This window comes from Gordonia sp. CNJ-863 (assembly GCF_001942325.1).
Lineage (GTDB): Bacteria > Actinomycetota > Actinomycetes > Mycobacteriales > Mycobacteriaceae > Gordonia > Gordonia alkanivorans.
In genome coordinates this window covers 1-57,671 of record NZ_MKKG01000066.1, presented here as the reverse complement: position 1 = coordinate 57,671, position 57,671 = coordinate 1, and the positions used below count along the sequence as shown (strand labels likewise).

General features: G+C 68.6%; 46 protein-coding genes, 1 tRNA gene and 3 pseudogenes (1 of these 50 running past the window's edge). 30 read left to right on the top strand and 20 right to left on the bottom strand.

Annotated features, from left to right (window positions below; translation table 11 throughout):
• Positions 1-1,989: the 3' portion of a 4-alpha-glucanotransferase gene (gene malQ, locus BJF87_RS22000; RefSeq protein ID WP_084813249.1), read on the top strand. The gene continues 186 nt to the left of window position 1, outside the view; the window shows 1,989 of its 2,175 coding nt (coding positions 187-2,175); the start codon falls outside the window, past its left edge; it ends in the stop codon at positions 1,987-1,989.
• 12 nt (positions 1,990-2,001) lie between these two features.
• On the opposite strand, the gene BJF87_RS21995 is transcribed toward malQ, so the two are convergent.
• Entirely contained in the window at positions 2,002-3,243 is a 1,242-nt protein-coding gene (locus tag BJF87_RS21995; RefSeq protein ID WP_035755101.1) for an MFS transporter, read from the bottom strand.
• A 111-nt stretch (positions 3,244-3,354) separates the two neighbouring features.
• On the opposite strand from BJF87_RS21995, the gene BJF87_RS21990 reads away from it, so the two are divergent.
• Together BJF87_RS21990 and BJF87_RS21985 are read left to right on the top strand one after the other, a co-directional pair.
• Positions 3,355-4,545 (top strand): hypothetical protein, encoded by a 1,191-nt coding sequence (locus BJF87_RS21990; RefSeq protein ID WP_006360109.1) that lies wholly within the window; start codon positions 3,355-3,357, stop codon positions 4,543-4,545.
• A gap of 73 nt (positions 4,546-4,618) precedes the next feature.
• On the top strand, positions 4,619-6,115 hold the full coding sequence (locus BJF87_RS21985; protein WP_075863909.1) for an NAD(P)/FAD-dependent oxidoreductase: 1,497 nt from the start codon (positions 4,619-4,621) through the stop codon (positions 6,113-6,115).
• Positions 6,116-6,125: 10 nt separating this feature from the next.
• On the opposite strand, the gene BJF87_RS21980 is transcribed toward BJF87_RS21985, so the two are convergent.
• From BJF87_RS21980 to BJF87_RS21970, 3 genes are read right to left on the bottom strand one after another with little or no spacing between them, the layout of a single operon-like run.
• Positions 6,126-6,740, bottom strand: coding sequence for a TetR family transcriptional regulator (locus BJF87_RS21980; protein WP_075863908.1), 615 nt, complete (start codon positions 6,738-6,740; stop codon positions 6,126-6,128).
• A 17-nt stretch (positions 6,741-6,757) separates the two neighbouring features.
• Positions 6,758-7,438, bottom strand: a complete 681-nt coding sequence (locus tag BJF87_RS21975) for an ABC transporter ATP-binding protein (protein WP_035755109.1) — start codon at positions 7,436-7,438, stop codon at positions 6,758-6,760.
• Positions 7,435-8,562: an ABC transporter permease gene (locus BJF87_RS21970; protein ID WP_035755111.1), complete on the bottom strand. Its 1,128-nt coding sequence runs from the start codon at positions 8,560-8,562 to the stop codon at positions 7,435-7,437. The genes BJF87_RS21975 and BJF87_RS21970 overlap by 4 nt, the downstream gene beginning before the upstream one ends.
• 139 nt (positions 8,563-8,701) lie before the next feature.
• Here BJF87_RS21970 and BJF87_RS21965 point away from each other — a divergent pair, with 139 nt between their 5' ends.
• Complete coding sequence (locus tag BJF87_RS21965) at positions 8,702-9,730, top strand: zinc-binding alcohol dehydrogenase family protein (protein ID WP_075863907.1); 1,029 nt, start codon at positions 8,702-8,704, stop codon at positions 9,728-9,730.
• Between the two features lies 1 nt (position 9,731).
• On the opposite strand, the gene BJF87_RS21960 is transcribed toward BJF87_RS21965, so the two are convergent.
• Positions 9,732-10,508, bottom strand: coding sequence for an SOS response-associated peptidase (locus tag BJF87_RS21960; protein ID WP_075863962.1), 777 nt, complete (start codon positions 10,506-10,508; stop codon positions 9,732-9,734).
• Between the two features lie 62 nt (positions 10,509-10,570).
• Positions 10,571-11,065: a Cys-tRNA(Pro) deacylase gene (ybaK, locus tag BJF87_RS21955; RefSeq protein WP_006360101.1), complete on the bottom strand. Its 495-nt coding sequence runs from the start codon at positions 11,063-11,065 to the stop codon at positions 10,571-10,573.
• Between the two features lie 182 nt (positions 11,066-11,247).
• On the opposite strand from ybaK, the gene BJF87_RS21950 reads away from it, so the two are divergent.
• Positions 11,248-12,081 carry a sigma-70 family RNA polymerase sigma factor gene (locus BJF87_RS21950; RefSeq protein ID WP_006360100.1) on the top strand — a complete coding sequence of 278 codons (834 nt, stop codon included), beginning with the start codon at positions 11,248-11,250 and terminating at the stop codon, positions 12,079-12,081.
• The gene (rsrA, locus tag BJF87_RS21945; RefSeq protein WP_035755116.1) at positions 12,078-12,365 is read left to right on the top strand and encodes a mycothiol system anti-sigma-R factor; all 288 of its coding nucleotides are present in this window, start codon (positions 12,078-12,080) and stop codon (positions 12,363-12,365) included. Before BJF87_RS21950 ends, rsrA begins: the two co-directional genes overlap by 4 nt.
• Positions 12,366-12,487: 122 nt before the next feature.
• Here rsrA and BJF87_RS27265 read toward each other — a convergent pair whose 3' ends face one another.
• Entirely contained in the window at positions 12,488-12,562 is a 75-nt protein-coding gene (locus tag BJF87_RS27265) for a 50S ribosomal protein bL37 (RefSeq protein ID WP_369758845.1), read from the bottom strand.
• 142 nt (positions 12,563-12,704) lie between these two features.
• Between BJF87_RS27265 and BJF87_RS21940 the strand changes: the two genes are divergently transcribed.
• Positions 12,705-12,920, top strand: coding sequence for a biotin/lipoyl-binding carrier protein (locus tag BJF87_RS21940; RefSeq protein WP_035755118.1), 216 nt, complete (start codon positions 12,705-12,707; stop codon positions 12,918-12,920).
• 38 nt (positions 12,921-12,958) lie between these two features.
• Positions 12,959-14,463: pseudogene (locus BJF87_RS21935) on the top strand (sensor histidine kinase).
• Between the two features lie 101 nt (positions 14,464-14,564).
• Here BJF87_RS21935 and BJF87_RS21930 read toward each other — a convergent pair.
• Positions 14,565-14,819: a WhiB family transcriptional regulator gene (locus tag BJF87_RS21930; RefSeq protein ID WP_004023450.1), complete on the bottom strand. Its 255-nt coding sequence runs from the start codon at positions 14,817-14,819 to the stop codon at positions 14,565-14,567.
• A 445-nt stretch (positions 14,820-15,264) separates the two neighbouring features.
• Here BJF87_RS21930 and BJF87_RS21925 point away from each other — a divergent pair, with 445 nt between their 5' ends.
• Positions 15,265-16,503 (top strand): MFS transporter, encoded by a 1,239-nt coding sequence (locus tag BJF87_RS21925; RefSeq protein ID WP_006360096.1) that lies wholly within the window; start codon positions 15,265-15,267, stop codon positions 16,501-16,503.
• Here the strand turns inward: BJF87_RS21925 and BJF87_RS21920 are convergent.
• Positions 16,422-17,357 carry a diacylglycerol kinase family protein gene (locus BJF87_RS21920; RefSeq protein ID WP_187346535.1) on the bottom strand — a complete coding sequence of 312 codons (936 nt, stop codon included), beginning with the start codon at positions 17,355-17,357 and terminating at the stop codon, positions 16,422-16,424. The genes BJF87_RS21925 and BJF87_RS21920 overlap by 82 nt on opposite strands.
• A gap of 128 nt (positions 17,358-17,485) precedes the next feature.
• Here BJF87_RS21920 and BJF87_RS21915 point away from each other — a divergent pair.
• Positions 17,486-17,931: pseudogene (locus BJF87_RS21915) on the top strand (hypothetical protein).
• A gap of 109 nt (positions 17,932-18,040) precedes the next feature.
• Positions 18,041-18,829: a ParA family protein gene (locus tag BJF87_RS21910; protein ID WP_006360093.1), complete on the top strand. Its 789-nt coding sequence runs from the start codon at positions 18,041-18,043 to the stop codon at positions 18,827-18,829.
• Between the two features lie 10 nt (positions 18,830-18,839).
• Here BJF87_RS21910 and BJF87_RS21905 read toward each other — a convergent pair whose 3' ends face one another.
• Both BJF87_RS21905 and BJF87_RS21900 read right to left on the bottom strand, forming a co-directional pair.
• Positions 18,840-20,114, bottom strand: coding sequence for a hypothetical protein (locus BJF87_RS21905; RefSeq protein ID WP_006360092.1), 1,275 nt, complete (start codon positions 20,112-20,114; stop codon positions 18,840-18,842).
• A gap of 18 nt (positions 20,115-20,132) precedes the next feature.
• Positions 20,133-21,800, bottom strand: a complete 1,668-nt coding sequence (locus tag BJF87_RS21900) for a DEAD/DEAH box helicase (protein ID WP_075863906.1) — start codon at positions 21,798-21,800, stop codon at positions 20,133-20,135.
• Between the two features lie 340 nt (positions 21,801-22,140).
• On the opposite strand from BJF87_RS21900, the gene BJF87_RS21895 reads away from it, so the two are divergent.
• Both BJF87_RS21895 and BJF87_RS21890 read left to right on the top strand, forming a co-directional pair.
• Positions 22,141-22,833 carry a ferritin-like fold-containing protein gene (locus BJF87_RS21895; RefSeq protein ID WP_006360090.1) on the top strand — a complete coding sequence of 231 codons (693 nt, stop codon included), beginning with the start codon at positions 22,141-22,143 and terminating at the stop codon, positions 22,831-22,833.
• A gap of 113 nt (positions 22,834-22,946) precedes the next feature.
• Entirely contained in the window at positions 22,947-23,177 is a 231-nt protein-coding gene (locus tag BJF87_RS21890) for a DUF3107 domain-containing protein (RefSeq protein WP_006360089.1), read from the top strand.
• 102 nt (positions 23,178-23,279) lie between these two features.
• Here BJF87_RS21890 and BJF87_RS21885 read toward each other — a convergent pair whose 3' ends face one another.
• Positions 23,280-23,960: a TetR/AcrR family transcriptional regulator gene (locus tag BJF87_RS21885; protein WP_075863905.1), complete on the bottom strand. Its 681-nt coding sequence runs from the start codon at positions 23,958-23,960 to the stop codon at positions 23,280-23,282.
• Positions 23,961-24,026: 66 nt separating this feature from the next.
• Here BJF87_RS21885 and BJF87_RS21880 point away from each other — a divergent pair, with 66 nt between their 5' ends.
• The 8 genes from BJF87_RS21880 (at position 24,027) to BJF87_RS21845 (ending at position 33,963) form a co-directional block, all read left to right on the top strand.
• Positions 24,027-25,070 (top strand): DUF3152 domain-containing protein, encoded by a 1,044-nt coding sequence (locus BJF87_RS21880; protein ID WP_035755133.1) that lies wholly within the window; start codon positions 24,027-24,029, stop codon positions 25,068-25,070.
• 72 nt (positions 25,071-25,142) lie between these two features.
• Complete coding sequence (gene moeZ / locus BJF87_RS21875) at positions 25,143-26,339, top strand: adenylyltransferase/sulfurtransferase MoeZ (protein ID WP_035755135.1); 1,197 nt, start codon at positions 25,143-25,145, stop codon at positions 26,337-26,339.
• 59 nt (positions 26,340-26,398) lie between these two features.
• A complete protein-coding gene (locus tag BJF87_RS21870) occupies positions 26,399-27,253 on the top strand; it encodes a TIGR02569 family protein (protein ID WP_006360085.1) in 855 nt (284 codons plus the stop codon).
• 239 nt (positions 27,254-27,492) lie between these two features.
• The gene (locus BJF87_RS21865) at positions 27,493-28,956 is read left to right on the top strand and encodes a NarK/NasA family nitrate transporter (protein ID WP_075863904.1); all 1,464 of its coding nucleotides are present in this window, start codon (positions 27,493-27,495) and stop codon (positions 28,954-28,956) included.
• A 50-nt stretch (positions 28,957-29,006) separates the two neighbouring features.
• Positions 29,007-31,589 (top strand): nitrite reductase large subunit NirB, encoded by a 2,583-nt coding sequence (gene nirB / locus BJF87_RS21860; RefSeq protein ID WP_075863903.1) that lies wholly within the window; start codon positions 29,007-29,009, stop codon positions 31,587-31,589.
• Positions 31,586-31,996 (top strand): nitrite reductase (NAD(P)H) small subunit, encoded by a 411-nt coding sequence (locus BJF87_RS21855; protein WP_006360082.1) that lies wholly within the window; start codon positions 31,586-31,588, stop codon positions 31,994-31,996. The genes nirB and BJF87_RS21855 overlap by 4 nt, the downstream gene beginning before the upstream one ends.
• Complete coding sequence (locus tag BJF87_RS21850) at positions 31,993-33,183, top strand: uroporphyrinogen-III synthase (protein WP_006360081.1); 1,191 nt, start codon at positions 31,993-31,995, stop codon at positions 33,181-33,183. The genes BJF87_RS21855 and BJF87_RS21850 overlap by 4 nt, the downstream gene beginning before the upstream one ends.
• A gap of 36 nt (positions 33,184-33,219) precedes the next feature.
• Positions 33,220-33,963, top strand: a complete 744-nt coding sequence (locus BJF87_RS21845; protein WP_075863902.1) for a sirohydrochlorin chelatase — start codon at positions 33,220-33,222, stop codon at positions 33,961-33,963.
• Positions 33,964-33,973: 10 nt separating this feature from the next.
• Here BJF87_RS21845 and BJF87_RS21840 read toward each other — a convergent pair whose 3' ends face one another.
• Both BJF87_RS21840 and BJF87_RS21835 read right to left on the bottom strand, forming a co-directional pair.
• Entirely contained in the window at positions 33,974-34,273 is a 300-nt protein-coding gene (locus BJF87_RS21840) for an MGMT family protein (RefSeq protein ID WP_006360079.1), read from the bottom strand.
• A gap of 7 nt (positions 34,274-34,280) precedes the next feature.
• Entirely contained in the window at positions 34,281-35,066 is a 786-nt protein-coding gene (locus tag BJF87_RS21835) for an alpha/beta hydrolase (protein WP_075863901.1), read from the bottom strand.
• Positions 35,067-35,266: 200 nt separating this feature from the next.
• Between BJF87_RS21835 and BJF87_RS21830 the strand changes: the two genes are divergently transcribed.
• The 4 genes from BJF87_RS21830 (at position 35,267) to nudC (ending at position 44,083) form a co-directional block, all read left to right on the top strand.
• Positions 35,267-38,566 (top strand): ATP-dependent DNA helicase, encoded by a 3,300-nt coding sequence (locus BJF87_RS21830; RefSeq protein ID WP_075863900.1) that lies wholly within the window; start codon positions 35,267-35,269, stop codon positions 38,564-38,566.
• On the top strand, positions 38,559-41,954 hold the full coding sequence (locus BJF87_RS21825) for an ATP-dependent helicase (RefSeq protein WP_075863899.1): 3,396 nt from the start codon (positions 38,559-38,561) through the stop codon (positions 41,952-41,954). Before BJF87_RS21830 ends, BJF87_RS21825 begins: the two co-directional genes overlap by 8 nt.
• Before the next feature lie 60 nt (positions 41,955-42,014).
• Positions 42,015-43,094 (top strand): TrkA family potassium uptake protein, encoded by a 1,080-nt coding sequence (locus BJF87_RS21820; protein ID WP_006360075.1) that lies wholly within the window; start codon positions 42,015-42,017, stop codon positions 43,092-43,094.
• A gap of 68 nt (positions 43,095-43,162) precedes the next feature.
• A complete protein-coding gene (nudC, locus tag BJF87_RS21815; RefSeq protein ID WP_006360074.1) occupies positions 43,163-44,083 on the top strand; it encodes an NAD(+) diphosphatase in 921 nt (306 codons plus the stop codon).
• Positions 44,084-44,153: 70 nt separating this feature from the next.
• On the opposite strand, the gene BJF87_RS21810 is transcribed toward nudC, so the two are convergent.
• Positions 44,154-44,438 (bottom strand): mycoredoxin, encoded by a 285-nt coding sequence (locus BJF87_RS21810; protein WP_006360073.1) that lies wholly within the window; start codon positions 44,436-44,438, stop codon positions 44,154-44,156.
• A gap of 121 nt (positions 44,439-44,559) precedes the next feature.
• Between BJF87_RS21810 and BJF87_RS21805 the strand changes: the two genes are divergently transcribed.
• Both BJF87_RS21805 and BJF87_RS21795 read left to right on the top strand, forming a co-directional pair.
• A complete protein-coding gene (locus BJF87_RS21805) occupies positions 44,560-46,692 on the top strand; it encodes an ATP-dependent DNA helicase UvrD2 (RefSeq protein ID WP_035755206.1) in 2,133 nt (710 codons plus the stop codon).
• Positions 46,693-47,292: 600 nt separating this feature from the next.
• Positions 47,293-47,583 (top strand): WhiB family transcriptional regulator, encoded by a 291-nt coding sequence (locus BJF87_RS21795; RefSeq protein ID WP_006360070.1) that lies wholly within the window; start codon positions 47,293-47,295, stop codon positions 47,581-47,583.
• A gap of 60 nt (positions 47,584-47,643) precedes the next feature.
• On the opposite strand, the pseudogene BJF87_RS21790 reads toward BJF87_RS21795, so the two are convergent.
• The 3 genes and pseudogenes from BJF87_RS21790 to BJF87_RS21780 form a co-directional block, all read right to left on the bottom strand.
• Positions 47,644-48,959 (bottom strand): annotated as a pseudogene (locus BJF87_RS21790) (ABC1 kinase family protein).
• 15 nt (positions 48,960-48,974) lie between these two features.
• The gene (locus BJF87_RS21785) at positions 48,975-49,886 is read right to left on the bottom strand and encodes a hypothetical protein (RefSeq protein WP_006360806.1); all 912 of its coding nucleotides are present in this window, start codon (positions 49,884-49,886) and stop codon (positions 48,975-48,977) included.
• 87 nt (positions 49,887-49,973) lie between these two features.
• Entirely contained in the window at positions 49,974-51,443 is a 1,470-nt protein-coding gene (locus BJF87_RS21780; RefSeq protein ID WP_006360805.1) for a zinc-dependent metalloprotease, read from the bottom strand.
• 107 nt (positions 51,444-51,550) lie between these two features.
• Here BJF87_RS21780 and BJF87_RS21775 point away from each other — a divergent pair, with 107 nt between their 5' ends.
• On the top strand, positions 51,551-52,615 hold the full coding sequence (locus BJF87_RS21775; protein WP_075863897.1) for a PDZ domain-containing protein: 1,065 nt from the start codon (positions 51,551-51,553) through the stop codon (positions 52,613-52,615).
• Between the two features lie 24 nt (positions 52,616-52,639).
• Here the strand turns inward: BJF87_RS21775 and BJF87_RS21770 are convergent, their stop codons facing one another.
• The gene (locus BJF87_RS21770; protein WP_075863896.1) at positions 52,640-53,197 is read right to left on the bottom strand and encodes a PPA1309 family protein; all 558 of its coding nucleotides are present in this window, start codon (positions 53,195-53,197) and stop codon (positions 52,640-52,642) included.
• Positions 53,198-53,371: 174 nt separating this feature from the next.
• Here BJF87_RS21770 and BJF87_RS21765 point away from each other — a divergent pair, with 174 nt between their 5' ends.
• Complete coding sequence (locus BJF87_RS21765; protein WP_075863895.1) at positions 53,372-56,362, top strand: UPF0182 family protein; 2,991 nt, start codon at positions 53,372-53,374, stop codon at positions 56,360-56,362.
• 84 nt (positions 56,363-56,446) lie between these two features.
• Here the strand turns inward: BJF87_RS21765 and BJF87_RS21760 are convergent, their stop codons facing one another.
• Positions 56,447-56,728 carry a hypothetical protein gene (locus BJF87_RS21760; protein ID WP_006360800.1) on the bottom strand — a complete coding sequence of 94 codons (282 nt, stop codon included), beginning with the start codon at positions 56,726-56,728 and terminating at the stop codon, positions 56,447-56,449.
• A gap of 228 nt (positions 56,729-56,956) precedes the next feature.
• Between BJF87_RS21760 and BJF87_RS21755 the strand changes: the two genes are divergently transcribed.
• Positions 56,957-57,033: transfer RNA gene (locus BJF87_RS21755), tRNA-Met, on the top strand.
• Positions 57,034-57,671: the final 638 nt, after the last annotated feature.

Here is a 57,671-nt window from a genome sequence, read left to right as displayed (position 1 = left end):
GAGCGGCCGTGGCGCGAGTTCGTCCCGGCGGTCACGGTGGTCACCGAGGGCGGCGGCGACACGTTCTGGATCCACGTCCCGCACGGAAACCTGGTGAAGGTGTGGATCGCCACCGAGGACGGCCGCGACGTCGCGCCGGAACAACTCGACGTGTGGGTGGACCCGCGCGAGATCGACGGCGCGCTCGTCGGGCGGGCGACCTTCGCGATCCCCGACGACCTCGAACCCGGATACCACCGGATCAAGGCCCTCGACCTCGACGACTCGACGGCGTCGAGTGCACCGCTGATCGTCACCCCGCGCCGGCTGCACACCGCAGACCGGCTGCTCGGGCGGCAGCGGTGGGGCCTGGCCGTACAGCTCTACTCGATCCGTTCGGCGGACTCGTGGGGCGTCGGCGACTTCGCCGATCTGGCGGGCATCTGCGAGGTCGCGGGTAGCGCGTACGGCGCCGATTTCGTGCAGGTCAACCCGTTGCACGCGGCGCAACCGGACCCCCCGGTCGAGGCCTCGCCGTACCTGCCGGTCACACGCCGCTTCCTCAACCCGATCTACATCCGGGTCACCGACATCCCTGAACTCGACGGATTGCCGAAGGCCCAGCGCAAGTGGTTGAACAAGCTCGCCCGCGGGTTCTTGGGCGAGAACACCGCCACCGACAAGATCCGGCGCAACAAGTCCTACCGGGCCAAGCTGGAAGCACTCGAACTGATCTACGACGTGCCGCTGAGCCCCCGGCGCAAAACCGCCCTGCGCGAGTTCCGGCAGCGGGAGGGCAAAGGCCTCAAACGATTCGCCACGTGGTGCGCACTGGCCGAGCGCTACGACGCCGACGATCCCCGCTGGCAGGACAAGTTCCTCGATCCGGCACACCTGAAGAAGAAGCGCCGGAAACTGGCGCGGCGCATCGACTTCCACATCTGGCTGCAGTGGATCTGCGACGAGCAGCTCGCCACCGCGGCACATGCCGCGAAGTCCGCGGGAATGTCCATCGGCGTGATGGCCGACCTCGCGGTGGGGGTCGGCCGGCACAGCGCCGACGCCTGGGCACTCGGCCATGTGCTCGCCTCCGGGGCGACCGTGGGCGCACCGCCGGACGGCTTCAACCAGCAGGGGCAGGGGTGGGATCAGCCGCCCTGGCATCCCCGCCGTCTGGCCGAGGCCGGTTACGAGCCCTACCGCGACATGATCCGCACCGTGCTGCGTCACGCCGGCGGCGTCCGCGTCGACCACATCCTGGGACTGTTCCGGCTGTGGTGGATCTCCGACGGCATGGGACCGGCCGGCGGCACCTACGTGCACTACGACAGCGAGGCACTGATCGGCATCCTGGCCCTTGAGGCCCAGCGCGCCGATGCGGTGGTCGTCGGCGAGGACCTCGGAGTCTTCGAGCCGACGGTGCAGGACACCTTGCGCGGGCGCGGAATCCTGGGCACGTCGATCCTGTGGTTCGAGCAGGACCGCAAGGCGGCAATCGCGCCGGAACGCTACCGCGAACTGTGCCTGACGTCGGTGACGACCCACGACCTCCCGCCGACGACGGGTTACCTGGCCGGTGACCACATCGCACTGCGGGCACGGCTGGGGCTGCTCGAGACCGGGGAGGAGGCCGAACGGGACCGCAACGAACGCGAACGCGACGCCGTCCTCGAACTCGCCTACGAGCGCGGCCTGCTGTCGCGGGACATCCCGCTGTCGGACCCGAAGGTCGTCGACGCCCTCTACGCCGTCATCGCGCACACACCGTCGGTGCTGCTGAGCGTCGCACTCGTGGACGCGGTGGGGGAGCGGCGGATTCAGAACCAGCCCGGTACGAGTGCGGAGCAGTACCCGAACTGGTGCATCCCGCTCGCCAACGCCGACGGTGAGGTGGTGCTGGTGGAGGACCTCGTCAGCAGCGTGCGCTTCCGTCAGCTGGTGAACATACTCAACGAGTACGGGGTCCCGGGCGCTGACGGTATATCGATGGTCAGTCGCCGAGGCGCCTGACGGCGATGATGGTCAGTCGCCGAGGCGCCTGACGGCGATGATGGTGAGTATCAACGCCACCAGCGCGAGAACCGCGACGCCGATGTTGAAGGCGATTCCGGCCGGCCTCAGTCCCCACTGCTGTGCGGCCACACCCTGCCCGACGATGGGCAGTGAGATCGCGACGTAGGCGACCACGAAATAGGTTGAGGTGACCTCGGCGCGTCGATCGGCCGGGCTGGCCGCGACCACCGACGCCAGCCCCTTGCTGAACGACATGCCCTGCCCCACACCGCACACCACCGCGCCACCCAGCAGAGCGGCGGTCGACGTGGCGACCAGGCCGACGATCGACAGGCAGGTGCCGCCGATCAAGATCGCGCAACCGGCGATCAGCGCGGACTCGGTGGGCATGCGCCGCACCACGATCTGCGTGACCGCCGAGGAAGCGAACAGCACGAAGACGAGGAAACCGGTGAACGCGCGGTCGTCGATGCCCAGTATCTGAGTGACGAACGAGGGCATGACGCCGGTGAACGTCCCCATGACCGCGAAGCCGGCGAACGCGGCGATCGACGCGCGGACGAACACGCCGCGTACGTCGGCCGGTACGGAGAGCCGCTGAACACCAAGACGGGCACCGGGTTTGACGTCGACCGTCTCCTGCAGTCGCCAGATGCCGGCGAAGGCGAGAGCCAAGAGGGCGAGGTCGAGGAAGAACGGGGTGTGCAGGGGATTGGGCGCATACTCGGCGATCAGGCCGGCGATGAGCGGTCCCATCCCGAGTCCGCCGATGTTGGCCGCGGTCGCGACGGCGGGCCCCCGGCCCCGCCACGACGGCGGTGCCAGTTCGATGACCGCGGTCGTCGCGGCGCCGGCGTAGATCCCCGCCGACAACCCGGACAGCACCCTGCCCACCAGCAGCTGCCAGACCGGTCCGGCGGTGAGGAAGACCACGGCGCTGGCCACTGACAGCAGGGCGCCGGCGATGAGCAGCTTGCGCCGCCCGATCACATCGGACCAGCGGCCGAAACCGATCAATGCGGCGATGACACCGACCGCGTACACCCCGAAGACGACCGTCGTCGTGGCGACACCGAAGCCGAGCTTCTCCCCGTAGAGCGAATAGAGCGGTGTCGGCAGCGTCGTCCCGAGCATGACGACGGCGAAGGCGTAGACCGCCGCCACGAAGGAGGGGGTGGTCGAACGAGGCGCGGCCGATGCCGATGCACCTCGGCCGGAACGGGATGACGGGGTGCCGGATCGATCAGTCATGAGACTGCCAAACTACCGCCGGACCGGATCGGGGCGCTCACCGGTAACAGATCCTCGTCATCTGTCCGTCATCACGGGCCGGGTGCCGTCGCGTCGCCTATCGTCCCTGCCATGCAGGCCTCTGAACCGCACATCCTCGTGACCACATCCCGGATGCCGTTCGCCGTCGACGAGATCCACAAGCTCGGGGAGACCGGGCGGGACGTCACCGCCGCGGACACCTTCCGAGCGGCGCCGGGAAGTCACTCCCGCGGCGCGCGACGCCATCTCGTGTTCCCCGCACCCACCCAGCAGACCACCGCCTTCGTCGACGCGGTGATCGATGCGATCGGCGAGCACGGCATCACCTGGCTGCTCCCGATGTTCGAGGAGGTCTTCTACCTCGCCAGACACCGCGACCGCATCTCCGCCGCACACCCCGACGTCGAGTTGTTCTTCCCCGATTTCGAGACCCTCGCCCGCGTCCACGACAAGGTCGGGTTCACCGCCCTCTGCCGCGAACTCGGACTCCCGGCCGCGGAATCGGTGACCACGACGAGCCGCGACGAGCTGCGCGAGGCCACCGAGAAGTGGCCGCACTGGTTCGCCCGGGCGGCCTTCGGTCGCGGCGGGCTCGACGTCCTCACCAACACCGGGCCGCTGGCGGGGGAATCGTCGATCGACGACGTCAGCCCGACCCCCGCCGATCCCTGGCTCGTCCAGGAGTACCTCACGGGCGCCGACCGGTGCAGCTGGAGTGTCGCCCATCACGGCGAGATCGTGCTGCACTCCTGCTACGAGCACCCCCTCGCGATCGACGACCGCGGCGGCATCGTCTTCCAATCCGTCGACTCGCCGGAATCGCTCGCCGCAGCGCAGACCATTGCGCGAGAACTGAACTGGCACGGGCAGATCAGCTTCGACTACCTCGTCACCGACGACGGCGTCCACCACATGGTCGAGTGCAATCCCCGACCGACAGCGGGGTGCACGGTCGCGAGCGCCGAGGAGTTCGACGCCGCCTTGTTCGATCCGGGTGACCTCGTCGTCGTCCCCGCGGGCCGCAAGAAGATGATCAAGGCCGCGGTACTGCGTGATGCGCTCAAGCACCCTTCTCATCTGCGCCGGAATCTCGCCGTGGCCAAGGGAGCGGGCGGCGTGTACGACCAGCCGGGCGACCACCTGCCGCTGATCTACTCGGCCCTCTCGCTGCAGCACATCCTGGCCTATCGCAAGGAACTCGGACTCGACCGGAACAAGCGCGAGGAACTGATGGCGACACAGTTCTTCGATGTGCTCTGGGACGGCACCACGATCGCCTGACCAGGTCCGATACACACGACGGCGGTGTGTGCTAAGTTACAGTAACTGTCGGTTACAGTTATTGGGGTCTCTCATGCAACCTGCACACGACGCGCCTGCCCACGACGTGCTGATCGTCGGCGCCGGCTTCGGCGGAATGGGTGCCGCGATCGCCTTCAAACGCCTGGGCATCGACGACATCGCGATCCTCGAGCGCGAGGACGACCTCGGCGGGACCTGGCATGTCAATCACTACCCGGGTCTCGCCGTCGACATCGCCTCGGTCACCTACTCGTATTCCTTCGAGCCCAACCCGAACTGGTCGCGTCTGTTCGCGCCCGGTCCCGAGCTCAAGCGCTACGCGCACCATGTCGCGGACAAGTACGACCTCAAACGGCACATGGAGTTCGGGACGACCGTCGACTCCGCCGAGTGGGACGACGACGCGCGGCGGTGGCGGGTGCGGACCGGTGACGGAACGGAGCGCACCGCCCGCTCGCTCGTCACCGCGACCGGCTTCCTCTCCCAGCCCCACGTCCCGGACTTCCCGGGGATCAAGAACTTCCAGGGGACGATCCTGCACACCGCGGCGTGGGAGGACGGCTTCGATTTCACCGGCAAGAAGGTCGCGGTCATCGGAACCGGTGCGACGGCAGTCCAGCTGATCCCGGAGGTGGCCGAGCGTGCCGATGCGCTCACCGTCTTCCAGCGGACGCCGATCTGGGTGGTGCCCAAGATCGACTTCGCGATCCCGTCCGCGGTGCAGCAGGTGTTCCGGCGAATCCCGTTGACGCAGAAAGTGGCTCGCCTGGTCAACACCTCGCTGCTGGAGCTGCTGATGGTCTCCGGCGTCCTGCATTTCAAGCAGCTCAAGCCCGGCAACAAGCTGGCGGCCCGGCTGGCCAAGGCACACCTGCGGTCCCAGGTCTCCGACCCGGAATTGCGTCGGAAGCTGACACCCGACTACGACTTCGGCTGCAAGCGGCCGACCTTCTCCAACACGTACTTCGCCAGCTTCACCAAGCCGAACGTGATCCTGCAGACCAACGGCATCGCCCGCCTCGAGGCCGACGGGATCCTGGCCGGCGACGGCACGAAGACCGAGATCGACACCCTAGTACTGGCAACGGGATTCAACCTGTGGGACGTGAACTTCCCGGCCTTCGACATCGTCGGTCGTGAGGGGCGCAACCTCGGAAAGTTCTGGCGAGAGGGCAGATTCCAGGCCTACGAGGGTGTCACCGTGCCGAAGTTCCCCAACTTCATCTCGCTCAACAGTCCGTACTCGTACAGCGGCTTGTCGTACTTCACCACGATCGAGGGGCAGATGAAGCACATCACCCGGCTCTTCGGTGAACTCCGACGCCGCGGGCAGGACACCTTCGAGGTCACCGAGCCCGCCAACGACGCCTTCCTCGACGAGGTGACCGACCGTCTGCAGTCCTCGGTCTTCTACAACGGCAACTGCGTGGGCTCGCGCAGCTACTACTTCAACCAGCACGGCGAGGCGACGCTCCTGCGTCCGGCCTCCACGCTGCGAACCCTGCGGGAGATGGACTCGTTCCCGTTGAGCGACTACGCCTTCCGCTGAGCGGCTCGAGTCAGCGGTCGGTCAGTCCCAGGTAGTCGCCGATCAGCCGGCGGATCATCGCGGTGATCTCCGCGCCTTCGGCTCGTGTGGGATCCTCGGTAGCGGTCGTGGAATGCTCGGCCCCCCACGACCTGCACGCCTGGACGATCATCGAGTCGATCAGCTGCGCGACCTCGAGCGGGCGCGGTTCGCCGTGCGCGATCAGGGCGTCGACGAGCGGTTCCTGCAATTCCCGGTGGAACCGTTGCATCGGCTCCTGCAGGACGCTCGGATCGACGATCCGGACGAGCGCACTCGCCACTGCCTGTTCCGACCCGACGATCAGCTCGACGTTCGCACAGATGTATCCCCAGATCTGCTGTCCCGGTTCGGTCTGGGCACCGACACGATCGCGGACGAACCGATCCCAACTGGGGAGGAGATCGGCCAGGACCGCGGCCACGAGTTGCTCGCTGGACGAGTAGTACTGATACACGCTCGAGCGGGCGAGGCCCACGCGCTTGCCGACCGCGGCAAGGGTCGGTGCCTCGCCGGTTTCCGCGAGGATGGCCTTCGCGCCGTCCAGGATCGCCTGCTCCTGCTTACGGCGGTGCTCGGCGACGGTGGGCGCCTCGATGCGTGGCAAACGCCCACCTCCTCAGCTCATGCGGACGCCGCAGACCCTTCGTTCAGATGTCCGTCGACCATCTCGTACACCTTGTCACAGTGTAGGAGAACGTCCTGGTCATGGGTCACCATGACCGTCGCGACGCCGTGTTCGTGGGCCTCGCGAGCGAGCAGTTCGACGATCTCGTGACTGCGCCGCCGGTCGAGGGCCGCGGTGGGCTCGTCGACGAGGAGGACATCCGGCCGGGTCATCAGCGCTCGCGCGATGCCGACGCGCTGCCGCTCACCGCCCGACAACTGATGGGGGCGGCGCTTCGCCTTGTGCGACATACCGACACCGGCGAGCAGTTCGGCCGGTGAGCGGGCCTCGGCGACGCGACCGAACGTGAGTGGCAGACGCAGCTGGTCCTCGACGGTCAGCGCGTCGAGCAGGTTGCCGCTCTGGAACACGAATCCGATGTGTTCGCGACGGATCCGGGTCAGCTCGCGCTTCGGCGCGGTTCCCAGGTCGGCGTCGCCGACGGTGACCGTCCCCGACGTCGGGGTGATGAGACCGCCCGCGACCGCGAGCAGGCTGGACTTGCCGGAACCGGACGGGCCGACGACGGCGACGAACTCGCCTGCGGCGACCTCGAGGGTCACCGCGTCGAGTGCGGTGACCACGTCTTCCCCGTCACCGTGGACGAGACTGACGTCGTTGAGTGCGAGCGCGGTCATCGGTTGCCTCCCAAGGCGGTCAGGGGGTCGACCCGGGTGATGCGGAGCACCGCGACGGCGGCGCCGATCATGCCGAACAGGATCAGCAGCCCGCCGGCCGCGGCGACCGAACCGGTCTCCAGGGCGAAGGGCATCGGGGTGGAACCGATGGCGGCACCGAGGCCGACGCCGATCCCGATGCCGATGCCGGCAGAGACGAGCAGCAGGATGAACGACTGCATCAGCGAGTCGCGCAGAAGGTAACCGGTCGAGGCGCCCATCGCGCGCATCACGGCGATCTCCTGCCTGCGCTGGATCGTCCAGACCGTGAAGAACGCGCCGACGACCAAGGCCGAGATCGCGTAGAGGAAGGCCTGGATCAGCGTGAGGGTCGAGGTCTCGGCGGTGTAACCCGGTGAAGCGCCGAAGGATTCGTCGAGAGTCAGCGAGGTGGTGTCGGCGGCGGCGTCGCCGGCGGCCAGATCGGCCGAGCTGTCGGTCTTCACCGCGACGGCGGTGATGTCGTCGTAGACGCGCGGCGGCACCGGCTCGCCGGGACGAGCGCCGGCGCGGATCTCCTGCCACGTCTTCAGCGGCACGAACGCGACGTCGACGTGTCCGAAGGTGCTCTGGCCGTCGAGGATTCCGACGACCCGCAGCTGTGTGCCGAGCGGCTCGACGGTGACCGTGTCACCGATCGAGAGTCCGTCCTCGGCGGCGGTCTCGCTGATGACGAGCTCACCGGGGGTGTTCGACAGCGACTTGCCCTCGGAGGCGGCGGGGCTGACGAAGCTGCCCGGTTCCACGCCGAAGAGGGCGAGGTCGATGTCGACGCCGGTGTTGGTACGTCCGTTGATCAGAGTGTTGCCGAAGGGTGCGGCGTCCTCGACGCCCGGCTGCTCGGCCCATGTGCCGACCGCCGACGTCGGCACCAGGGACCGGGAGAAGGCGGAGTCGGTGGCGATGTCCTTCTGGAAGGCGAAGGAGGTCACCGGCAGTTTCTTCAAACCGGAGACACCGTCGTTGACCAGACCCACCGACAGGCCGCTCAGCAGGACCATCAGGATGGCGATCAGCGCGACCACCGACCCCATCAGGGCGAATCGTCCGCGTGCGAATGAGAGTTCTCGAAGGGCAAGGAACACGTCACTGCCCTCGCATGTTTACCGACACCATGTCGGCAACGATACCGACACTGTGTCGGGAAGGTGTACTCCGTTCGGTGTGAGACCGGTCATTCGCAACACCGTGCCGCGCCGTGCGGGCGGGTTTAGCCTGAGGTACATGCGCGCTTGGGCGGTGACCGAGCCGGGGCCGATCGACACCCGACCACTACGGCTCGTCGACAAACCGGAACCGCGGCCCGGGGCCGGCGAACTGCTGGTCCGGGTTCGTGCTTGCGGTGTCTGCCGTACGGACCTCCACGTCGCCGAGGGTGATCTGCCGGTCCGCCGCGCAGAGGTGACGCCCGGACACGAGGTCGTCGGGGAGGTCGTCGAACTCGGTCGCGACACCGCCGGCTTCTCCCTCGGTGACCGCGTCGGCGTCGCCTGGCTGCACAGCACCGACGGGACCTGTGATCGCTGTGTCCGCGGTGCCGAGAACCTCTGTGCGGCATCGGTGTACACCGGATGGGACGTCGACGGCGGGTATGCCGAGCTGGTGACCGTGCCCGCGGGCTTCGCCTATCCGCTGCCGTCCGGCATCGACGACGTCTCGATCGCGCCGCTGTTGTGCGCGGGGATCATCGGCTATCGCGCGCTACGGCGGACCGGCCTGCTCGACGACCTCGGAGCCGGCTCCGATCGTCCGAAGCGGCTGGGGCTCTACGGTTTCGGTGGGAGTGCGCACCTCTGCGCACAACTGGCGATCGCCCTCGGGATCGAGGTGCACGTCCTCACACGTGGCGAGCAGTCCCGACGCCTGGCCGCCGACCTCGGTGCGGCGTCGGTCGGCGATGCCACCGATGCGCCGCCGGTGTCGCTCGACGCCGCGATCACCTTCGCCCCGGTCGGCGAGCTGGTGCCGGTGGCGATGCGCGCGCTCGATCGCGGCGGCGTCCTGTCGATCGCCGGCATCCACCTCACCGACGTACCGCCGCTCAACTACGAGCGGGAACTGTTCTACGAGAAGGAGATCCGCTCGGTCACCGCCAACACCCGCGCCGACGGCGCCGAGTTCCTGACGCTGGCCGCCCGGCACGGCGTCCGGGCGACGACGCACGAGTACCCGATGTCACAGGCCGACCGCGCGCTCGCCGAACTGGCCGCCGGACGGTTCGACGGGGCAGCGGTTCTCGTCGCCGACCTCTGAGTCAGAGCGGGTTGAGCAGCTCCGGCCCGTTGTTGGCGACGCGGTTGACCAGCGGCGCGACCCCGCGGATGTCGATCGCCTCGGCGAGCGATTCGGCCGGCGGCGCGAACAGGTCGTCCGGTGCCCGGTGATCCGGATCGAGCCAGGCATCCCAGTTGTCGTACGGCATGATCAGCGGCATCCGGTCGTGGACGTCGCGCAGTTTGCCGACCGCATCGGTGGTCAGGATCGAGCAGCTCAGCAGCGGCGGGGCGTCGTCGGAGTGCTTGTCATGCCACACCGACCACAACCCGGCCATGAACAACCGGGTGCCGTCCCGCGGGGACATGTAAAACGGGATCTTGGTGGGCTTGCCCCTGCTGTCGAGCGGGCCTTTCTTCCACTCGTACCAGCCGTCCATCGGCACCAGGCACCGCTTGGACTTCACCGACGCGCGGAACGAACTCTTCTCCGCGGCGGTCTCGGCGCGGGCGTTGAACAACAGTGGCCCCTTGCCGACCTCTTTGCTCCACGGCGGCACGAGCCCCCAGCGCATGGCGCGGATGCGCAGCAGCGGATCGTTGTCGGGATCCTCCGGCGAATGCCGTTTGACCACGGTCATCACCGTGGTCGTGGGCGCGACGTTGTAGTTGGGGCCCAGTGCGCGAGGTGCGGGGGTGTCGAGGTCGAGGGCATCGGGGTCGGCCGGTTCCTTCGCCGGCTCGGGTACCTCGTTCACCGCGTCGATCTCCGCCGCGAGCTTCGCCGGATCGGTGGTCACCGCATAGCGTCCGCACATGGTCACCATGCTGCCCTACGCCTGACCTCCGGTAGTAGATGTTCCCGCGGGAAGAGGAACCCTCACACCGCGATGTCGGCGACCACTGCTTTGGTCACCGCGACGAGGTCTGCGGGTGCCAGTGCGATCTCCAGTCCACGCCTGCCCGCGCTGCAGAGAATCCGGTCGAACTCGAGCGCCGAGGAATCGACGACCGTCGGCAGAGCGGTGCGCTGGCCGACGGGGGAGACGCCGCCGAGGACGTAGCCGGTGCTGCGGGTGACGGCCTTGGCCTCGGCCATCTGGGCCTTCGACGCCCCGAGCGCGGCGGCGGCCGCCTTCACCGACAGCTTGCGGGGAACCGGGACCACGGCGACGGCGAGACCGGGGCGGCTACCACCGGACAGTTCGACGACGAGCGTCTTGAAGACCTGTTCACCGACGATGCCGAGGGTGTCGGCGAGCTCGTCCACTGCTTCGGTGCCGAAGGACTCCGACCGCGGGTCGTGGTCATAGCGGTGGACGGTGTGCGCGATCTTCGCGCGTTCGAGGGCCGCGATCGCGGGTGTTGCCGCCATGGTCGGGGTGCCTCCTGGTGGGACGTGTCGGTGTCTGACCTGGAGAGCGTATTCGACCAGCGCTCTGTTCACCGTGACGAAAAGGGGTGCCGGTCACGTCGGGAACAAACCGCCCGGCCCGACCTGTTGTGACTGGTTGCGACACGAAGATCGCCGAGCGCATGCGAGGAGGTAGAACCGAGATGAGCACAACGGCGGTACTCGAGCCACCGGTACTCGTGGAGGCGACGCACCTCCTGGCCGGGCCGGGGTCGGTAAGCTTGACCGGCAACGTCCCAGTGACGCCTCTCATCGAAGGGATCGTAGTGGCCGAAGCCGAATCAGCCGACACCGAAGCAGCCGTTACGGAGTCCACCGCGACCGGAACCGCTGCGCACGTGTCCGCCGAGAAGGGTGCGCCCCGACGCGCCGACCCGAGCGAGTCCCCCGAGGAGCTCACCGAACGGTTCGAGCGCGACGCATTGCCGTTGCTCGACCAGATGTACGGTGCCGCCCTGCGGATGACCCGTAATCCCGCCGATGCCGAGGACCTGGTCCAGGAGACCTACATCAAGGCGTTCACCGCTTTCGCGTCGTTCCGGGAGGGCACCAACCTCAAGGCGTGGCTCTACCGGATCCTGACCAACACCTACATCAACGGCTACCGCAAGAAACAGCGCCAACCCGCGCAGTACCCGACCGACGAGATCACCGACTGGCAGCTCGCGGCGACCGCAGAGCACACCTCCCAGGGGCTGCGCTCGGCGGAGATCGAGGCCCTCGACGCCCTTCCGGACGACGAGATCAAGGCCGCGCTGCAGGAGCTTCCGGAGGATTTCCGGATGGCCGTGTACTACGCCGACGTGGAAGGCCTGCCGTACAAGGAGATCGCCGAGATCATGGACACCCCCATCGGCACCGTCATGTCCCGACTTCACCGAGGACGTCGTCAGCTGCGTGAGCTGCTGGCCGACGTCGCCCGGGAGCGTGGTTTCCACAGATCTGCCACGGCCAAGGGTGCGGAGGTGGCGCGATGAGCGACATCGATCCGGAAGTCACCCAGCTCGACTGCTCGGCCGTCATCGCCGACGTCTGGTTGCTGCTGGACAACGAATGCGACGAGAACGCCCGCATGCGGCTCCAGGGGCACCTCGACACCTGCCCGTCGTGCCTCGCCCACTACGGCATCGAGCGGCAGCTGAAGGCGCTCGTCAACCGAAAGTGCGGCGGCGACCAGGCACCTCAGGGGCTGCGTGATCGTCTGCGCGTGGAGATCCGCCGGACGGTCATCATCCAAGAGATCGCCGAGACCGACCGCTGAATCGCCCGTCACCCCCGGCGAATCCCGGGGGTGACGGCATGAAAAAGCCCGGGTGGCCATGAAGGCCGTACCCGGGCGTTTTTCTTGGTGCTCGTTCGCCGAACCCCGCCGTGAGGCGAAGATCAGGCGTTCGGACGCTTGCCGTGGTTGGCAGCGTTCTTCTTACGAGCGCGCTTCTTGCGTCCGCGCTTTCCCATGACGCATCTCCTTTTGCCGGCGGATGGGGACATCACAGTGTCTCAGGCATTCTCCCACGTGCCAAAACCCGGTCGGCCATCGCCCGGTCGAGACCGGGCCCGACCCGTCGTCGCCGGTGACCCCGTGGGCTAACTTGAGTGCATGGCTGAAGACGTGGTGGCAGAGATCGTCGCGAGTGTCCTCGAGGTCCTGGTCGCACCCGGACAGCAGATCGAGGTCGGTGACACGCTGGTGCTGCTCGAGTCGATGAAGATGGAGATCCCCGTTCTCGCAGAGGAAGCGGGCACCATCGCCGACCTCAAGGTGAAGGTGGGCGACGTCATCCAGGCCGGCGACGTCATCGCCACCTTCGAATAGCCCGCGCCGCACCCTCTCCGCGAACCCGGAGCCTTCCCATGTCGACACTTGCCGACCTGCTCGCCGAGCACACCACCCTCTCCGACGCCGCTGCGGCGCACCTGCAGCGACTCGTCGCCGAGTGGCAGTTGCTCGCCGACCTCTCCTTCGCAGATTTCCTCCTGTCGGTGCGCACGACGAGGGGGCCGTGGTCACCGTCGCGCAGTGCCGGCCCAACACCGCGTCGACCGTCTTTCCCACGGACGAGGTGGGCCGGGTCATCGACACCGCGGTGCACCCGCAGGTGCTCCGCGCCTTCGATTCCGACAAGGTCCTCCGCGACGAGGACCCGACGTGGTTCGGGGCCACCGCGATGCGGCAGGAGGCGGTCCCGGTCGGCTTCGACGGTGCGGTGATCGGTGTGCTGACCCGCGCCGTCGACCTCACCCATCCGCGGCTGCCGTCGCCCCTGGAGCTCGCCTACCAGGACTCGGCGGACGATCTGTGCCAGATGGTCGCCGACGGCACGTTCCCGCACGAGGAGGGCAATCCGCGGGGATTGTCGACGCCTCGCGCGGGTGACGGTTTCATCCGGCTCGACCGGACCGGGACGGTCACCTACACGAGCCCCAACGCGCTCTCGGCGTTCCACCGCATGGGCTGGACGGCCGAGCTCAACCACACGCGGCTCTCCGACGTGGTGAAGCAACTCGTCACCGAGCCGTTCGAGGCCGACGATGTCGCGATGATGCTCGACATCGCGGCCGGGGTGGCCGAGGTGCCGACCGGCCCGTACCGCGACATCGGCATGCGGGTGGAGGCCGACGCCCGACGCGCGACGGTCCTCATCCGGGCGGTGCCGCTCCGCCCGAAGGGTGAGGAGTCGGGGAGCGTGGTGCTCATCCGCGACGTCACCGAGGTCAAGCGGCGCGACCGCGCGTTGATCAGCAAGGACGCGACCATCCGGGAGATCCACCACCGGGTGAAGAACAATCTGCAGTCGGTGTCGGCGCTGCTGCGCCTGCAAGCCCGGCGAACCTCCAACACCGATGCCCGGGAGGCGCTGAACGAGGCCGTGCGCCGCGTCGCGTCGATCGCTCTGGTTCACGAACTGCTGTCGGGCAGCGTCGACGAGGAAGTCGATCTCGACGAGGTCGTCGACCGTCTCGTCCCGATCCTGGTCGACGTGGCGTCCAACGAGTCACGGGTGACGGTGCGTCACCGCGACCGGCTAGGGGTTCTCCCCGCCGAGCTGGCGATGCCGTTGGTGATGGTGCTCACCGAACTGATCCAGAATGCGATCGAGCACGGTTTCGACGGTTCGCCCCGATCCGACGCAGAGATCGCGGTCATCGCCGAACGCGACGTGCGCAACCTCCGTATCGCGGTGCGCGACAACGGCTCCGGACTGCCCGAGAACTTCGACCTGGCCACCTCGGATCACCTCGGACTCCAGATCGTGAAGACGCTCGTGTCGATCGAACTCGGTGGCGAGCTCGACGTCCGGCCCAACCCGGAAGGGTTGGGAACCGAAGTCGGAGTGCATATTCCGCTGCGTTCCTGAGAACGCAGTTCTTCCGTGGGGTGAGAACCGTTGCCGGACACGAAAAAACCCGGCCGTGGCCGGGTTTCTTCGAATCCGGGCGAACGCCGGCTCGGATGAGCCTAGACGCTGCTACGGGTGCGGGTACGCGCGGTACGCCGCTTCAGCGCGCGACGCTCATCCTCGCTCATGCCGCCCCAGACGCCTGCATCCTGGCCCGACTCGAGGGCCCACGAGAGGCAGTCAGCGGTGACAGGGCACCGTGCACAGACGAGCTTCGCGTCGGCGACCTGTGCGATGGCCGGACCGCTGGTTCCCACGGGGAAGAACAGCTCCGGATCCTCGTCGCGACAGATGGCCTTGTGACGCCAGTCCATTCCACTACTCCTTCAGGCGCGTTTCCGCGCACCACTCGATTAGTTGATTGCTTGCTGATTGTTTGGCTGGTAACTCTCAGTTCACGCGGCCGCACCAAATGTTTCCGCGTTGTTGCTTGTGAATACTTTCACGAATCCGGCCGAAGTCAATGGTTCTCGGTTAACACGTGGGCAACATCACGTCCCGCGCCTACCACTTCGGCCGAAGGCGCCCCCACGGGGGGTACGGACAGCGGGTTCGCCGTCCGTGTAGTAGCCTACGCGCACTCGCCGACGACTGTCGATGAGTTTCCGCAGGTCGCGCCCCTCCCAAGGTCCGAAATAGTCCGTGACGTGGAGTGACGTGTCGCGTATTCTTGCTCACATGCGTCGACGATGTTGATCCACACCACGCCGATCCGGCCATGACGGGCCGGGTCCACAACGGCGATTAACGGCCGCGGCTGTGAGCGCCGCCCTCTTCGAGGACCTGATACCGCTCTACCCGGTCTACGTGATTCTGTTCGCCGATGCCACCGTTCCCGGGGCCGGGTTGACGGCCGCCGAGATCAGCGCACTGTTCGCGATCTGGTCGCTGTCGACGGTGATCGTCGAAGTGCCGACCGGGATCCTGGCCGACCGATTCTCGCGACGCCGCCTACTGGTCGCGGGACCTCTGGTCACCGGCGCCGGCTTCGCGCTCTGGACCTACGCGCCCTCCTTCCTCTCCTTCGCCGCCGGCTTTGTGCTGTGGGCGATCGGCGGATCGCTGCGATCCGGCACGAACCAGGCGCTCGTCTACGACGAGCTCGCGCATCTCGGCAGGTCGCAGGACTACGCACGGCTCTCGGGCGCGATGCGGGCGGCGGCCGCGGTCGGGGTCATCGGCGGCACGGCCCTGGCGGTGCCACTCCTCGCGTGGGGCGGATACGCCGCCGTCGGTACCGCAAGTGTCGCGGCCTGCGTGCTCTGCGCGTTGATCTCCGCAGGACTACCGGAGACGGGCCGGATCGGAGTAGGGCGCTCCGGACCGGACGTGACGCCGGATGCCGGCACCGCCGACCTCGACGAACCGCCGGTCGGGTGGTTCGCGATCCTTCGCGGCGGGCTGCACCACCTGCGCAACCAGCCGACCGCACGCCGGCTGCTGATCCTGGTCGTCGTCCTGACCTGGGTCGCGGCGCTCGACGAGTACCTGCCGTTGCTGGTCGAGTCCTTCCTGAGCGGCACGGTGTCGGGCGTCGCGACGCCGGAGTCTGTCGCACTGCTCATGATCGTGGTCGCAGCCGGGGACATCTGCGGTTCCCTCGCGGCCCGGCGCGTCCGGGATCCCGCTGCGATCGGCCCCGCGGTGGGACTCGGCGCATCGGTGCTGATCGTGGCCGCGCTGTGGGGTCACCCGGCCGGTGTCGTCGGCGTGGCCGTCGCGTTCGGGATCTTCGGGTGGGCGCTGGTCGTCGCCGACGCCGCTCTGCAGGACCGACTGGACTCCGCGTCGCGGGCGACGGTCACGTCGATCGCGGGCGTGGGGGAGGAGGTGGTCGCGATCCTCGCCTTCGCCGGATGGGCTGCGGGATCGGTACATCTGGGGCCGGCGGCGTTGTTCGCGATCGCCGCGTCGCCCTATGCGGTGGCGGCGGGTGCGATGACGGTCAGGGCGTCGCGCCGATGGCGAAAACGTATGTCGCGGAACGCACCGATGTAGTCGCCGTCCATCTGCACGTCGATCGGGGCCTCCGCGATGAACCGGACCTCGTCGACGTCGTCGTCGCGAAAGAGGTGGTGTGCCTTGGGATCTGCCTGGGTCAGCAGCCGCGTGGCGAGCGGCAGGTTGCGCAGGACCCCGGTCGACGTCGCCACGAACACGCCGAGTCCGGTGTCGAAACCGGTGGTCGGATTGGTGCGGATCTCGCGCGGCCCGAGATAGGTCCACGGACTGGTGTTGGAGACGAAACCGAAACGGGCGCCGACGATCCGGTCGCGGCCGGGGATCTCGACGTCGAACGTCGCCGAGCTGCCGGCCTGCTTGAGGAAGCTGCTGACGGTGGTCCACAGATACCGGGCGGGCGTGGCGGCCTTGCCCGCATGCCGCTTGTCCTCCATCGCGTGCACCACGACGGCGTCCATGCCCATGCCGGTGTTGAACAGGAACCAGCGGTCGTCGGTGTGACCGAGGCCGATTCGACGGCTCTCCCCGGCGTCGAGGAGCGAGATGATCTGCTGGGTCGCGAGCAGCGGGTCGGGGTCGATGCCGAGGGTGCGCGCGAAGACGTTCGCGCTGCCGCCCGGGATGACGGCCAGACTCGGCCGGCGCCTCGCGGGATCGCTCGTCCCCGGGGGATCGAGGAGGCCGTTGGTGGCCTCGTTCACCGAGCCGTCGCCGCCGTGGACGATGACCGTGTCGAATTCCTCGGCGGCCGCACGGGCGGCGAGGTCGAAGGCATGCCCACGGTGGGTGGTCAGCTCGACGTCGAGGTCGAAGTGAGCGCTCAGTGTGTGCACGAGAGCATCGCGCCCGGCCGGACTGGTCGCGGTGGCGAAGGGGTTGACGATGAGCATGACGCGCACGACACCCGAGGATATGGGGTAGGTGGCCCAAGCGCGCAATCCGCCCTGCGTCCCGGTGCCGGGAGGGGGCCCGTGGGGTGCGCGGCCACCGCCCGACCGGCGCCGAATACCCTGGACGCGTGAGCACGGAGAAGGACCGCCCGGAGCAGGACCGGCTTGAGATCGACGTCGATCCGTCGGTGACGCCCACCCAGATCAAGGTGGCCGGCGCGGTGACCACCGTGGAAGCCTGGTCGGCGTCGCGGTGGCGGTGATCCTGGTGATCCGCGGACTCGCCGGACACGAGGAGACGGCCATCAGCGGCTACGGCACCGCCATCTGGTTCGGGATCATCGGTGGCGGCGTCCTCGTCGGCGGCGTGGCCCTGTTGGCGGGTCGGCGCTGGGGTCGATCGATCGCGATGGTCGCCCAGATCCTGCTGCTTCCGGTCGCGTACTACCTGTACACCAGCGGATGGCCGGTGTTCAGCGTGCCGTTGGCACTCGCGGCGATCGCGGGGCTGGTGATGCTGTTCAGCCCGGCCGCCGTGCGGTGGCTCGCCGGGGATCTCGAGCCCGACCACTGAGCCCTTCACCGGTCGCGGGATCGGGCATCCCGATCAGTTGACCCAGTTGTTACCGCAACCCTGACTCTTATATGTCGACGCCCGGGCGGGCGCCCGTACAGTAGGGCACATGACGCGCATCCTTGCGATTGCCAATCAGAAGGGTGGGGTCGCCAAGACCACCACGGTCGAGTCCCTCGGAGCCGCACTTGCCGACCTCGACGTGTCGGTCCTCGTCGTCGACCTCGACCCGCAGGGCTGTCTCACCTTCTCCCTCGGCCATGATCCCGATCAACTGGAGTCCTCGGTGCACGATGTGCTGCTGGGCGACGAGGAGATCGCCGACGTACTCCTCGACACCGAGGACAAGGTGACGCTGCTGCCCGCCACCATCGACCTGGCCGGTGCCGAGGCGCTGCTGCTGATGCGGCCGGGACGTGAGTACGCACTCAAGCGGGCACTCGCCGAGGTCGGGCAGGACTTCGACGTCATCATCGTCGACTGCCCGCCGTCGCTGGGCGTGCTCACGCTCAACGGTCTGACCGCGGCCGACGAGGTGATCGTCCCGCTGCAGTGCGAGACGCTCGCCCACCGTGGTGTCGGGCAGTTGCTGCGCACCGTCCGCGAGGTCCAGCAGATCACCAACCCCGACCTCACGATGCTGGGTGCGGTGGCGACGCTGTTCGACGCGCGGACCACGCACAGCCGCGACGTCCTCGCCGACGTCGCCGATCGCTACGACCTTCCGGTGCTGAACCCGCCGATCCCGCGCACGGTCCGTTTCGCCGAGGCGTCGGCTTCCGGTGCCTCGGTCATGCGGGGACGAAAGAACAAGGGCGCCACCGCATATCGCGAACTCGCGGAGAACCTGTGGAAGCACTGGGACGCGGGGGAGGACGTGCGGACCCTCGACTTCTGAGGGGACGACGTCAGGCCGGTCCGAAGGCCTCGACCGTCGTGCCGCGCTGTTCGACGACCATCTCGCCGATGACCCGCAGGCTCACCACGCCGTCCGGTGCGGTGCTGCGGGTGAGTGGGATCGACCGGATCTCACGTCCACCGGCCACGTCGCGCACGCTGATCCCGGACGCACTCGGCAGCAGGAGTTGCCCCGCCATCACCTCACCGGGGCCGAGTGTCGCCGGTACCTGGTAGATCGGTTTGAGGCTCTGCGCATCCAGCACCACCGTGGCCTTGCCGGTCCAGTAGGTGACGACGCCGTCGCCCCCGAGCGGGACGCTGTCCTTCGGAGGAATGGCGTCCCCGGCGACGGTGTTCGAGCCGGTGGCCACGCCCTCGGAGTCGAAGCGGCGGATCGACGGTCCGCTGTCACCGCCGAGCGCCGGTGGTTCGGCCGGACTCGCACCGCCGTCGTAGACGGCGATACCCGTCGACGACATCGCGATCACCACCGGCGGAGGTCCGCTGACGTCGCCGGTGATCAGCGTCGAACCGTACTGCTCGACGCGTTCGTCGTCGTCGAGGAGGGCGCCCAGCACGGTCAGCCGGTAGCCCGGGTCGTCGGCACAGCGTTCGACGACGGACAGGCGGTCGCCGGTGATGGCCGAGGAGTAGATGACGCAGTCCTTGCGCTTGGCCTCGTCCTCGGGGCGCACGGGTGCCTCCACGCGGCCGTACTCGATGCCGCGGACCAGGTTCGAACCCCACGTCTCCAGTCGCCCGGAGCCCTGGGCGACCACGTATCCGTAGTCGCTGACCAGCCGGAGCTCGTCGTCGGCGTCACTGGTCCGGGAGCCCTTGCGGGCACCGGTCTTCGCGTCGAGAGCGGTGACCTCCGAGCAGCCCCGCGAGTTGCGGTAGACCGCGAGCGCGAGGTCGGTGCTGGCGGTCCAGGCGGTGTCGACGACGCAGAGGTCGAGGTCCCGGCGATAGGACCACAGTTCGTCCCCCGAAGCGGGGTCGCGTCCGACGACGGTGCCGCCGTCGCCGGTCACCACCACCGAATCGGCGATCGCCGGGACGACGGTGGCGTCGGAGGCGGCCTGCCAGCGCGGCGCGAACGCGTCCGGAACCGCCGCGGGCTGTTCGACCTCGGGTGGGGTGGACTGCGCCTGAACGCTGGTCGTCCCGCGGACGGGGCTCACCAGCCAGGCGATCAGCCCGGCAACGGCGACGAGCACGATGATGGTCGCGGTGATCGCGAGATCGATCGGCCGGCGCCGCTCCGGTTTGACGCGTGCCACGCGTGGACTCGTGGTGGGTTACTCGGCTGCGGCCGGTGCGGACTGTGCGGCGACCGGGGTCGCGTCGGAGCCTGCACCCGAACCCTCGCCCGCCGTCGCGCGGTTGGCGCCGCCCCGACGGCGACGGCGACGACGCGGCTTCGAGGTTCCCTCGGCGGTGTCGTCCCCGGAGGTCTTCGCCTCGGCGTCGTCGGTGGTGCTCGTGGTGGTCTCGCTCGTGGTGGTCTCGCTCTTGGTCGTCTCGGCGCTTGCGGCATCGTCGCCCTGGCCGCCGCGGGTACGACGACGGGTGCGGGTGGAACGCTTACGCGGCTCCCGATCCTCGCGCGTCTCGCGGGTCTCGTTCGGGTCGCGCGCCGGCTTGGCGGCCACGATCCGGCCGGTGACCGAGTCCGGGATGGACATCTCCTCGTGCAGGTGCTCGGAGGTGGAATAGGTCTCCGCGGGCTCGGGGATGCCGAGTCCGAGGGCCTTGTCGATGAGCTCCCAGCGGTGCAGCTCGTCCCAGTCCACGAGGGTCACCGCGATCCCGGTGCGGCCCGCGCGGCCGGTACGGCCGATCCGGTGGACGTATGTCTTGTCGTCCTCGGGGCACTGGTAGTTGATCACATGGGTCACGTCGTCGATGTCGATGCCGCGGGCGGCGACGTCGGTGGCGACGAGGACGTCGATGGTGCCGTTCCGGAACCGGCCGAGGGCCTTCTCACGGGCGATCTGACCGAGGTCGCCGTGCACGGCGCCCACCTTGAATCCGCGCTCGGCGAGGTCGTCGGCGACCTTCTGGGCGGTGCGCTTGGTACGCGTGAAGATCATCGTCGCGCCGCGACCGTCGGCCTGCAGGATGCGGGCCACGAGTTCGGCCTTGTCCAGCGCGTGAGCACGGTAGGCGTACTGCTTCGTGCGGTCGTGCACGGCGGAGTCGTTGGCGTTCTCGGCCCGGATGTGCGTCGGCCGATGCAGGAAGGTGCGGGCCAGGGTGACGATCGGGCCGGGCATGGTCGCCGAGAAGAGCATCGTCTGACGCGGCGTCGGCAGCGCGGACATGATCCGCTCGATGTCCGGCAGGAAGCCGAGGTCGAGCATCTCGTCGGCCTCGTCGAGGACGAGGATCGAGACCTTGCCGAGCACGAGGTGTCCCTGCTGGGCGAGGTCGAGGAGGCGGCCCGGGGTGCCCACAACGACGTCGACGCCGGACTGCAGTTCGGCGATCTGCGCCTCGTAGGGGCGGCCGCCGTAGATCGAGGTGATCTTCAGCATGCGGTTGGTGACAGTGTCCTTCGGCCCGCTCGCTCCGCTCCCGGCGCCGGGGGCAAGGGTGACGTCGGTCTTGCGGGCGGCGATCTCGAGGTCGCTGGTGACCTGCACGCAGAGTTCGCGGGTGGGCACGATGATCAGCGCGCGAGGGGTGTTGTCGAGGGGGCGGACACCCGTTGCCTCGGCGTTGGCGAGGCGATGGAGCAGCGGGATGCCGAAGCCGTAGGTCTTGCCCATGCCGGTACGGGCCTGACCGATGAGGTCGTCCCCGCCCATGGCGAGGGGGAGGGTCAGTTCCTGGATGGCGAACGTCTGGGTCTTGCCGTCGTCGGCGAGTGCCGAGACGATGCGCTCGTCCACGCCGAGTTCGGCGAAGGTGGGGGCGGTGTGGGTTTCGTCGACGATGGTCGTCTGCACGGCCGAATCGCTCATATGCGTGTGTTGCCTTTCTGGCCAGTCTCTTGCGCGCGTGTGATTCCTGCGCGCACGAGGAAAAAGCTCGAAAGTGCGCGCGCAAATGTCGTGGTGGCACCGGGGATTCGACCGAGGTGTCGTGAGACGGACTCTTCGATCCGGCGAGGAACTCGCTGTCTCGATCCCGCGAGGAGATCGCGAGGGGGCGTCGTCACATCCAATCGGCCGCATCCACACGCTCGCGCCGGCGAGCACGCGATGATCACGCAGCTCAGCGGGCAGGCGCCGGGGGGTCCCGTCGGAGTGCACCGAAGTCGAGTGTACTTGGTGCTTCCGGAGAGGCCGCTACCATCACCTCATGGCGCCTGTACCCGACCCCTCCGACATCACCCCGGTAGCTGCGATCGAGACCCAGGACCGCGTGGTCGGGAAGCTGTTCGCGGTGCTGCTGGCCGGCGAGTTCGCCGCCTTCCATCGGCTCATCGAGGAGTCGGCGATGGCTCCCGACGTGCCCAGCAAGATCGCGATCGCGCGGATGGCCGCCTCCGAGGTCGGCCACTTCGACCGCCTCGCCGAGCGGGTCGAGACGATGACGGGCCTCACCGCCGCCGAGGCGGTGGAACGGTACCGGTCGGTCTTCGACCAGTACCACCGGGCCACCACCCCGAAGACCTGGTACGAGGCGCTGGTCAAGGCCTACGTCGGTGACGGTCTGGCCTCCGATTTCTACGTCGAGCTGTCCGACATGCTCCCGCCCGACTCGCGCACCGTGATGGCCGAGGTGATGGCGGAGACCGCCAACTCGGCGTTCGCCCGCGAGCAGGTCCGGGCGGCCGTCGAGGCCGATCCGTCGATCAAGTCCGCGCTGGTCCTGTGGGGGCGCCGTCTGCTGGGCGAGGCCATCACCCATGCGCAGTGGGTGCTCGCGGCCGAGGAGGAGGTCACCGATCTGCTGTTCTCCGGGGGCTCCTCGCTGTCGGGGGTCGCCCACTTCTTCGACGCGGTCGCGGCCAAACACGGCGAGCGCATGGCCGATCTCGGTCTCGGCTGACCAATCCGCTCGTTCCCTTGCTTTTTCGCTGTCAGCGGAGCGGCTGTCCGGTCCCGTGACCGCTGGACTAGCCTTGTGCGGCAAGCGTTGTTGACACCGGAGGAGGGCGGCACATGGCCGTGGAAGTGAAGATCGGCATCACCGACAGCCCGCGTGAGCTGACCGTCGCGACGTCGCTGACCAGCGACAAGGCCTATGCCGAGGTCGAGGCGGCACTCGGCGGCAAGCAGCAGTTGCTGGCCCTGGTGGACGAGAAGGGCGCCCGTTACCTGATCCCGGTCACCAAGATCGCCTACGTCGAGGTCGGGGCGTCGGAGAACCGTCGCGTCGGGTTCGGTTCCTGAGGCGGGACACAGACCAACGAACAAGGGTCCGGTGCGCACCTCGCGATCACTCGCGAAGGTCGCACCGGACCCTTGTCGTCGGTCTGGGTCTGTCGTCTGAGTTCAGGACTGACCGTAGTCGGTGTCCTCCGCCGGGGTCTCCGCGTCGGTCTGCGGTGCGGCCTGGCGCGGGAAGTGGGACAGACCGCCCCAGAGCAACGCGACGGTGGTGTCGACGGCCGTCTGCTTGTCCACGGGACGCTTGGCCTCGAGCCAGTAGCGCGCGTTGACCTGGCTGGCCCCGACGAGCCCGGAGGCGAGCATGCGGGAGCGGTACGGATCGAGACCGGAATCGTGCATGACCAGGCCGTACACTGCGTCCACGCAGGCCTCGGTGGCGCCTTCGACGCGGCGGATGACCGCGGGGTCGGAGGCATCGGAGGAGAAGATCAGCCGGTAGCCGGAGTTGTCCTGGTCGATGAAGTCGAAGAAGGCCTCGACGGCGGCACGGACGCGCTTCCGGTTGTCGGTGGTGGTGCGCAGGGCGGTGTTCACGTCGCTGACCAGCTTCTCGGCATGCGAGTCGACGACCGCGATGTAGAGGTCCAGCTTCGACGGGAAATGCTGATACAGGACGGGTTTGCTCACTCCCGCGTGCACGGCGATCTCGTCCATCCCCGCGGCGTGGTAGCCGCGTTCGACGAAGATCTCACTGGCCGCATCGAGCAACTGCATGCGCCGTGCGCTGCGAGGCAGGCGCGTACTGCGTCCGGGAACCGAGGACGCGTTGGTTGCGGTCGACATGGCGAAGATCGTACTCGGGAGACCTTCCTGCGCAGTATCTGCGGTCCGCTGTGAGAAAGTTGTCCCGTGAGCCGCGCAGAGGATGGTGGCACCGGCCTTGATCAGGGACCGGTGCGCACCAAGGATGTCGGCCCGAGATCGTCGGGACGCCCCAAGCCGGACCAGCCGCTTCGGGCGCGCTGGGACCCGACCGATGACAGCGGCCGTCCCCGCGTCGACCGCGAGGCACAGCCCGAGTACAAGAAGCAGTCGTCGCTCGGCCGCTTCGTCTCGACGTACGGCTGGCGCGCCTACGCCATCCCGGTCCTCACGGTTCTCACGATCGCGCTGATCGTGGTGACCATCCAGGACGGGCGCGGTTCCGATCTGGCCCCGACCGCCGCGGTCAACCCGGACTCGGCTGCCCGCAACACCGACATCAACACCGAGACCCGCCCGATCGGTGCGCCGACCGGCGACATCCAGGCCGCCGCGCTGCCGGCCGGCACCCTTCCGCAGGGCGGACCGTTCACCACGCAGGGCCGCCAGACCTTCCGGGTGCTGCGCGGCGCGGGACCGAAGGTCGGCACCGGAGGCCAGGAGTACACCTACACCGTCGAGGTGGAGAACGGCCTGAACCCGCAGGACTACGGCGGCGACCCGACCTTCGCGAAGATGGTCGACATGACGCTGGCCAATCCGCGCAGCTGGATCGGCGACGGGCGCGTGAGCTTCCGGCGCATCGACCGCGGGGAACCGGACCTGCGCATCACCCTGGTCTCCACCGGCACGACCCGCGAACTGTGCGGGTACCAGATCAGGCTGGAGACCTCGTGCTACTACCCGCCGCAGGAGCGCGTGACCCTCAACGAGGCCCGCTGGGTCCGCGGGGCGCTGTCCTATCAGGGTGACGACATCGCCTACCGGCAGTACCTCGTCAACCACGAGGTCGGCCACGGACTCGGCTACGCATCGCATGAGCCGTGCCGCGAGGACGGGGCGCTCGCGCCGGTGATGATGCAGCAGTCCTTCGGCACCGACAACTCCGAGATCATGGCTCTCGACCCGGACATGAAGGCCAACCGCTCGCTCGTCTGCCGCCCGAATCCCTGGCCGTTCCCCAAGCGCTGACCCCGGGAATGAGCGGACCCTTCCGGTGGTTGTGCCAAGAGTCCGTGTACTCGCCGAATACTGGAGGCGTTCGTGTCGTCGCAAGGGTCGCTCACCGGGTCGCTGCCACCGCTCGTGGAGCCGGCAGCCGAACTGAGCAACGAAGAGGTGGCCCGCTACAGCCGCCACCTGATCATCCCGGATGTCGGGATGGACGGGCAGAAGCGCCTGAAGAACGCGAAGGTGCTCGTGATCGGCGCGGGCGGACTCGGTTCGCCGACGCTGCTGTACCTCGCCGCGGCGGGTATCGGCACCATCGGCATCGTGGAATTCGACATCGTCGACGAGTCCAACCTGCAGCGCCAGGTCATCCACGGACAGTCCGACATCGGGCGCCCGAAGGCCGAGAGCGCGCGGGACTCGATCCTCGAGATCAATCCCTACGTCACCGTGAACATCCACGATCAGCGACTCGAACCCGAGGGCGCGATCGAGCTGTTCTCGCAGTACGACCTCATCCTCGACGGCACCGACAACTTCGCGACCCGCTACCTGGTCAACGACGCCGCGGTGCTCGCGCACAAGCCCTACGTCTGGGGATCGATCTACCGTTTCGAGGGTCAGGCGTCGGTGTTCTGGGAAGACGCCCCCGACGGTCGCGGCATCAACTACCGCGACCTCTACCCGCAGGCCCCGCCGCCCGGGATGGTGCCGTCGTGCGCCGAGGGCGGTGTCCTCGGCATCTTGTGCGCCTCGATCGGATCGATCATGGGTACCGAGGCCATCAAGCTCATCTGCGGCATCGGCGAGCCGCTGCTCGGCCGCCTCATGGTCTACGACGCCCTCGACATGACCTACCGGACCATCAAGATCCGCAAGGACCCGGAAGGCGAGCGCATCGCCGGCCTCATCGACTATGACGACTTCTGCGGTGTGGTCTCCAGCGAGGCCTCCGACGCCGCGGCCGGGTCGACGCTCACCGCCGCCGAACTCAAGCAGAGGATCGACGCGGGGGAGAAGCTCGCGATCATCGACGTACGTGAACCGGTCGAGTGGGACATCGTCCGGATCGAGGGCGCGACCCTGATCCCGAAGGGCGAGATCCTCTCCGGCGAGGGCCTGGCGAAGGTTCCGCAGGATCGCCCTACGGTCCTCTACTGCAAGACCGGCATCCGGTCGGCCGAGGCACTCGCCGCACTCAAGCGGGCCGGTTTCGCCGACGCCACGCACCTGCAGGGCGGGGTGACCGCCTGGGCCAACCAGGTCGACAAGACGTTGCCGGTCTACTGACCGCCGTTCCCACCGCGTGCCTTCTCGAATCGGTCACCTGCGCTCGGTAATCTGGCCTGGTGAATACCGTCGAGCCGCCCGAACACGTGTTGAACACGTTCGGGCTCACCTCCCATCCGCCCGTCGCCATGGGCGAATCATGGATCGGTGGCTGGCGCGTCGGTGAGGTCGTGCTGTCGCTCGTGCCCGACCACGCGCGCGCCGCCTGGTCGGCCGCCGTCCGCGAGACGCTCTACGTCGAGGGCATGCGGATCGCACGCCCGTTCCGCGCCACAGACGGCCGCTACGTCGTCTCGGGTTGGCGTGCCGACACCTACATCGCCGGAACACCCGAGCCGCGCCACGACGAAGTGGTCCTCGTCGCCGACCGCCTGCACGAGGCGACCGCAACCCTCGAACGTCCGCGCTTCCTGCTGCAGCCGCCCGCGCCGCCGCACACCGACGTCGACGTCTTCACCGCCGCCGACCGCGCCGCGTGGGAGGAGGTCCCGTTGCGCTCGGCCCGTGCCGCGGGCATGGCCGAGCCGACCGCACCCGACGGGGTGCAGAGCGTCGAGATGCTGAGAACCCTTGCGAAGCTTCGCAAGCCGGTCGACCTGCCGTCCCAGGTCGTGCACGGCGACCTGTTCGGCACCGTGCTCTTCGCCGGTGCCGCGGCGCCCGGCATCACCGACATCGTCCCGTACTGGCGACCTGCTCCGTGGGCGGCCGCGGTCGCGGTGGTCGACGCCCTCGCCTGGGGCGGCGCCGACACCGAACTCATCCAGCGGTGGTCCGATCAGCCGGAGTGGCCGCAGATGATGCTGCGGGCGACGATGTTCCGTCTGGCCGTCCACGCGCTGCACCCGCGCTCGACCGCCGGCGCACTGCCCGGGTTGCAGCGGGTCGTCGAGCTGGTACGTTTGCTCGTATAACCGCAGCTCACAGCCCCGATCTGAGTTTGTCGGAGTTCTCACAGGGCCCTTGGGGTGAAGTGAGAACAACGTGACGGTCCGGTCACCTCGCGGAAAATCCGCGCAACACGCCCCCGGGATGCTTGGTCTCAGTCGCACGACACAGGTGTCGGCGTCCGATATGACAGTTCGCTGTCGTGTCGAGAAGACAGCCCGCACTGCTCGTGCAGTGACCACCAAGCATCGGAAGACGGGGACGAATGGCCTTCGCAGACCTCAGAACACAGCTCAAGCGTGACCACACGATCACCGACTGGGACCCGGAGGATCGCGTCGCCTGGGAGAACGGCAACGCCGCGATCGCCAAGCGCAACCTCGTCTGGTCGGTGATCTGCGAACACGTCGGCTTCTCCATCTGGTCGCTGTTCTCGGTGATGGCCCTGTTCATGGGTCCCGAGTACGGCATCAGCATGGATCAGAAGTTCGTCATCGCCGCGACCGCGACCCTCGTCGGCTCGTGCCTGCGCATTCCCTACACCCAGGCCACCGCGAAGTTCGGTGGACGCAACTGGGCCATCTTCTCCGCCATCGTGCTCCTCATCCCGACGGGCCTGACGATGATGCTGATGATGAACCCGGGCGAGTTCGGGTTCGGCTGGTTCCTCGCGGTCGCGGCCATCACCGGCTTCGGCGGCGGCAACTTCGCCTCCTCGATGACCAACATCAACGCCTTCTACCCGCAGCGACTCAAGGGCTGGGCGCTGGGCCTCAACGCCGGCGGCGGCAACATCGGCGTCCCGGTCGTCCAGGTCATCGGACTGCTGGTCATCTGGCTCTTCGCCGACCAGCCCGAGATCGTCTGCGCGATCTACCTGGTGGCACTTGCGGTCGCGGGCATCGGCGCGGCGATCTACATGGACAACCTCGACCATCAGACCGCCAGCGGCAAGGCGATGATCGACTGCCTCCGCTACCGCGACACCTGGCTCATCTGCCTGCTCTACATCGGCACCTTCGGCTCGTTCATCGGTTTCGGTTTCGCGTTCAGCCAGGTCCTCAACATCAGCTTCACCTCTGCCGGCGCCTCCAAGCCCGCCCTCGCGGCGGCGCAGATCGCCTGGATCGGACCGCTTCTCGGCTCGCTGGCCCGCCCCTACGGCGGCAAGCTCGCCGACCGTATCGGCGGCGGCAAGGTGACGCTGTACTGCTTCATCGCGATGGCCGCGTCGGCGTCGATCCTCGTGATCGCCGGTATGTCGGCCGACGCCAACGGGAAGGTGATCAGCGGCGGTGTCCTCGGGGCCTTCATCACCGGCTTCATCCTGCTGTTCCTGATCTCCGGGATCGCCAACGGTTCGGTCTACAAGATCATCCCGACGATCTGGGAGCACAAGGCGCAGACGCTGTCGGGTCTGAACGCCTTCGGCAAGTCCACCTGGTCGCGCAGCATGTCCGGCGCGCTCATCGGCATCGCCGGTGCGGCCGGCGGCCTCGGCGGTGTCGGCATCAACCTGGTGCTGCGGTCCAGCTACAAGTCCAATCAGTCGGCGACGCAGGCATTCTGGGTGTTCCTCACCTTCTATGTGGTGGCCGCGGTGGTCACCTGGTGGTTCTACGCACGACGCCCGATCGTCGTCGGCGAGACCACCGACCTGCCGGTCGCGGAGACCGCAGGCACCACCGCCGGCACCGGCGAGCCGGTCACCAAGGAAGCGCTGGCCTGAGTTCACCCGCGGCGCAACCCGATCAACAGGCAAGGCACAGGGAGTAGACAATGAGCAGCGAGACCAGCACCGGCCGCAACACCGTCGTCGTGGTGGGTCACGGCATGGTCGGCCACCGCTTCGTGCAGGAGATGCGCAAGCGTGACACCGACAACCGGTGGCGCGTCGAGATCGTCAGCGAGGAAGCCGATCCGGCCTACGACCGCGTGGGTCTGTCCTCCTACGTCGGTGCGTGGCAGCGCGATTCGCTCGCGCTGGACGGCAATACCTACGACGGTGACGATCTCGTCGTCACCCATCTGGGGGAGACCGTCACCGGCCTCGATCGGGCGCTGCGTCGGGTGGTGACCTCCGCGGGACGCGAGATCGACTACGACGCACTCGTTCTCGCGACGGGTTCCTACGCCTTTGTGCCGCCGGTGCCGGGGCACGACAACTCCAAGTGTTTCGTCTACCGCACGCTCGACGACCTCGACGACATCCGGGCGGCCGCCGACACGGCCGGCCCGGGTGCGACGGGCGTCGTGGTCGGCGGTGGCCTGCTCGGGCTCGAGGCGGCCAACGCCCTGAAACTGATGGGCCTCAAGCCGCATGTGGTCGAGTTCGCACCGCGGCTCATGCCGATGCAGGTCGACGCCGGCGGCGGGGCGATCCTGAAAAACCTCGTCACCGACCTCGGTCTCGAGGTCCATACCGGCGTCGGCACCTCGGAGATCGCCGACGGCGAGAACGGTGGCCTGCGTGTCACGCTCTCGGACGAATCGCTGATCGACGCCTCGCTGGTCGTCTTCTCGGCCGGTGTCCGACCCCGCGATCAGCTCGCCCGCGACGCGGGCCTGGCGGTAGCGGAGCGCGGCGGTGTCCTCGTCGACACGAACTGCGTCACCGACGACGAGCACATCTTCGCCATCGGTGAGGTCGCCGCGGTCGAGGGTCGCTGCTACGGACTCGTCGCGCCCGGCTATTCGACGGCCGAGGTCGTCGCCGACCGCCTGCTCGGCGGATCGTCGACCTTCCCCGGCGCCGACCTGTCGACCAAGCTGAAGCTGCTAGGTGTCGACGTCGCCAGCTTCGGAGACGCGTTCGCGACCACGGAGAACGCGCTCGAGATCACGTACCACGACGCGGTCGCGGGCCGCTACGCCAAGATCGTCGTCAGCGACGACGCGAAGACCCTGCTCGGCGGCATCCTCGTCGGGGATGCCTCGGCCTACGCGCTGCTCAAGCCGATGGTCGGTCGCGAGATCCCCGGCGACCCCGCTGCCCTGATCGCTCCCGAGGGCGGCACCGGCGTCGGCATGGACGCGCTGCCCGACGATGCCGAGATCTGCTCCTGCAACGGGGTGTCGAAGGGCTCGATCTGCTCGGCCATCGCCGACGGCGCCTGCGACATCGCCGCGATCAAGGGCTGCACCTCGGCCGGCACCACCTGCGGCGGCTGCCTGCCGAGCATCAAGCAGCTCCTCTCCGCGTCGGGCGTCGAGCTCAGCACGTCGCTGTGCGATCACTTCGCCCAGTCGCGCGCCGAACTGTTCGAGATCGTCGCCGTCACCGGCATCCGGACCTTCTCCGAACTCATCGACCGCTTCGGCACCGGCCTGGGTTGCGAGATCTGTAAGCCGACCGTCGCCTCGATCCTCGCCTCCACGTCGAGCGATCACATTCTCGACGGCGAGCAGGCCGCCCTGCAGGACACCAACGATCACTTCCTCGCGAACATGCAGAAGAACGGCTCGTACTCGGTGGTGCCGCGCATGCCGGGCGGCGAGGTCACGCCCGAGCAGCTCATCGTCATCGGCGAGATCGCCCGCGACTACGGGCTGTACACCAAGATCACCGGCGGCCAGCGCATCGACCTGTTCGGCGCCCGCGTCGACCAGCTGCCCGAGATCTGGCGGCGCCTCGTCGACGCCGGGATGGAGTCCGGTCACGCCTACGGCAAGAGCCTTCGCACGGTGAAGAGCTGCGTCGGCTCCACCTGGTGCCGCTACGGCGTCCAGGATTCGGTCGGCATGGCGGTCTTCCTCGAGAAGCGATACCGGGGTCTGCGGTCGCCGCACAAGATCAAGTTCGGCGTCTCGGGATGCGCCCGCGAATGCGCGGAGGCCCGCGGCAAGGACGTCGGCGTCATCGCCACCGAGAACGGCTGGAACCTCTACGTCGGCGGCAACGGCGGTCAGAGTCCCAAGCACGCGCAGCTGCTGGCCAGCGGAGTGGATGACGACACGCTGGTCGCCTACATTGATCGGTACCTCATGTTCTACATCCGGACTGCCGACCGACTGCAGCGCACAGCCCCGTGGCTGGAGTCGCTCGACGGCGGTCTGGACCATCTCAAGGCCGTCGTCTGCGACGACAGCCTGGGGCTCGCCGCCGAACTCGAGGACGCGATGGCCCGGCACGTGGCCGGGTACACCGACGAATGGGCGGCGGTGCTCGACGACGAGGACAAGTTGAAGAGGTTCGTGTCGTTCGTGAACGCACCCGACGTGGTCGACCCGACCATCCGGTTCGCCGAATACGAACGTAAGGTGCCGGTGCTGCTCGACATGCCGCAGGTGCGTCCGGGAGCGGACGCGGACACCGGGCCGGTTGTGGACGCGGCGCCGGTGAAGGAAGGAGTGCCGACATGACCATCGCACCAGACGAGACCGGGCAGATGCCCGGGACGGTCGAGGGGAGTTGGATGCGGGCCTGCCCGATCGACGACCTGATCGTCGGCCGCGGCGTCGCGGTGCTCGGTCCGCGCGGTGAGCAGGCGGCGCTGTTCCGCCTGCCGGCCGCCGAGACCGACCGCGAGGCCGCACCCGGCCGTTCCCGCCTGTACGCCATCGGCAACATCGACCCGTTCGGCCGCGCCGCGGTCCTCTCGCGCGGACTCACCGGGGACCGCGCCGGCGAGCCGACGGTCGCCTCGCCGCTGGGCAAGCAGGTGTTCGCACTGCGGACCGGCGTCTGCCTGGACGACGAATCGGTCTCCGTGCCGAGCTACGGCGTGCGCGTCGTCGAGCGGATCGTCGAGGTGTTCTTTCCCGCGTGAACGCCATCAATCTTCCCGGTGACCCGACCGACCCGGACCCGTTGCCCGCCGACCCGCTACCACTGACCGGATTCACCATCGGCATCACCGCGGCGCGTCGTGCCGAGGAGTTCGCCGCACTGCTCGAACGACGCGGTGCCCGGGTGGTCCAGGCTCCGACGATTCGCATCCTGCCGCTCGTCGACGACACCGAACTCGAGCGGGTGACCGAGGAGATCATCGCCTCGCCGCCGCAGATCATGGTGGCGACCACCGGCATCGGTTTCCGCGGTTGGATCGAGGCGGCCGACGGCTGGGGCAACGCCGAGGACGTGCTGCGTTCGCTGTCGCAGAGCAGGCTGATCGCGCGCGGTCCCAAGGCGAAGGGCGCCATCCGCGCCGCGGGACTGCGCGAGGAGTGGTCGCCGGAGAGCGAGTCCTCCTCGGAGGTGCTCGACCACCTGCTCGCCGAGGGCGTCGAGGGTGTGCGGATCGCCGTCCAGCTGCACGGCGCGACGAGCGAATGGGAACCGCTGCCGGACTTCTGCACCGTCCTGCGGGCCGCGGGCGCCGTGGTCGTGCCGATCCCGGTCTACCGCTGGAACATGCATCCCGACGTGGCGCGCATCGACAAGATGATCGCGCAGGTGCTGCGCGGTGACCTCGACGCGATCACCTTCACCAGTGCGCCGGCGGCGGCGTCGATCCTCACCCGCGCCAAGGAACTCGGCAAGCTGCAGCAGTTCGTGCACGCACTGCGCACCGCGGTCCCGGTGATGTGTGTGGGATCGGTGACCGCGAGTCCGCTGGAGGCGCTGCAGATCCCGACGACGTATCCGCGCCGGTTCCGGCTCGGCGCGCTCGCGCGCCTGATCACCGACGAACTCCCGCGCCGCGCCCACGTGCTGCGAGTCGCCGGACACGACACCGCGATCCGCGGGCAGGCCGTCGTCGTCGACGGCGAGCTGAAGGACCTGTCGGCGACGGGCCTGCTGCTGTTGAAACTGCTCGCCCGCAATCCCGGTCGGGTGGTGTCGCGGCAGGAGATGCTCGCCGTGCTGCCCGGCGACAGTTCCGACACCCACGCCGTCGAGGTCGCGGTCGCGCGACTCCGTGCGGCGCTGGGGGATTCGAAGATGGTCCAGACCGTCGTCAAACGCGGTTACCGCCTGGCCGTCGACCTCGAGTACGACGCCGAAGACGAATGACTGCCGAAGACAATGACCAGGTCCAGGGGAGGACACATGCGAGACAACCACGTCCGGCTCCCGCACGGCGACCGCCTGCGCGACGTCAGTCCGGTGCTGGTCGCCCACGGCACCCGTAACCCGCACGGCGTCAACGTGATCGCCGAGATCGCCGAGGCTGTTGGCGCGCGGATCGGGCTCACCCGTACCGCCTTCGTCGACGTGCTCGGACCGACGCCCAGTGAGGTGATCGCCGATCTCGACAAGCCCGCGGTCCTGGTGCCGGCCTTCCTCGCATCGGGGTACCACGTTCGCAAGGACATCCCCGAATACGTCGCTCTGGGGGGTCGAACCGACACCGTCGTGACCCGTGCGCTCGGCCCCGACCCGTCGATCGCCGCGGTGGCGCGGCTCCGACTCGCCGAGGCCGGCTGGGAACCGGGCGACGCGGTGGTCCTGGCCGCCGCCGGATCGTCGGATCAGAGTGCTTGCGGCCAGGTGCATCTGGCTGCACGGCAACTCGAGTCGCTGATCGGCGGCCGCGTGGAGGTCGGGTTCATCACGACCGCGCAACCGTCGGTGCCCGAGGCGATCGAGAGGGCGCGCCGCACCGGACGCCGCGTCGTGGTCGCCAGTTACCTGCTCGCGCCGGGACTGTTCCACCAGCGGCTCGAGACCTACGGCGCCGACGCGGTGGCCGCGCCCCTCGGACCCGACCCGCGCATCGTCGACCTCATCGTCACGCGCATGCGTGCCGCGATCAGCCCGTACCGACGAACCCCGGTGCCGCGCCTCGTCTGACCCGTCGGCGCTAGGGGATGGCCCACCGGCACTCACGCAACCGGATTCGTCCGCCGACGATCGGAACGCCCTCCGCGGCAAGCCGTTCGAGCTGACGGTTCGCGAGATGAGGTGCGGGACGGCCGCTCGCGGGGACGACCCGATGCCACGGGAGGTCGGCGGTGTCGGTGCGCATGATCCAGCCGACGATACGGGGGCTGGACAACCCGGCCGCGCCGGCCAGGTCGCCGTAGGTGCTGACCTGACCGACCGGGATCTCCGCGACCAGGGCGCGGACGGCTTCCACCTGCTCCTCGGTGATCGCAGCCATCGGGGCCCTAGAGCAGGGAGCGGATCAGCGACGCGGACAATTCCGGTTCCAGGAACGGCACCATGTGCGCGCAGTCGACGTGGTGCACGGTCACGTCGTCACCGCGTTCGCTCGCGCAGGCCTCCAGGAACGCCGGCCGCACGAACGGCGGCTGCACCTGACCGGCGACGACGATGTGCGTCGGCACGCCCGGCGGCGGAAGGACTGCGGGCCTGGCCATCTCGCTCCACGACGCGGCGGCCGCGGGTGCGCTGACCCGCCAGCCCACCCGGCCGTGCGGGCGGGGGATGAGGTGCTCGGTGAGCTCGGCCTCGAGGATGTCGTCGGGCACGTCCGCCCAGCCCTCGGCGCGTTTGGCCGAGCGTGCGGCGTCGGCGCTCGCGTAGTCCCAGTTGTCGAGACTGTCGGTGGCGACCTGGAGCGCGAACTCGGGGTCGAGGCCCTGGGCGGGGTCGAGGAGGACGAGCCCCTTGACGGCGTCCGGCCGGCGGTTGGCCAGGTGTAGCGCCAGTGCACCGCCGAACGAGTGGCCCACGATGACGATCGGCCGCCCGGCCGGGACGTGATCGTCGAGCACGGCGGACAGTGCACGAACATGATGCTCGATGCTCCACGGCGGACGCCACGGCGAACGACCGTGGCCGATGAGATCGGGAGCGACGATGCGGACACCGTTCAGGTTCTGCGCCAGCGGCTCCCAGCGACGACCGTGGCCGGTGAGACCGTGGATCGCGAGGACCGTGTCGCCCTCCGCCGAGCCGCCGCCGAAGACATACGTGTTGAGAGCTGTCACCCGTCCATCCTGCCGTATGCGCGGGTCGCGAGCCCGACCCACCCGCACCGACACCTCGGGCCGCCGGAGTCGTCGGTGCCGCATGATTCGATGGAGCCCATGAGTCGGAAACCGGGCACCCAGGCGTCGCGCAGCGCCCTGCGCGCACGGCTCGTCGCGGCGCCCGAGCCGCGGACCGTCCCCGTGAGTGGCCGCCGGCGATCGCGCAGGTCATCGACCCTGCAGACAGCATCCCGACCGGCGAGGAGGAGCAGGCGTGGCGTCCGGTCCGGGTCCACGGCGGACCGGGCAGCGGCAAGACCGCCCTGATCGTCGACGCGGCCGTCGCGCGTCTGCTCGATCCCGCGACCGATCCCGAATCGGTCCTGGTTCTGGCCTCGAGCCGCCGCGCGGCGGTCGCGTTGCGCGAGGAGATCACCCGGCGCGTGCTCTCGGCCAACGCGACCGGGCGGCGCGTGCTGGGCGGAGCGCTCCGCGAACCCCTCGTGCGCACCGTGCACTCCTACGCCTTCGCGATCCTGCGCCTCCAGGCGAGTGCGCACGGCAACCCGCCCCCGCGGCTCATCACCGGCTCCGAACAGGACGTCGTGCTGCGTGAGCTGCTGGCCGGCGACATCGAGGACGGTGCGGAGTACTGGCCCGCACATCTACGGCCGGCACTCGGCACCGACGGCTTCGCGCAGGCCCTGCGCGACCTGATGATGCGGGCCGCCGAACGCGGCGTCGGCCCGGAAGAACTCGCGGCGCTGGGTCGCGAACACAAACGCCCCGAGTGGACCGCCGCGGCCCGTGCCTACGCCCAGTACGAGCAGAACATGCTGCTGCGCGGCGCGGTCGGACTCGAGACGCCCGGTGCATCGGCACCGGCGGTCGATGCCGCCGAACTGATCGGTTCGGCGCTGTCGGCCTTCGCGACCGACCCCGAACTGCTCAGCGGCGAACGCCGCCGCATCCGTCACCTGCTCGTCGACGACGCGCAGCATCTGGATCCGCAGGCGGCACAGCTGATCCGGCTGGTCGGCACCGGCACCACCTCGACGATCATCGCGGCCGACACCGATCAGTCGGTCTTCGGATTCCGTGGGGCCAGCCCACGTTTCGCCGACGGGCTCGCCGAGGCGGGGTCCGAGCGCGACATCGTGCTCGAACACGACTTCCGCTCCCACCCCGATCTCGCGCGCCTGGGACGTGCGATCGCCGCACGGCTCCCCGGGGCGCGCCCGCACGCGTATCCGCAACCGGTGCAGACCGAATCCGCCGCCGGCGTGCCACGCGACGTCGCGGCGGTGCGCGTGTACGGCTCGGCGGCCAAGGAGGCCACCGCGATCGCCGATCTGCTGCGCCGCGCGCACCTGTTCGACGGCGTCCCGTGGTCGCAGATGGCCGTGATCGTCCGGTCGGTGTCCCTCGCCCTGCCTCCGCTGCGGCGCGCGTTCCGGTCGGCGGGTGTCCCGGTGACCACCCCGGCCAGCGACCTGCCGCTGCACCGCCAGCGTGCGGTGATCGCGCTGATGCTGGTGCTGCGCGTGGTCGCCGCCCGCCGCGAGGACCCGTCGACGCGGAGCGAGGCGACCCCGCAGCGGGAGCTGTTCACCACCGAGGACACGCTCACGTTGCTGTCCGGCCCGGTGGGAGCGGCCGATCCCGGCGCGATGCGACGCCTGCGGCGTGGCATCCGACGCCTCGACGAGAAGAACGACCCGACGGCTCAACCGGATTCGCTGACCTCGCTCACCCGCGCACTCCTCGACCCCGAGCTCGGTGCGCGGTACCGCCGTGCCCTGACCGAGACCGAGGCGGCGCCGCTGGCCCGCGTACTCGACGTCGTGGCCGCCGGGCAGCGGGCACATGATGCCGGCCGCGGCGTCGAGGAGACGCTGTGGGCGGCCTGGCAGGCCACCGGTCTGGAACGACGCTGGGCGGCGTCGGCGGTCCGGGGCGGCCCGGCCGGGGAGCAGGCCGACCGCGACCTCGATGCCGTGATGGCGATGTTCGAGGCGGCGGCCAACTTCGCCGACACCCTGCCCGCCGCCGGTCCGGCCGGATTCGTCCACTACCTCTCCCAGCTGCAGATTCCGCGTGACAGCCGAACCGCCACGGCGGCAAGCGAATCGGTGACCGTTCTGTCGGCGCACGCCGCGGTGGGCCGGGAGTGGGAGGTCGTCGCGGTCGCCGGGGTCCAGGACGGGCTGTGGCCGTCGCTACGCAGCCGGGGTGGCGTGCTCTCCACCGGCGCGCTGGTCGACATCCTCGACGGAATGGACGCCGGCGCGGTCGACACCGTCGCGCGCGGCGCCACCGCACTGGCCGACGAGCGGCGGCTGTTCCTGGTCGCCTGCACGCGTGCACGCAGCAGGCTCCTCGTCACGGCGGTGGAGGACGGCAGCGGCGACGCCTCGCCGTCCCGCTTCCTCACCGAACTGGCCGATCTCGTCGACGATCCCGACGACGAAGCGCCCCAGGCCGAGCTCCGGCTCGACCCCGGCGTGGACCGCGTGCTGTCGCTCCCGTCACTGGTCGCGACCCTGCGTTCGGTGGTCATGGGCGGTGCCCACGAGCCCGATGACCGGACCCGGGCCGCCGCCCGCCTGCTCGCCGAACTCGCCGACTCCGACATCCCCGGCGCCCACCCGCGCGACTGGTTCGGGCTCGCCGAACCCAGCACCGACGCGCCGCTGTGGACGCCGGACACCGGACCCGTCGTGCTGTCGCCGTCGAATGTCGAGGCGTTGAACCGGTGTTCGCTGCGTTGGGTGCTGGAACGGAACGGCGGCCGAGACGGTGACGGTACGCCCGCGCTCACCGGAAGCCTGGTCCACACGCTCGTGCAGGCCGTTGCGGGACAGCTGGATCCGGCCGAGGTGACCGCGGCGCTGCGCGGGATCTGGGACCGGGTCGACACCGGTGCGGGCTGGTACTCGGCCCGGGAACTCGAACGCGCCGAGAGCATGCTCGGCCACTTCCGCGACTGGCTGCGGATCTCTCGTGCCGACCTCGAGGAGGTGGGTGTCGAATTGCCGGTCGACGCAACCGTTCCCGGCGGTCCCACCGGTGATCCCGACTCCGCGGATGCACCCGACGTGCGTCTGCGCGGCCGCGTCGACCGCCTCGAGACCGACTCGGCCGGACGCCCGGTGGTGGTCGACGTCAAGACGTCGAAGAACGCGATCACCAAGGCCGAGGCCGACGAGCACGCCCAGATGGCGGCCTATCAGGTCGCGCTGGCCCACGGGGGAGTGCCGCAGTTCGGAGATGTCCCGCCGGGTGGCGCACGTCTGGTCTACGTGTCCACCGCGAACCGCAATTCCGGTGCGGCCGAACGTGTCCAGTCGCCGCTGACACCGGAGATGCTCGACGAGTGGATCGGCGTCGTGCGCCGGGCCGCGCGGGCGAGCATCGGCCCGACCTTCCACGCGACACCCAACCCGGGCTGCGTGCACTGCAACCTCACCACCAGCTGCCCCGCGAAGATCCCCGGAAAGGCGGTGACCGATGACTAGCGCACCGACGACCGGCCGGACGCTGATCGGCGCGAAATCGCTGGCCGCGGCGCTCGGCCTTCCCGACCCGACCCCGGAACAGGTCGCGGTCATCGAGGCGCCGGTCGAACCGATGCTCGTCGTCGCCGGTGCCGGTGCGGGCAAGACCGAGACGATGGCCTCGCGGGTGGTGTGGCTCGTCGCCAACCAGGTCGTGGCCCCCGACGAGATCCTCGGACTCACTTTCACGCGCAAGGCCGCCAGCGAGCTCGGCGCACGCATCCGGCGTCGCCTGTCCATGTTGTCGGGCGCGCCCGCACTGCGGACCTGGGACCCGGACGGGACGCTGGCCGCGCGCTTGCGCGGCGCGGACCCCGAGGTCAGCACCTATCACGCCTACGCCGGCCGGCTGATCGCCGACTACGGTCTGCTGCTGCCCGTCGAACCGTCGTCGACGCTGCTCACCGAGACCGAACTGTGGCAGCTCGCCTTCTCGCTCGTCTCGTCGTGGCCGGGGGAGCTGAACACCAAGAAGGTTCCCGCCGGCGTCACCGAGTCGGTCCTCAAGCTGTACGGCGAGATGTCCGAACATCTCGTCGACATCGACGATCTCACCGAGGCGGGGTCGCGACTGTACGAGCTCATCGACACCCTGCCGAAAGGACCCAAGCAGCGCGACAAGCCGACGCAGGCGCTGCTGAAGGTCAAGGAGGTCATCGACGAACGGCGCGAACTGATCCCGATGGTCATCGCCCTCGGCGAGACGATGCGGGCGCAGTCCTCACTCGACTTCGGCAGCCAGATGTCACTCGCCGCAAAGCTCGTCGTGTCCAACCCGGAGGTCGTGTCCGCCGAGCGCACGGCGTTCCGCGCGGTCCTCCTCGACGAGTACCAGGACACCGGACACTCGCAGCGCGTCTTGCTGTCGACCCTGTTCGGCGGCCACGACCCGTCGCGTGAGTCGGTCGCCGTCACCGCGGTCGGTGACCCGATCCAGTCGATCTACGGCTGGCGCGGCGCGTCGGCGGCGAATCTGCCGCGATTCGCCCGGGACTTCCCCCGCCCCGACGGCACGCCCGCCGAACGTCGCGAGCTCCTCACGAGCTGGCGCAACGCGGCGCAGGGCCTCCGCCTGGCCAACCAGATCTCGGAGGAACTGCGGCGCCGCGGCATCCCGGTCTCCATCCTGCGACCCCGCCCCGACGCTCCTCACGGCACCGCGACCATCGCCCTCACCGAGACCGTTCTCGACGAACGGAACTGGATCGCCGACGCGGTCGAGCGGCGCTATCGTGCGGCCGAGACCGCCGGTGAGGCACCGCCGACCACGGCGATCCTGGTGCGGCGCAACGAGGATTCGGCTCCGCTGGCCGCGGAGCTGGAGAGCCGCGGCATCCCCACCGAGGTCGTCGGTATCGGCGGGTTGCTGCACGTCCCGGAGATCGAGGACATCGTCGCGACCCTGCGCGTGATGGCCGACCCGATGGCCGGCACCGCGGTCATGCGGCTCCTCACCGGCGCCCGCTGGCGCCTGGGGGCCAAAGACCTTGCCGCCCTGTGGCGCCGGGCCACCACGCTCGCCGCCGAGAGTTACGCGGAGGCGGGTGGCGTCGTCACCAGCCGCGAGCAACTCGACGCCGCGCTCGACGCGGTGCTGCCCACCGAGATCGTCGATCGCGCCGGAATCGCCGACGCCGTCGTCGATCCGGGTGATCCGACCGACTACAGCCCGGAGGGATACGCCCGCATCCGGGCGTTCGGCGCGCAGCTCGAATCCCTTCGCCGCCGCATCGGACAACCACTGCCCGAACTCGTCGCCGATGTGGAGAACACCATCGGCGTGGGGGTCGAGGCGCAGATCCGGGCCCGGCGCATGCGCGGTGCGATCACCGGTCGTGAACACCTCGACGCCTTCGCCGACTACGTCAGCCACTACGCCGATCGTCCCGGCGCGAATCTGCCTGGGCTGCTGGCGTTCCTCGACGCCGCCGAGTCCATCGAGAAAGGTCTCGAACCCGGCAAGATCGAGGTCGCCGAACAGCGCGTGCAGATCCTCACCGTGCACGCGGCCAAGGGGCTGGAATGGGACGTCGTGGCGATCCCGCACCTGGCCAAGGGCATCTTCCCGAGCGCCAAGGCCGACACCACGTGGCTGGGCAGCGCGCGCGAGCTGCCCGCCGACCTGCGCGGCGACCTCGCGATCCCGGCCGAGTCGGCCGACGGCACGCCCGAGGGCTTCCCGCTGCTGAAGATCGACACCGTCGGCGACCGCAAGCAACTCGAGGACGCCCTGTCCGACCACAAGGCGGCGATCGGCGAACGACGCCTCGAGGAGGATCGGCGCCTGCTCTACGTCGCCCTCACCCGCGCACGGCACGACCTGCTGATCTCCGCCCACCACTGGTCGGAAACCGGCGACAAGCCGCGCGGCGGCTCGGATTTCTTCGACGAGCTGATGGTCGCCATCGACGAGGCGATCACCGATCCGGCCGTCGACTCGACCGGCCTGTCGATCGCGGTGCGCAACCCGCCGCCCGCCGAGGATGCGACCAATCCGCTTGCCGAACGCGTTGTGGCGCAGCCATGGCCGCGTGATCCGCTCGCCGGCCGGCGCGACGCGGTGCAGGCGGCCGCAGACCTCGTCCTCGACGCCATCACCGCCCGCGAGGCGCCCGCGCTGTTCGAGGCGCCGGACGCCTCGGACGGTCCGGAGATGCTGCCGATGCCGCCGGACCCGGAGGACGAGGTGGCGGCGTGGGAGGCGGAGGTGTCGGCCCTGCTGGCCGAACACCATCAGGCCAACCAGGCGCTCGTCGAGGTGACGCTGCCGACGCACCTCTCGGTCAGCCAGCTCGTCGAACTCGACGCCGACGAGGCCGAGTTCGCGCGCCGGCTCCGCCGACCCACACCTTTCCGGCCCAACCCGATGGCGCGGCGCGGCACCGCATTCCACGCCTGGGTGGAACGCTGGTTCGGCGCGACCCGGCTGCTCGACATCGACGAACTGCCGGGCGCCGCCGACGCCACGGCCAGCCCCGACGCCGATCTCGACGCGCTCCGCGACGCTTTCCTCGCCTCGCGCTGGGCCAACCGCAGCCCCACGGAGGTGGAGGTGCCGTTCGAGACCGTGATCGGCGGCATCGTCGTGCGCGGCCGCATCGACGCGGTCTTCGCCGAGAAGGACGGGTCGTGGACGGTCGTCGACTGGAAGACCGGCGTCGTACCAGAACCGGCGAAACGGGAATCGCTGTTCATCCAGCTGGCCGCCTACCGGATCGCCTGGGCGCAGCTGGCCGGTGTGCCGGTGGAGAAGGTGCACGCAGCCTTCCACTACGTGCGTGACGGACACACCCTGGAGGCCGACGACCTGCCCGACGAGGCCACGCTCGCCGCCAAGCTCGCCAAATGAGCCCTCGCGCCGCCGGGTGGGTTACATTTCAGCGTGTGAGCGAACTCCAGGAGCGCAAGCGTGGCAGTGCGTAACCGCTTCCGCGGCCGCTTCGGATCAGACGCCGAACTGGCCAACCGGCCCGACCATGCACTGGTCGGCGTCGTCCGTATCCCCGAGCTGCAGCAGAGCCCCGCCCGCGCGATCGGACGCCGCGTGCTCTGGGCATGTCTCGCGCTGTTCTTCACCTCGGTGGTCGTCTGGCTCGATCGTGAGGGATATCGGGACGCGCAGAACAGCGAGCTGTCCTATCTGGACGCGCTGTACTACTCGGCGGTCACCCTGTCGACGACCGGCTACGGCGACATCACGCCGATCAGTCCCTTCGCCCGCTTCATCAACATCATCATCATCACGCCGCTGCGTGTGCTGTTCCTGATCGTGCTGATCGGCACCACCCTCGAGGTGCTCACCGAACGGTCCCGGCAGGCGCTCAAGATCCAGCGTTGGAGGAATTCCGTGCGCAATCACACCGTCGTCATCGGCTACGGCACCAAGGGCCGCACCGCGGTCGACGCCATGCGCGGCGACGGCATCAAGCCATCCGAGATCGTGGTCGTCGACTCCGATCCGACCGTGCTGGAGTCGGCCGCCTCCAACGGGCTGGTCACGGTCCGGGGCGACGCCACCAAGTCCGACGTGCTGCGCCTCGCCGGTGTCGCCCACGCCGCGAGCATCGTGGTCGCCACCAGTCGCGACGACACCGCCGTCCTGGCGACTCTCACCGCACGCGAGATCAACCCGCGGGCCAAGATCGTGGCGTCGATCCGGGAGTCGGAGAACACCCACCTCATGCGGCAGTCGGGCGCGAACTCGGTGGTGGTGTCCTCGGAGACGGCCGGGCGTCTGCTCGGCATCGCGACGATGACCCCGTCGGTGGTCGAGGTGATCGAGGATCTCCTCACTCCCGATGCGGGTTACGCCATCGCCGAACGCGAGGTCGACCCGACGGAGACCGGCGGCTCGCCCGCCCACACCCGCGACATCGTGCTCGGCGTCGTCCGCAACGGGGTGCTGCACCGCGTCGACGACAGCGAGGTCGAACAGATCGAGGTCGGCGATCGGCTGCTGTACGTCCGCAAGAGTCCCGGCGACGACTGAGCCCCGGAAACGACCGGCCGCGTCGCACCGAGTACCCCGCACCGACCACCGAAAAGGGACACACCGACGTGCACTTCGAACTGGTCCAACAGCCGCTGCTGTCGCGCGCGAGCTTCCACCGCGCCGACGAGATCCGCGACGACGCCGAGCGGATGCTGGCGGGATGGCCACAGGCGAAGGTACTGCTCATCGACTCCAACGGTCGGTACCCGGTCGGGGAGTCCGGTGTGCTGCACTGGGTTCCGGCGACCACCGTCGCCGATGCGCCGCCTGCCGACGCGGTGATCCTCGGCATCGTGGACGGCGTCGACCGGTGGGCGCGCCGCGTCGACCACATCGACGGACCCACCGACGACGCGCGTCGTGGCGCGGTATATCTGACGCCGGACGAGGCGGGCCTGCTCGTCACTGCGCTGGGAATCCTGAATTGGCATGAGACGGCAAGTCATTCGCCGGTCGACGGGTCGGCGACCCAGCCGGCGCGTGGCGGTTGGGTGCGTCGGAGCGTCCAGTCCGGCCGGGACGAGTTCCCGCGCACCGATCCTGCCATCATCACCGTGGTCCACGACGGCGCCGACCGGATCCTGTTGGGACGCCAGGCCGTCTGGCCCGATGGCTGGTATTCGACGCTCGCCGGGTTCGTCGAACCGGGGGAGTCGCTCGAACAATGTGTACTGCGCGAGGTACACGAAGAGGTCGGCATCGTGGTTCGCGAACCGCGCTACCTGGGCAGTCAGCCGTGGCCGTTCCCTCGCTCGCTGATGCTCGGCTTCGCCGCGATCGGCGATCCCGCCGACGAACTCGCCTTTCTCGACGGTGAGATCGGCGATGCGCAGTGGTTCCATCGCGACGAGGTGCGCGAGGCGCTGTCGCGGGACGGGTGGACGCGTGCCGATCCCGGGCCCGACGGCGAGGCGCCCCGGTTGCAGCTGCCCGGATCGATCTCCATCGCACGCACGCTGATCGAGTCCTGGGCCGCGGCCCGGTAACCACGCCGCGCACCCCGGAGACGAGAAACCCGGGTCCGGCGAGGGCCGGCCCGGGTCTCAGGTCACGAGATCAGACGCCGAGCTTCTTCTTGACCTCGGCGATCGAGGGATTGGTCGCGGTCGTGCCGTCGGCGTAGAGCACGGTCGGGACGACGTGGTTGCCGCCGTTGACGCTGCCCACGAAATCGGCGGCATCCGGGTTCAGCTCGATGTCGATCTCCTGCCAGGGGATACCACTCGCCTTCAGTCCGGTCTTCAGGCGGGCGCAGTAACCACACCACGAGGTGGTGTACATGGTCAGTTCGCCGGTGTCGGAGTTACGGGCGCCGGCCTCGTCGTCGATCACGTTGCTCATGACTGCCATAACACCACGCATGCGCGGGCTGTTCCCGCCGGCGCATGCGATCGACGACGTGGGACGCGTCACCCACAAGCCCGATCGCCGGTCCGAAAGAGCGTCGGTGGGTGGTGACATAGTGGAGTCCGTGCGCCACCCGACCTTCCCCGCGAACCCCGATGCCCGCTCCCGCGATGCCGGCGCGGTCGAGGGACTCGACCCGGAGCAGTCCGCGGCCGTCCTCGCACCGCGCGGCCCGGTATGTGTGCTGGCCGGCGCGGGTACGGGCAAGACGCGCACCATCACGCGCCGCATTGCCCACCTCGTCGACACCGGGCAGGTGAATCCCGGCCAGGTCCTCGCGGTCACGTTCACCGCCCGCGCGGCGGGTGAGATGCGGACCCGGTTGCGGAGCCTCGGCGTCGGCGGCGCCACCGGCAACGTCGCCGCCCAGACCTTCCATGCCGCGGCGATGCGGCAGCTGCGCTACTTCTGGCCGCGCGCCTTCGGTGATGCCCGGTGGGAGCTGCTCGACAACAAGTTCCCGCTCATCTCGCGCGCCGCGCGCCGCGCCGGACTCGACACCGCGACCGACACCCTGCGCGACCTGTCGTCGGAGATCGAATGGGCCAAGGCCACGCTGATCTCGCCGGAGAACTACGTCGAGGCGGTCGGGCGCCTCGGACGCGAGTCACCCGCGCCCCCGCAGAAGGTCGCCGCGGTGTACGGCCATTACGAGGACTCCAAGGTCTCGCCGGACGGCGATCGCCTTCTCGACTTCGACGACATGCTCATCTACATGACGCAGATCCTGACCATCGAACCCGGCGCGGCCGACGAGTTCCGCTCGCGTTACCGGTGTTTCGTCGTCGACGAGTACCAGGACGTGACGCCCGTCCAGCAGGGTCTTCTGGACGCCTGGCTCGGCGAGCGCGACGACCTGACGGTCGTCGGCGACGCCAATCAGACGATCTACACGTTCACCGGCGCGTCCCCGAACTACCTGCTCGACTTCAGCCGCCGCTTCCCGGAGGCGACGGTCGTCCGGCTGGAACGCGACTACCGGTCCACGCCCGAAGTCGTCGACCTCGCCAATCGCGTGATCGGCGCCGCGCGCGGGCGCATCGCCGGCACCCGGCTCCGTCTCATCGGCCAGCGCCCGTCCGGTCCGCAGCCGCAGTTCGCCGAGTACGACGACGAGCCGGCCGCCGCCACGTCGATCGCGATCGAGATCAAGCACCTCATCAAGGCGGGTGTCGCGCCGTCGGAGATCGCGATCCTCTACCGCGTCAACGCCCAGTCGGAGAACTACGAGCAGGCGCTGACCGAGGCCGGCATCCCGTATCAGGTGCGCGGTGGCGAGGCGTTCTTCGCGCGGACCGAGGTGCGTCAGGCGATGCGGCAGATCGCGACGGTGGCCAACCGCGAGGTGAAGCCCGGTGTGACGACGATCGACGTCGTGCGCGCGGTCCTCGGCGAACTCGGGCTCACCGAGGAGGAACCGTCGGGTGCGCAGGCGCGCGCCCGGTGGGAGTCGCTGAAGGCGCTGGTGCAGCTCACCGAGGACATGGTCGCCGAGAACCCCGATCTCACGTTGCCGCAGCTGTCCGCAGAACTCACGACCCGGTCCGAGGCTCGCCACCCGCCGACGGTCCAGGGCGTCACCCTGTCGTCGCTGCACGCGGCCAAGGGACTCGAATGGGATGCGGTCTTCCTGGTGGGGCTGACCGACGGATCGTTGCCGATCAGTCAGGCCATCAAGGGTTCGTGGGAGGACGTCGAGGAGGAGCGCCGACTGTTCTACGTGGGCGTGACGCGTGCCCGCGAGCACCTACATCTGTCGTGGGCCCTCGCCCGCAACGAGGGTGGCCGCGCCCGTCGTCGGTCCCGATTCCTGACCGATCTCATCCCCGACGATTCGCCGGCCTCGAAGATCGCGAAAGAACGTACGCCCCGCAAGGGACCCACATGCCGCGTCTGCGGCTCGCGGTTGATGGATTCGACGGCGACGCTGCTCGGTCGGTGCGCGGGGTGTCCGTCGGACCTGGACGAGAACCTCCTGGTCGCACTCAAGGAGTGGCGCCGGGCCCGCGCCCAGGCGAAAAAGGTCCCGCCCTTCGTGGTCTTCTCCGACAAGACGCTCACCGCGATCGCCGAACAACGGCCCACGGACACCGCTGCGCTGGTGTCGATCTCGGGGATCGGGGCGCAGAAACTCGACGAGTACGGCGAGGATCTCCTCGATCTCGTCAAAACCGCAGGTCAAAAATAGGTTGTGCGCTTTCTGGCGTACCGTTTAGGCTGATCTCCGTCAGCACACGGGTGGGAAACACTCTTGTGCCCACCAGGAGCCCATCGCTCATGTGGGAGCCGTCGAGAAGAGAGAGGAGCGGATCAGTGAACGGAAGCACCGTGAACCAGGCCGGCATCGCCGTGCCTGCGGCCAAGCCGAATCAGGCACACGCCGTCGTTCTGCGCGCCCGTCGCAACCGCTCCTGGCTGCCTGCAGTCTGCGCACGTCCGGTCGCCACTCGCGCGACCATTCCGGCACCGCCGGCCGACGCAGCGGCCCTCCCGGCGATCGCACAGCCCGCAGCGGCAGTGCATCCGGCAGCAGTCGCCGCGGCGGCAGCAGCGCACGTAGCGCCGCCGGCAACAGCTGCAGCAGCCCCCTCGCCGCATGGGTTCCCCGTACCGACACCGATTCTCCGGAGTTAGACCTCCGAGAACTTCGGGCCACGGGCGAATCGCAGAGGCGAAACCCGTGGCCCTCTTTTTGTCACCGAGCATCATCCCGGCAGGGATTCTCGGACCGGCAGCCACATCGAGGACATGGGTCACCAATCCCAAACGAGCAGATGTGGAGAAACCAATGACTGTCGATTGCGTACTCGAGTCCTGTCTCTCGGCGGACCGCGCAGCGACCGCCCAGCTCGACCTTCCCTGCCAGGTGGCCGACGCCGACCTGTGGTTCGCCGACAATCCCCGCGACCTCGAGCGTGCCAAGGCAATGTGTGCCGACTGCCCGCTGAAGACCCAGTGCTTGCAGGCGGCCCTGGATCGCGCCGAGCCCTGGGGCGTGTGGGGCGGCGAGATCTTCGAACGCGGCGCGGTGATCGCACGCAAGCGGCCTCGCGGCCGGCCGCGGAAGAACGCAGCCTGAGACAGAGAACAGCGACGCCGCGAGCAGTTGCTCGCGGCGTCGCTGTTCTGGTCGGGGGGATCAGTCGCCCAGACCGGGCACCCATTCCTCCATGATGGCGCGGTACGGTGCGTGCGCCTCGAGCTGCGAGGCGATCCCGACACAGCCGCCGAGCACACGGAACACCATCACGAACCGCTTGGGCACGTTGAGGTTCCGCGAAGTCTTGTAGACCTCGCCGCGCACGTCGGTCGCCTTGCCCGCGGCACGCTGCATCCACTTGCGTGTGAAGTGGAACGACTCGGAGTACAGCGGGTCGACGTACGGCCGCAGGTACGCCTCGAGGTCGGCGCTGGTGACCTTCGACGCATGCGACGGGCGGATGAACTCCGCCTCGACCATCAGTTCCTTGAGTTCGTCGTACTTCTTGTCGCGGGCGAGTCGCAGGATCGGCCCGGTCTCCGGAGGCAGTCCGCCGGGGTAATGGCCGACCGCACCGAAGTCGAGGACGCCGAACCGGCCGTCATCGGCGATGAAGAAGTTGCCCGGATGCGGATCGCCGTGGAGCAAGCCGACCCGGTAGGGCGAGCTGACCTCGAACTCGGCCATCTTCGCGGCCGCGTTGTCGCGGGTCTTCTGGTCGCCGGTCGTGATGACCTTCGACAGCGCGATCCCGTCGACCCACTCCGAGACCACGACCTTGGGTGCGCTCGCGATCACCTTGGGGATCAGGAAGTCCGGATGCCCGTCGTACACCTTGGCGAAGGCCCGCTGGTTCTCGGCTTCGCGAGGTAGTCGAGTTCGGCCTCGGTGCGGTCGATGAGTTCGTCCATCATCGCCTTGACGTCGGTGCCCGGCGACAGCCGCTGCAGCAGTCCCGACATGCGCGACAACGTCTTCAGGTCCGCCTTGAGCGCGTGGTCGGCGCCCGGGTACTGGACCTTGACTGCGACCTCGCGCCCGTCGGACCACACACCCTTGTGCACCTGGCCGATTGACGCCGACGCCGCCGGCTCGTCGGAGAACTCCTTGAAGCGCTCACGCCAGCGGGTACCGAGCTGCTGGTCGAGCACCTTGTGGACCTTGTCGGCCGACATCGGCGGTGCTTCCGCCTGGAGCTTGGTGAGTGCCTCCCGGAACGGTTCACCGAATTCGTCGGGGATCGCGGCTTCCATGATCGACAGCGCCTGGCCCACCTTCATGGCGCCGCCCTTGAGCTCACCGAGGACCGCGAACAGCTGTTCCGCGGACTTCTCGAGGAGTTCCTGGTTGACCTCGTCCTTGTCTTTGCCGACCATGCGCTTGCCGAGCCCCGCCGCCGCACGTCCGGCCATACCGATGGGGAGAGAAGCCAACTTCGCGTTGCGACGACCCTGCCCCCGAGTGATGTCGGTCATAGCATCCTTTCCGCGTCACACAATAGACGACTTGAGCTGTTCGTCTCGCATCGCACGACAATCGCAGCTTGGGTGGGGTAACCATTCTCGGCGGTCCACTCGCACAGGATCATCGCGGAACTCCAATACCTGATTCAACAACTGCGGCGTGCCCCGCGCTGCGGCGGGGGAGGGCCGACGCAGCGCAGTGACCAGACGTTCGATCTGCCCGTGCGCGATCGCGGCGGTAGGCCGCACGATCGCGGGGTCGGGATCGCCGGGCGCGCGGATGAGCTGCACCGCCATCATCGGCCATTCCGGGTCGGCGTCCGAGCGATGGTGATCGGCGCACATCAGACAGCTCGACAGTCCCGGCAGGACGAGAGGGCCGACGATCCCGACGCCGTCGCGCGCCCGGACCAGCAGATGCGGAATCCGGGCCCTCGTCAGGGCGAAGACGACCCGTGGGTCGTGGACGAGGAAGTCGCTGAGGATCACGAGTCTGGTGTCGACGGTGTCGAGCGAGCCGTCGGCGCGTCGGCGCATCGTCCGCTGGACGTGCAGGCCCTGCGCCCGCAAGGACGCACCCAAGAGATCCGACAAAGGTCCCTGACCGTGGATCTGTATCCGGAACTCGGTCGGATCCGGACTCGCCGACGATGTGTCGGCCTCGCCACCCGTGATCGTCCGCCCGGCCGCGGTCAGACCGTCGAGGAGCGTCCGGATCTCGTCGTCGGCGAGCCCGGCCGCCGACGCCCGACGGATGAGTAGTTCCGGCGTGCACGGGCGTTCCAGCGTCCGCAGCATCGCCGCGACCGAATGCGCCGAGATCGCGTCGTCGAGCTCGATGATCACGCTGCCGGCCGGATCGATCCCCACATGCACCCGGTTGCCAGGCCGCACCAGGATCGATGTTCCCGGCCGGATGCGCGGGACCGTGATGGACATGACGCAACTCTGCCAGCGAAAACACCTCGCCGAGGTCGGTCGGGCCGGTTATCCACAACATGGGCGCGTACGGCGTCGACTGTGGAGTTATGAGCCGGCCTGACCGCTCTGTCCGTTCGGCCCGTCGTCCCCGGACTCGGTGTCGTCCTGTTCGGCGAGAGACTTCTCGAGCTGCGCGATGGCGTCGTCGAGTTCGGTGTCCTTGTGCAGGAGACGGTCGATGAATGCGGCCGGGTTGTCCAGATCGTCGGAGTCGGGCAGCAGGTCGGGGTGCGCCCAGACGCCGTCGCGGGTCGACAGATCGGTGGCCTCGAAGACCCGGCGCCACAGCTCTGATGCCTCACGCACCTTGCGCGGACGCAGTTCCAGGCCGACGAGGGTCGCGAAGGTCTGCTCGGCGGGGCCGCCCGAAGCGCGGCGTCGGCGGATGGTCTCGGTCAGTGCGCCGGTGCTCGGGATGCGGTCGCCGAGTGCCCGGGTCACGACCTGCTCCACCCAGCCCTCGACGAGAGCCAGGAGCGTCTCGAGGCGGCCGAGCGCGGCCTTCTGCTCGGGCGTGGTGGTCGGCTCGAACGACGTCGACGAGCTGATGAGCTCCTCGAGCTTCGACGGATCCGACAGCAGTTCGGTGGGATCGATGTTCGCCGTGGCGTCGGTGATCCCGCTGAAGTCGATGCTGATCCCGCGTGCGTACTCCTCGACCGTCGACAACAGGCGCTGACGCAACCAGCCGACGTGCGTGAAGAGCCGGACGTGCGCGGCCTCGCGCGCGGCGAGGAAGACGATGATCTCCTGGCCGGGCTGCTCCAGACCTTCGGCGAACTTCGCGATCGCCTCGGGGAGCAGGACCGCGATGCCCTCGGGTGCCAACGGCAGACCGATGTCGGTGGAGGTGAGCACCTCCTTGGCGAGCTGACCGAGACCCTGGCCGAGCTGCGTCCCGAAGGCCATTCCGCTCATCTGCGTCAGCATGCCCAGCATCGGGCCGGCGAACTGCGCGGCCTCGGCGGGGAGGTTGTCCTGCCAGGTGCGCGCGAGCTGCTCGGCGACCGGGTTGCACAGACCCTTCCAGGTGTCCATCGACTCCTCGAGCCACTGCACCGGGGTCCACGCGACGGTCTGGGTGACGCCACTGGGGAAGGTCGTCGCGTCGTCGAGCCAGACGTCGGCCAGTCGCACGGCATCGGCCGACGCCGAGATCTCCTTCTCCAGGATCGGTGTGAACGAACCGATCTGCTGGCGGGCGAGATTGGTGGCGACCTGATAGTTCACCGGACCGCCGCCGCCACCGGCCATCCCGGCCCCCATACCGCTGAACATGCTGCCGAGTTGGGAGAACATCTGGCCGAGCATGTTCGGGTCGAGGTTCGACGGGTCGAAGTCGCCGAAGCCCTGGCCGCCGCCGGAACCCTGTCCGCCCATTGCGAATCCGAACGGGTTGGCGCCACCGAAGGGGTTGCCGGGGTTGTCGCCCGGCTTGTCCTTGTCGCCGCTGTTCTTGTCGCGGTCGTCGTCGCCGTTGCCGGACGCCGAGAAGCCGAAGGGCAGATCACTCATACGTCCACCGTACCGCCCGGACAGGCGCGTTCACGGCGTCGGATGTTCGCCGTGCGCGTAGCGACGCCGGGACCGTCCCCGGAGGTCGGGGCACTATCGTGTGCGGAATGAGTTCGAGCCCTCGCTTCCGCCGGATCGCCACCGCTGCGGTCAGTGCCCTGGTGTTGCTGGCGTTGCTCGTCGTCGGCACGCAGGTGCAGGTGCCCTACGCCGCGCTCGGTCCCGGTCCGACGCTGAACACGCTGGGCATGACGAAGGTCGAGCAGGACGGCAAGGTCGTCGAACGCAGGGTCGTACAGATCGATGGTGCCCCCGTCGACAAGACCACCGGCAACCTCAACCTGACGACGGTGTCGGTCAGCGACGGGCTCACACTCTTCGACGCACTGGGCATGTGGCTGTCCGGGAAGTACGCGCTGACCCCACGTGACGAGGTGTATCCGCCGGACCGCACCACCGAGCAGGTGCAGGAGGAGAACGCCCTGCAGATGACCGGATCGGAGGAGAACGCCACCGTCGCGGCGCTGCGTTTCCTCGACCGTCCCACGGTCCTGCGGATCGCCGGTGTGGGCGCCGAGGGCCCGTCGGCCGGTGTCCTGCAGGCCGGTGACGTGGTCACCCGGGCCGGGGGCGTCGAGGTCGAGACGAGCGAGGAACTGCGCGACGTCGTCTCGAAGAACCCGCCGGGCACGGTGCTGCCGCTGGAGATCGTGCGACAGGGCACGCCGCAGACGGTGAGCGTCACGCTCACCGCGCATCCCGACGACGCGAAGGCCGGATTCCTCGGGGTCGCGGCCGAGGTCGCCAATGCCGACCCGTCGCTGAAGGTCACCTACACCGTCGGCGACATCGGCGGGCCGTCGGCGGGCATGATGCTGGCGCTGTCGGTCATCGATCAGCTGAGCCCGGGCGAACTGACCCACGGCAAGTTCATCGCGGGAACCGGCACGATCACCGCAGACGGGGACGTCGGGCCGATCGGCGGCATCACCCACAAGACCCGAGCTGCGCACGACGCCGGTGCCACGGTGTTCCTCGTCCCGGCCCGCAACTGTGCGGAGGCCGTCTCCGACCGTCCCGACGGCCTCGAACTGGTGAAGGTCGAGACGCTCGACGGCGCGGTCGAGGCGCTGGATGCGGTCGGCGAAGGTCGTCCTGCCCCGACCTGCTGAGTCGGCCGAACTCGGTCCGGCGGTTCAGGCCCCGGGGTCGTCGGGAGTGAAGGTACCGGCGAGCGCCGCGCGCAGCTCGGTCCCGAGCTGCGGATGCGTGAGGGTCTCGATCTCCTCGCCGGGCTGATGGCGTAGCCGCATGATCGCGAGGTCCGGGCCGCCGCGCAGCACGCCCGCCACCAGACGCGCCTGCTCCGACGCGCCATCCGAATCGCCTGCGGCCGGGTCGGTTCCGTCCACGACGTAGCGCGGCGTGCCGTCATCGCCGGGCGCCGGGGGAGCGACCACGATCTCGATGGCCACCGCGGCGCCGGCGACCGCGTCCGGCCAGACCGCCGAGGCGAGGAACGCGTCGAGGTCGGGGCACTCCTGCTCGATCGGCGTGAGGACGGAATCGGCGTCGTCTCCGAGAACGTCCGGTGCCTGCTGCGCCAGGACCGCGGTCGGTGCGAGGGCGAACACCGACGGCTCCTGGCCCCAGCCCGCGGCGTCGACGTGGTCGAGGATCTCGCTCAGCGCGCTCCCGAGGTCGTCGGTGGAGAAACCGCGGGGCGTCGAAGGGGGTGTTTTGGGGTCGGACACCCGCCCATCTTGCCCCGACGAGGCCCGTACCACGACCCCGGGGAACCCGTTCCGACCCCGGATCGTTGTCCCGAAGCCCGAGTGTGATCGGCACCCGGGTGGTGCCAGTACAGTGGGCACCACGCCCAGGCTGCTCGTCACGCAGGGCGTTGTCCGGATTGAGAGCTTTGGAGAGTGGGTCTGGTGGGCGTCCGAGGGCCGGCAGGAATGCCGACACTGTCACGCAGGAGCAAGATCGTCATCGGACTCGGCGTTGCCGTGCTGGTCCTCTTGCTCATCGGACCACGACTGATCGGTCTTGCCACCGACTGGCTGTGGTTCCGCGACGTCGGGTATTCGAGCGTGTTCAGCACGGTCATCTGGACCCGCGTCATCCTCTTCCTGATCACGACGCTCGTCGTCAGCGTGATCGTCTTCGCCGCGGTCGCCCTCGCGTACCGGTCACGGCCGGTCTTCGTGCCGACCGCGGGCCCCAACGACCCGCTCGCGCGCTACCGGACCGCCGTCATGACCAAGGTCCGCTGGTTCGCGGTGCTGCCGGCCCTGATCATCGGCGCACTCGCCGGTCTCGTCGCGCAGGGTTCCTGGGCCACGGTCCAGATGTTCCTGCACGGGACCCCGTTCGGTCAGAAGGACCCGCAGTTCAACCTCGACATCGGCTTCTACGCCTTCGACCTGCCGTTCTATCGGTTCGTGCTGAACCTGCTGTTCGTCGTGGTCGTCGTGGCGTTCCTGGCCAACCTGGTCACCCACTACATCTTCGGCGGCATCCGACTCGGTCAGGGCGGGGGATCGGTCACCATGGCCGCCCGCATCCAGCTCGCGGTCCTGGCCGGGACCTTCCTGCTGCTCAAGGCGGCGGCGTACTGGCTCGACCGTTACAACCTGCTGTCGAGTTCGCGGAAGTCCGAGATCTTCCCGGGCGCCAGTTACACCGACATCAACGCGGTGCTGCCGTCCAAGCTCATCCTGATGGCGATCGCGATCATCTGTGCCGTCGCCTTCTTCGCCGCCGTCGTGCTGCGTGACCTTCGTATCCCTGCCCTCGCAACCGTGCTGATGCTGTTCTCGGCACTGCTGATCGGCGTGGGCTGGCCGCTGACCATGGAGCAGTTCTCGGTGAAGCCGAACGCTGCCCAGAAGGAGGCCGAGTACATCCAGCGGGCCATCAACTCCACGCGGGAGGCCTACGGCATCGGGCCGGACAAGGTCATCACGCAGAAGGACTGGACGGCCCAGCCGGCGAACCCCGCGCTCGTCAACAGCGACACCCCGACGCTGTCGAACGTGCGCATCCTCGACCCGAACGTGGTCTCGCCGACGTTCATCCAGCAGCAGCAGCGGCAGAACTTCTACGGCTTCCCGACCCAGCTCGCGGTCGACCGCTACAAGATCGACGGCGAACTCCGCGACTTCGTGGTCGCAGTGCGTGAACTCGACCCGAGCCGGTACCTCGAGAACCAGCAGAACTGGCTGAACAAGCATCTCGTGTACACGCACGGCAACGGCTTCGTCGCCGCGCCGGCGAACCGGGTGAACGAGTCGGTCGACGAGAACGACATCGACGGTGGTGGCGACCCGTTCTACTACGTCAGCGACACCACGAACTACCAGACCGAGGCGTACAAGCGTGACGCCCCGATCAAGGTGACGCAGCCGCGTATCTACTTCGGTGAGCTGCTCGCCAAGATCGATCCCGACTATGCGATCGTCGGTTCCGAGGGCGGCGAACCCCGCGAGCACGACATGGGTGACGCCAAGTACACCTACCAGGGCCCGGCGGGCGTCCCGCTGAGCAACTGGTTCAGCCGACTGCTCTATGCGGGCAAGTACGCGGAGCGCAACTTCCTGCTGTCGGGGGAGATCACCTCGGCGTCGAAGATCATCTACAACCGCGACCCGCGGGACCGCGTCAAGCAGGTCGCGCCGTGGCTGACCGTCGACTCCAAGACCTATCCCGCGGTCATGGAGGACGGCTCGATCAAGTGGATCGTCGACGGGTACACCACCCTCGACAACTTCCCTTACTCGCAGCCGACGTCGCTGCAGAGCGCGACCGCCGACGCCCAGGATCTCAATCCCGGACAGACCGGACGCACGCAGGTCAACAAGACCGTGTCGTACGTCCGCAACTCGGTGAAGGCCACGGTCGACGCCTACACCGGTGACGTCCAGCTGTACGAGGTCGACACCGAGGACCCGGTTCTCAAGACGTGGATGAAGGTCTTCCCGGATTCGGTCGCCTCGCGTGCCGAGTTCGACAAGCAGACCTCACTCCGCGAGCACGTCCGGTACCCGGAGGATCTGTTCAAGATCCAGCGGGCGCTCCTGACGCGCTACCACGTCGACACCCCGGGGACCTTCTTCCAGGCGAACGACTTCTGGTCGGTGCCCTCCGATCCGACGAGCCCCGACGCCGAACAGCGCGGACTCGATCAGCCACCGTACTACTTCGTGGCCTCGGATCCGGAGAGCAAGCAGGCATCGTTCCAGCTCACCTCGGTGCTCACCCGACTCAACCGGCCGATCCTCGGTGCCTACATCACCGTCTCGTCGGACCCGTCGAACTACGGGCAGATCACCGTCAAGGAGCTCCCGAGCAACAGCCAGCGTTCGGGACCGAAGCAGGCCTTCAACCCGATGAAGACCGATGGTCGAGTCGCCGAGTCGCTGAAGTCACTCGAGAACACGGCGAAGGTCACGTTCGGCAACCTGCTGACGCTGCCGGTCGGCGACAACGGAATCCTCTACGTGGTCCCGATGTACGCCCAGGCCCAGGGCGAAGAGGCCTTCCCGCGGCTCTTCCGGGTGATCACCCGCTATGAGCCGAAGGAGCGTGAGGCCCGGATCGGTTACGCACCGACAACGGCCGAGGCGCTGCGCCAGGTCGGGATCACGCCGGCCGCCGGTGTGGTTCCAGGTGAACAGCAGTCCGAGGGCGCGCCGGACCAGTCCGAGCAGCAGGGTGGGACGACCAACCCGCAGCTGCCGACGCCGCCGCAGGGCGGAACGCCTGAACGCGACGCCGCGGTGAAGGCGATCGGGGATGCTCTCGGTGCGCTGCGCGATGCGCAGACCAAGGGCGACTTCGCCGGCTACGGCCAGGCCCTCGATCAGCTGAACAAGGCTGTCGCGCAGTACGAATCACTGCCCGAGCAGAACTAGCCGGACAGAATCCGATCGATGCGCCCCGGTGAGGGGCGCATCGATCGGGAGAAGGAAGCCGAGCGCTGCGTGCGTCGGGTATCGCTAGCCGCGATACTTGCGCACGTAGCGCTCTTTCTCGTCCGGGGTGTTGTCCGGCAGAACCGGGCTGTGGTGATACCGGTGGCCGATGGTGTAGAAGATCGAGATCGCGCAACCGAACGCGGCGACCATGACCAGCGCGAAGAGGACTGCGTGGCCCGTGTTGCCGGCGGCCATGTGGACCAGCCACAACGCCGCGGACAGGAAGCCGCCAAGTGCGAGTACGAAGCCGATGAAACTCATCGGGTGGTTGCCATGGCTCTCATGATGGAAATGGGCGGACATGGTTCCCTCCTCGGTAGTGGGTCAGCCCGGATCGGGTAGCGCCGAGTGTACGCCCGAGAGTGACTCAGCTCACAACGGTCGGCGCTGCTGTTGCCGGACGTGGCGGCGCAGTGACCTCCCCTTTACCCCCATCGGTGACCGCCATCACAGGTATTCGTGCTGGTCACAGGCGGTTGCGGAATCGATTTGCATCGCTGACAAACGCGTGTGTAACGTTGTCTTCACCAACGCGGGGTGGAGCAGCTCGGTAGCTCGCTGGGCTCATAACCCAGAGGTCGCAGGTTCAAATCCTGTCCCCGCTACCAACACAAGAACCCCCGCCCGGGACGCCCGGGCGGGGGTTCTTGCATGTGTGCCCAAGGTTCGTGGCTCGCCGGCCTGGGGAGGGCGGACAACTCGGGTGGTTCCCAGCAGGGGATCACCCGTAGAGCGGGTCGGCTTCCGCCATGGCGTGCACGCCGACCTCGCTGTTGGTCCTCGAACGAAGCTACTGACCAGGCGATTTGACGCTGGCGACCCACGTGCGTAACTTATGTCGAGTCAGCGAGCCACGGCGCCGCCCCGGAGGACCTGAGAGGGTCTGACTGGTGGGGAGTGGAGACCGGGTTTTTCGTTGGCCGCCCCTGATCTTCTGGTTCGAGACTTGGTGTCTCGGGCTGGGTGTGTGGGGTTGCTGGACTGTCCTGGTGCGCGGATCTTCGGATTTTGCGGGCGGGGTTTGGGTCTGGTAGGCTGGAAGAGTTGCCCCGGAGACGGGGTGGCGGTGGAAAGTCAGAACGAAGTCTGCTGGTGAAAGCCCTTGTGGGGGTGAGTGGCTGGTGGGTGTGTGTTCTTTGAGAACTCGATAGTGTGATGATGAATTGTCTGATGCCATTTTGGCATCGTGCATTCTTTATGGATGTAGATGTTTGTTTTTTGTGTGGCGCTCGGCTTTGTCTGGGTG

Excerpts from the sequence above, each read along its gene's own strand:
- BJF87_RS21895 (WP_006360090.1), top strand. The coding sequence starts at position 22,141 with ATGGCGCCTGTACCCGACCCCTCCGACATCACCCCGGTAGCTGCGATC.
- BJF87_RS21950 (WP_006360100.1), top strand. The coding sequence starts at position 11,248 with ATGAGCACAACGGCGGTACTCGAGCCACCGGTACTCGTGGAGGCGACG.
- rsrA (WP_035755116.1), top strand. The coding sequence starts at position 12,078 with ATGAGCGACATCGATCCGGAAGTCACCCAGCTCGACTGCTCGGCCGTC.
- BJF87_RS21795 (WP_006360070.1), top strand. The coding sequence starts at position 47,293 with ATGACTGTCGATTGCGTACTCGAGTCCTGTCTCTCGGCGGACCGCGCA.
- BJF87_RS21780 (WP_006360805.1), bottom strand. The coding sequence starts at position 51,443 with ATGAGTGATCTGCCCTTCGGCTTCTCGGCGTCCGGCAACGGCGACGAC.
- BJF87_RS21990 (WP_006360109.1), top strand. The coding sequence starts at position 3,355 with ATGCAGGCCTCTGAACCGCACATCCTCGTGACCACATCCCGGATGCCG.
- BJF87_RS21855 (WP_006360082.1), top strand. The coding sequence starts at position 31,586 with ATGACCATCGCACCAGACGAGACCGGGCAGATGCCCGGGACGGTCGAG.
- BJF87_RS21910 (WP_006360093.1), top strand. The coding sequence starts at position 18,041 with ATGACGCGCATCCTTGCGATTGCCAATCAGAAGGGTGGGGTCGCCAAG.
- BJF87_RS21965 (WP_075863907.1), top strand. The coding sequence starts at position 8,702 with ATGCGCGCTTGGGCGGTGACCGAGCCGGGGCCGATCGACACCCGACCA.
- nirB (WP_075863903.1), top strand. The coding sequence starts at position 29,007 with ATGAGCAGCGAGACCAGCACCGGCCGCAACACCGTCGTCGTGGTGGGT.
- BJF87_RS21995 (WP_035755101.1), bottom strand. The coding sequence starts at position 3,243 with ATGACTGATCGATCCGGCACCCCGTCATCCCGTTCCGGCCGAGGTGCA.
- BJF87_RS21810 (WP_006360073.1), bottom strand. The coding sequence starts at position 44,438 with ATGAGCAACGTGATCGACGACGAGGCCGGCGCCCGTAACTCCGACACC.
- BJF87_RS21845 (WP_075863902.1), top strand. The coding sequence starts at position 33,220 with ATGCGAGACAACCACGTCCGGCTCCCGCACGGCGACCGCCTGCGCGAC.
- BJF87_RS21760 (WP_006360800.1), bottom strand. The coding sequence starts at position 56,728 with ATGTCCGCCCATTTCCATCATGAGAGCCATGGCAACCACCCGATGAGT.
- BJF87_RS21920 (WP_187346535.1), bottom strand. The coding sequence starts at position 17,357 with ATGCTCATCGTCAACCCCTTCGCCACCGCGACCAGTCCGGCCGGGCGC.
- ybaK (WP_006360101.1), bottom strand. The coding sequence starts at position 11,065 with ATGGCGGCAACACCCGCGATCGCGGCCCTCGAACGCGCGAAGATCGCG.
- BJF87_RS21940 (WP_035755118.1), top strand. The coding sequence starts at position 12,705 with ATGGCTGAAGACGTGGTGGCAGAGATCGTCGCGAGTGTCCTCGAGGTC.
- BJF87_RS21930 (WP_004023450.1), bottom strand. The coding sequence starts at position 14,819 with ATGGACTGGCGTCACAAGGCCATCTGTCGCGACGAGGATCCGGAGCTG.
- BJF87_RS21840 (WP_006360079.1), bottom strand. The coding sequence starts at position 34,273 with ATGGCTGCGATCACCGAGGAGCAGGTGGAAGCCGTCCGCGCCCTGGTC.
- BJF87_RS21775 (WP_075863897.1), top strand. The coding sequence starts at position 51,551 with ATGAGTTCGAGCCCTCGCTTCCGCCGGATCGCCACCGCTGCGGTCAGT.
- BJF87_RS21885 (WP_075863905.1), bottom strand. The coding sequence starts at position 23,960 with ATGTCGACCGCAACCAACGCGTCCTCGGTTCCCGGACGCAGTACGCGC.
- BJF87_RS21900 (WP_075863906.1), bottom strand. The coding sequence starts at position 21,800 with ATGAGCGATTCGGCCGTGCAGACGACCATCGTCGACGAAACCCACACC.
- BJF87_RS21985 (WP_075863909.1), top strand. The coding sequence starts at position 4,619 with ATGCAACCTGCACACGACGCGCCTGCCCACGACGTGCTGATCGTCGGC.
- BJF87_RS21960 (WP_075863962.1), bottom strand. The coding sequence starts at position 10,508 with ATGTGCGGACGCTATGCGGTGACCACCGATCCGGCGAAGCTCGCGGCG.
- BJF87_RS21975 (WP_035755109.1), bottom strand. The coding sequence starts at position 7,438 with ATGACCGCGCTCGCACTCAACGACGTCAGTCTCGTCCACGGTGACGGG.
- BJF87_RS21785 (WP_006360806.1), bottom strand. The coding sequence starts at position 49,886 with ATGTCCATCACGGTCCCGCGCATCCGGCCGGGAACATCGATCCTGGTG.
- BJF87_RS21890 (WP_006360089.1), top strand. The coding sequence starts at position 22,947 with ATGGCCGTGGAAGTGAAGATCGGCATCACCGACAGCCCGCGTGAGCTG.
- BJF87_RS21825 (WP_075863899.1), top strand. The coding sequence starts at position 38,559 with ATGACTAGCGCACCGACGACCGGCCGGACGCTGATCGGCGCGAAATCG.
- BJF87_RS21865 (WP_075863904.1), top strand. The coding sequence starts at position 27,493 with ATGGCCTTCGCAGACCTCAGAACACAGCTCAAGCGTGACCACACGATC.